Origin of the sequence: Janthinobacterium sp. SUN128 (assembly GCF_030587275.1) — a bacterium.
Lineage (GTDB): Bacteria > Pseudomonadota > Gammaproteobacteria > Burkholderiales > Burkholderiaceae_D > Janthinobacterium > Janthinobacterium lividum.
The window spans coordinates 1260876-1318546 of record NZ_JAPWHY010000001.1 but is presented as its reverse complement, the minus strand read 5'-3'; the positions used below and the strand labels follow the sequence as shown (position 1 = coordinate 1318546).

The 57671-nt window shown below is 64.4% G+C and carries 40 protein-coding genes (2 of these 40 cut by a window edge); 12 read left to right on the top strand and 28 right to left on the bottom strand.

Annotated elements, in window-relative coordinates; all coding sequences use genetic code 11:
- Positions 1-2823, top strand: the 3' portion of a protein-coding gene (locus O3297_RS05960) for a hypothetical protein (RefSeq protein WP_305048041.1). 552 nt of this gene lie to the left of the window's left edge; only the last 2823 of its 3375 coding nucleotides appear in the window; its start codon lies off the left edge, out of view; its stop codon occupies positions 2821-2823.
- A 19-nt stretch (positions 2824-2842) separates the two neighbouring features.
- Here the strand turns inward: O3297_RS05960 and O3297_RS05955 are convergent, their stop codons facing one another.
- From O3297_RS05955 to O3297_RS05925, 7 genes are all read right to left on the bottom strand, one after another.
- Positions 2843-3655, bottom strand: coding sequence for a ferritin-like domain-containing protein (locus tag O3297_RS05955; protein WP_305048040.1), 813 nt, complete (start codon positions 3653-3655; stop codon positions 2843-2845).
- Positions 3656-3698: 43 nt separating this feature from the next.
- Positions 3699-4610: a DNA-binding transcriptional regulator DsdC gene (gene dsdC, locus O3297_RS05950; RefSeq protein WP_305048039.1), complete on the bottom strand. Its 912-nt coding sequence runs from the start codon at positions 4608-4610 to the stop codon at positions 3699-3701.
- Positions 4610-5929 (bottom strand): D-serine ammonia-lyase, encoded by a 1320-nt coding sequence (locus O3297_RS05945; protein WP_305048038.1) that lies wholly within the window; start codon positions 5927-5929, stop codon positions 4610-4612. The genes dsdC and O3297_RS05945 overlap by 1 nt, the downstream gene beginning before the upstream one ends.
- A gap of 121 nt (positions 5930-6050) precedes the next feature.
- Positions 6051-6482 carry a hypothetical protein gene (locus O3297_RS05940; RefSeq protein ID WP_305048037.1) on the bottom strand — a complete coding sequence of 144 codons (432 nt, stop codon included), beginning with the start codon at positions 6480-6482 and terminating at the stop codon, positions 6051-6053.
- 291 nt (positions 6483-6773) lie between these two features.
- The gene (locus O3297_RS05935; RefSeq protein ID WP_305048036.1) at positions 6774-8858 is read right to left on the bottom strand and encodes a TonB-dependent receptor; all 2085 of its coding nucleotides are present in this window, start codon (positions 8856-8858) and stop codon (positions 6774-6776) included.
- A gap of 89 nt (positions 8859-8947) precedes the next feature.
- Complete coding sequence (locus tag O3297_RS05930) at positions 8948-9343, bottom strand: DUF2946 domain-containing protein (RefSeq protein WP_151094957.1); 396 nt, start codon at positions 9341-9343, stop codon at positions 8948-8950.
- A gap of 55 nt (positions 9344-9398) precedes the next feature.
- Complete coding sequence (locus O3297_RS05925) at positions 9399-11543, bottom strand: TonB-dependent siderophore receptor (RefSeq protein ID WP_305048035.1); 2145 nt, start codon at positions 11541-11543, stop codon at positions 9399-9401.
- Positions 11544-11790: 247 nt separating this feature from the next.
- On the opposite strand from O3297_RS05925, the gene O3297_RS05920 reads away from it, so the two are divergent.
- Entirely contained in the window at positions 11791-15267 is a 3477-nt protein-coding gene (locus O3297_RS05920) for a DUF748 domain-containing protein (protein ID WP_305048034.1), read from the top strand.
- Between the two features lie 57 nt (positions 15268-15324).
- Here O3297_RS05920 and O3297_RS05915 read toward each other — a convergent pair whose 3' ends face one another.
- Both O3297_RS05915 and O3297_RS05910 read right to left on the bottom strand, forming a co-directional pair.
- A complete protein-coding gene (locus tag O3297_RS05915) occupies positions 15325-15993 on the bottom strand; it encodes a hypothetical protein (protein ID WP_305048033.1) in 669 nt (222 codons plus the stop codon).
- A gap of 149 nt (positions 15994-16142) precedes the next feature.
- On the bottom strand, positions 16143-18566 hold the full coding sequence (locus tag O3297_RS05910) for a membrane-bound PQQ-dependent dehydrogenase, glucose/quinate/shikimate family (RefSeq protein ID WP_370385385.1): 2424 nt from the start codon (positions 18564-18566) through the stop codon (positions 16143-16145).
- A gap of 352 nt (positions 18567-18918) precedes the next feature.
- On the opposite strand from O3297_RS05910, the gene O3297_RS05905 reads away from it, so the two are divergent.
- The 6 genes from O3297_RS05905 (at position 18919) to O3297_RS05880 (ending at position 25921) form a co-directional block, all read left to right on the top strand.
- On the top strand, positions 18919-19563 hold the full coding sequence (locus O3297_RS05905; protein WP_305048031.1) for a hypothetical protein: 645 nt from the start codon (positions 18919-18921) through the stop codon (positions 19561-19563).
- Positions 19564-19691: 128 nt separating this feature from the next.
- Positions 19692-20318, top strand: coding sequence for a response regulator (locus O3297_RS05900; protein WP_305048030.1), 627 nt, complete (start codon positions 19692-19694; stop codon positions 20316-20318).
- Between the two features lie 35 nt (positions 20319-20353).
- Positions 20354-20716: an Hpt domain-containing protein gene (locus O3297_RS05895; RefSeq protein ID WP_092613645.1), complete on the top strand. Its 363-nt coding sequence runs from the start codon at positions 20354-20356 to the stop codon at positions 20714-20716.
- Positions 20713-22212 carry a response regulator gene (locus tag O3297_RS05890; protein WP_305048029.1) on the top strand — a complete coding sequence of 500 codons (1500 nt, stop codon included), beginning with the start codon at positions 20713-20715 and terminating at the stop codon, positions 22210-22212. The genes O3297_RS05895 and O3297_RS05890 overlap by 4 nt, the downstream gene beginning before the upstream one ends.
- A gap of 97 nt (positions 22213-22309) precedes the next feature.
- Complete coding sequence (locus O3297_RS05885; protein ID WP_305048028.1) at positions 22310-25762, top strand: response regulator; 3453 nt, start codon at positions 22310-22312, stop codon at positions 25760-25762.
- A gap of 33 nt (positions 25763-25795) precedes the next feature.
- Entirely contained in the window at positions 25796-25921 is a 126-nt protein-coding gene (locus tag O3297_RS05880) for a hypothetical protein (protein WP_257219132.1), read from the top strand.
- A gap of 7 nt (positions 25922-25928) precedes the next feature.
- Here O3297_RS05880 and O3297_RS05875 read toward each other — a convergent pair whose 3' ends face one another.
- The 9 genes from O3297_RS05875 to O3297_RS05835 all read right to left on the bottom strand — a co-directional run bounded on the left by O3297_RS05875 (position 25929) and on the right by O3297_RS05835 (position 38373).
- A complete protein-coding gene (locus O3297_RS05875; protein ID WP_305048027.1) occupies positions 25929-27140 on the bottom strand; it encodes an NnrS family protein in 1212 nt (403 codons plus the stop codon).
- A 133-nt stretch (positions 27141-27273) separates the two neighbouring features.
- The gene (locus O3297_RS05870) at positions 27274-27936 is read right to left on the bottom strand and encodes a response regulator (protein WP_034781594.1); all 663 of its coding nucleotides are present in this window, start codon (positions 27934-27936) and stop codon (positions 27274-27276) included.
- 24 nt (positions 27937-27960) lie between these two features.
- Complete coding sequence (locus O3297_RS05865) at positions 27961-29847, bottom strand: type IV pili methyl-accepting chemotaxis transducer N-terminal domain-containing protein (RefSeq protein ID WP_306532415.1); 1887 nt, start codon at positions 29845-29847, stop codon at positions 27961-27963.
- Between the two features lie 44 nt (positions 29848-29891).
- Positions 29892-30878, bottom strand: a complete 987-nt coding sequence (moaA, locus tag O3297_RS05860; protein WP_305048026.1) for a GTP 3',8-cyclase MoaA — start codon at positions 30876-30878, stop codon at positions 29892-29894.
- Between the two features lie 102 nt (positions 30879-30980).
- On the bottom strand, positions 30981-31727 hold the full coding sequence (locus O3297_RS05855) for a peptidylprolyl isomerase (RefSeq protein ID WP_034781603.1): 747 nt from the start codon (positions 31725-31727) through the stop codon (positions 30981-30983).
- A 15-nt stretch (positions 31728-31742) separates the two neighbouring features.
- Positions 31743-32429, bottom strand: a complete 687-nt coding sequence (gene narI / locus O3297_RS05850) for a respiratory nitrate reductase subunit gamma (RefSeq protein WP_070256335.1) — start codon at positions 32427-32429, stop codon at positions 31743-31745.
- Between the two features lie 27 nt (positions 32430-32456).
- Entirely contained in the window at positions 32457-33113 is a 657-nt protein-coding gene (gene narJ / locus O3297_RS05845) for a nitrate reductase molybdenum cofactor assembly chaperone (protein ID WP_305048025.1), read from the bottom strand.
- A gap of 9 nt (positions 33114-33122) precedes the next feature.
- Positions 33123-34673, bottom strand: a complete 1551-nt coding sequence (narH, locus tag O3297_RS05840; protein WP_305048024.1) for a nitrate reductase subunit beta — start codon at positions 34671-34673, stop codon at positions 33123-33125.
- A gap of 1 nt (position 34674) precedes the next feature.
- Positions 34675-38373, bottom strand: coding sequence for a nitrate reductase subunit alpha (locus O3297_RS05835; protein ID WP_070256339.1), 3699 nt, complete (start codon positions 38371-38373; stop codon positions 34675-34677).
- 245 nt (positions 38374-38618) lie between these two features.
- Here O3297_RS05835 and O3297_RS05830 point away from each other — a divergent pair, with 245 nt between their 5' ends.
- Positions 38619-38990, top strand: a complete 372-nt coding sequence (locus O3297_RS05830) for a hypothetical protein (RefSeq protein ID WP_034781616.1) — start codon at positions 38619-38621, stop codon at positions 38988-38990.
- Here the strand turns inward: O3297_RS05830 and O3297_RS05825 are convergent.
- The 3 genes from O3297_RS05825 to O3297_RS05815 form a co-directional block, all read right to left on the bottom strand.
- On the bottom strand, positions 38976-39671 hold the full coding sequence (locus O3297_RS05825) for a carbonic anhydrase (RefSeq protein ID WP_305048023.1): 696 nt from the start codon (positions 39669-39671) through the stop codon (positions 38976-38978). The genes O3297_RS05830 and O3297_RS05825 overlap by 15 nt on opposite strands.
- Before the next feature lie 63 nt (positions 39672-39734).
- A complete protein-coding gene (locus O3297_RS05820) occupies positions 39735-41120 on the bottom strand; it encodes a NarK family nitrate/nitrite MFS transporter (RefSeq protein WP_034781619.1) in 1386 nt (461 codons plus the stop codon).
- A complete protein-coding gene (locus O3297_RS05815; RefSeq protein WP_034781620.1) occupies positions 41117-42361 on the bottom strand; it encodes a nitrate/nitrite transporter in 1245 nt (414 codons plus the stop codon). Before O3297_RS05815 ends, O3297_RS05820 begins: the two co-directional genes overlap by 4 nt.
- A 283-nt stretch (positions 42362-42644) precedes the next feature.
- Here O3297_RS05815 and O3297_RS05810 point away from each other — a divergent pair, with 283 nt between their 5' ends.
- Positions 42645-43100: a GNAT family N-acetyltransferase gene (locus O3297_RS05810; RefSeq protein WP_305048022.1), complete on the top strand. Its 456-nt coding sequence runs from the start codon at positions 42645-42647 to the stop codon at positions 43098-43100.
- An 87-nt stretch (positions 43101-43187) separates the two neighbouring features.
- Positions 43188-43565: a SirB2 family protein gene (locus tag O3297_RS05805; protein WP_034781622.1), complete on the top strand. Its 378-nt coding sequence runs from the start codon at positions 43188-43190 to the stop codon at positions 43563-43565.
- Between the two features lie 4 nt (positions 43566-43569).
- Here the strand turns inward: O3297_RS05805 and O3297_RS05800 are convergent, their stop codons facing one another.
- The 3 genes from O3297_RS05800 to O3297_RS05790 all read right to left on the bottom strand — a co-directional run bounded on the left by O3297_RS05800 (position 43570) and on the right by O3297_RS05790 (position 47604).
- Positions 43570-46032, bottom strand: a complete 2463-nt coding sequence (locus tag O3297_RS05800) for a TonB-dependent receptor (RefSeq protein WP_305048021.1) — start codon at positions 46030-46032, stop codon at positions 43570-43572.
- An 85-nt stretch (positions 46033-46117) separates the two neighbouring features.
- Entirely contained in the window at positions 46118-47092 is a 975-nt protein-coding gene (locus tag O3297_RS05795) for a FecR domain-containing protein (RefSeq protein WP_305048020.1), read from the bottom strand.
- Complete coding sequence (locus tag O3297_RS05790; protein ID WP_305048019.1) at positions 47092-47604, bottom strand: sigma-70 family RNA polymerase sigma factor; 513 nt, start codon at positions 47602-47604, stop codon at positions 47092-47094. The genes O3297_RS05795 and O3297_RS05790 overlap by 1 nt, the downstream gene beginning before the upstream one ends.
- A 150-nt stretch (positions 47605-47754) precedes the next feature.
- Between O3297_RS05790 and O3297_RS05785 the strand changes: the two genes are divergently transcribed.
- Positions 47755-48267 carry a hypothetical protein gene (locus O3297_RS05785; protein ID WP_099393476.1) on the top strand — a complete coding sequence of 171 codons (513 nt, stop codon included), beginning with the start codon at positions 47755-47757 and terminating at the stop codon, positions 48265-48267.
- A gap of 10 nt (positions 48268-48277) precedes the next feature.
- Here the strand turns inward: O3297_RS05785 and O3297_RS05780 are convergent, their stop codons facing one another.
- The 4 genes from O3297_RS05780 to O3297_RS05765 form a co-directional block, all read right to left on the bottom strand.
- Entirely contained in the window at positions 48278-49594 is a 1317-nt protein-coding gene (locus O3297_RS05780) for a DUF3472 domain-containing protein (protein WP_034781631.1), read from the bottom strand.
- Between the two features lie 128 nt (positions 49595-49722).
- Positions 49723-51114 carry a Gfo/Idh/MocA family protein gene (locus O3297_RS05775; RefSeq protein ID WP_205412530.1) on the bottom strand — a complete coding sequence of 464 codons (1392 nt, stop codon included), beginning with the start codon at positions 51112-51114 and terminating at the stop codon, positions 49723-49725.
- A gap of 66 nt (positions 51115-51180) precedes the next feature.
- Positions 51181-54222, bottom strand: coding sequence for a TonB-dependent receptor (locus O3297_RS05770; RefSeq protein WP_099393474.1), 3042 nt, complete (start codon positions 54220-54222; stop codon positions 51181-51183).
- A 502-nt stretch (positions 54223-54724) separates the two neighbouring features.
- Positions 54725-57671, bottom strand: the 3' portion of a protein-coding gene (locus tag O3297_RS05765) for a TonB-dependent siderophore receptor (protein ID WP_305048018.1). 14 nt of this gene lie beyond the right edge of the window; only the last 2947 of its 2961 coding nucleotides appear in the window; the start codon falls outside the window, past its right edge; its stop codon occupies positions 54725-54727.

The window sequence follows — 57671 nt, the reverse complement described above, 5'->3', positions numbered from 1 at the left end:
CTGTGCGCGTGCGGCGGGCAGAACGATCCCACGCAAGCACCGACGCCGAAAGTCATGCTGGCCGGCACCGCAACCGCCGTCCAGGCCGCCGGGGACTTCGAAGTGACACAGCTGGAAAAGGTGGCCGAACAGCGCGTCAGCCGCACGGCCTGGGACTATACCTACCGCGTGCATATCCGCAACAACAGCAGCGCCGCGGCCAGCAATGTGCAAGCCGTGCTGGCCAGCGTGCCCGAAGGCAGCACCATCATCGATGGCGACGTGCTGGCCGGTAGCATCGACGCGGGCGCCACCGCCACGCCCGACGACACCATCATCGTGCGCATCGAGCGCAACATCGCCTTCCAGAGCAGCGGCCTGGCGTGGACTTTCAGCGCCAATGCCGGCATCGCACTCGATCCCGTGCGGCCGGCGCAGGTGGTCGTGCTGTCGCTGGCCGAGCTGGGTTTTACGGACGGCGCCGACAGCGTTAAGGCCAGCGGCGCCGTCACGGACGTGCTGCTGCAGGACGGCAGCCTGCGCTTTTCCACGCCTGGCGACACGGGCGTGGACCAGCACGCGCAGTTTTTCCTCAGCAAGGGTAACAGCGTCACCACCCTCGACCTGCTGATCCAGACGGAATTGCCCACGGCCGTGGAAACCTATGTGGAGCCGGACGACGATGGCAACGTGCCCGCCACGGCGCCCGTGCTGGCCATCACCGGACTTGGGCCGAACAACCGGCTGCAGGCGACCGCGCTGGAATTTCGCCTGATGGGCGCCGCCCCCACGAGCCTGCAGGAGGACAGCGATGGCCTGCTGTCGACGCCGGGCGGCGCTTCCGTCAGTCTCAAGCAGTATTGGGTCTTCGATGCGGCCAGCAACAGTTTCCGCATCAGCGCCGCGGCCATGCAGCAGATGCTGATACTCCTGCCCAACGGCACCTACGAGATAAACCTCAATTTTGTTTCGCAGGATGGTGAATTCACGGCCAGCTATGCCCTGATCGCCATCAAGTCCGGTACCGTGCTGCAAGGCCAGCTGCGCACTCCCACGGGCGGCAATGCCACGGGGCTGGCCGGCAAGAAGATGTTATTGGCCGGCTACAACAACCACCAGCGCCAGGTGGCCGTGGTCGACGCCACGGGCGCCTTCCATTTCGATGGCGTGCTGCCCGATACCTACCAGCTGACCTTGAACGATCTCGTCCACCCGGGCGTGGTCAGCGTCAGCACCGCCGTCTTCGACAACAGCACCACCATCAACGTGGACATCGTCTATCCGTACGGCCCCGGCCTCGCCCAGCGCGCCGCGCCGCAAAGCTACGCGGCCGCCACTGTCACGCAGGATGGCGCCGGTCCGCCCGCGCGCGCCGAGACAGCCGCGCCCCGCGCCGTGCCGGACGTGACGCCGCAGGATGACGAGGGCAGCAAAACGTTCACGGCCACGGCCGCCGCGCAAAACCAGACCATCAGCGTGCCCGTCAGCTACACGGTCCCCAAAGGCACGAAAAACGTGGGCGTGAAAATCACCGTCAGCACGGCCGAGTACCCCGTCTATACGACGGCGCAAAGCCAGTACAACGATACCTGGTCGTACGCCGTGACGGGACTGCCCGGCGTCAACCTGGCCGCCACGGGCGCCGTCAACCAGACGCATTACACGCAGGGCAGCATCGTCAGGACCGAATGCGTCGATGTCACCAAGCAAACCCAGGCCGGAGCGTTGAGCCTGGGCGGCAATGTCAGTGCCACGAATATCGGCGACAGCTCCCTGGCCACCGTGACGACGGTGGAACTGAGCCTCGTGTGCAAGGGTTTGAAGGTGACGCAGGCGAAATTCAGCTCGCCCAACAAGGCCGCCCACCCCGTGCTGCAGCCGATCAAGCTGACGGGCAATCTGCCGGGACCGTATGTATCCGTCTCGCAAGGAGCGACGACGGCCACCCACACCTTGCCGCTGGAACTGCACTACACGCCGGCGGCGGCGACGATTACGGAGGTCAATATCGGCATTTCGGCCGGTGGCGGCAATCCCGCCTTCAGCACGGTGAATTTATTGTCTCAGGTCAATACCAAGAGCGCCGGCAAGGTGAAATTTCCCAGCCTTGTGCTGCCCGTCTTTGCCGGCGCCAAGCTCGACAAGAAAGCCGTCGTCACGGTGCGCCTGAAGGGCCGCATCGACAATACCGACGCCAGCTCCGACCCGGCCGAAGGGGGGCAAGTGCAATTCAAGGGCGACACGGCCTACATTCCCCTGTATCTGGCCAATAATGAAGCGGCGCTGGCGGCGCGCCGCTATGGCGCGCGCGATGCGGGCGGCGATTCGTGGGCCACGCGCCTGGCCATCGCCTGGCTGGCGGGCAATGCCTACCGCTTCGACGACATCAGCGGCCAGTACGTGACGCAGACGGCCACGGGCCGCTCCATCCTCGGCCACAGCGGCCACAGCGACGGCCAGCAGATCGACTTGCGCTATGCGGACGGCGCGGGCGGCTACACGGATACACTGGGCGGCCAGAACAATGGCGCCGACATCGAGAAACTGATCATCGCGGCAAAGGCGGAAGTGGTCAACAACCCGGAGCAAAAGCCGAAGCTGGCGGCCTTGCTGGCCTGGATCGCGGCCAACCGCGCCATGCTGGCCCAGGAGGCGTTACCGGCCAGGACGCGCGTCGTCTACATCGGCCCCAGCTTCGTCAAGCTGGCGCTCGTCAACGGGCGCTTTTCCGCCGATCCGGCCGACAAGATCCCCGGCGCGGGCGCGTGGCTCAAGCCGATGAAAGTCCATATCGAGAAGGGACACCTGAGCCACTGGCACATCAGCCTGACGGCCCACCCGTGACCGCCACGCCGCGATGGCCTCAGGCGGGCAAATCGGACAGTTCCAGCTCCGAAAAGCCCGCCCGGCGCCGCGCTTCCAGGTTGAACGGGCCGCGCAGGGTCGGGGCCTCATAGCGCAGCGCCAGCTCGGCATAGGTGGCGCGCAATTCCAGGCCCCTTTGATCGCACAGGTAGCCATACCAGCGGTTGCCGATCTCGACGTGCCCCACTTCATCGCGCAGGATGATGTCGAGGATGGCGGCGGCGGCCATGTCTCCCGCCTGCGCCAGCTTGGCGCGCAGCGGCGGAATCGCGTCCAGGCCCCGCGCTTCCAGGGTGCGCGGCACCAGCGCCATGCGCGCCAGCACGTCGCCGCGCGTCTTGTCGACCATTTCCCACAGGCTGTCATGGCCGGGGAAATCGCCATACGTGTGGCCCAGCACCTGCAGGTGCGCCTGCAGCATGGCAAAGTGCGTGGCTTCCTCTTTCGCCACGCGCAGCCAGTCCGTGTAGTACTCGGCCGGCAAGTCCGGGAAGCGCCACAGGGCGTCGAGGGCCAGGTTCATGGCGTTGAACTCGATGTGCGCCAGCGCGTGCACGAGCATGGCGCGCCCTTCCGGCGTGATCATCGAACGCCGCCCCACCAGGCGCGGCGGTACCAGCTCCGGACGCTCGGGGCGGCCCGGCACGGGGCCGGTCGGCGCCAGCGGCGCCTGCGCATCGAGCGCCAGCTGCGCTTCGGCCATGGCCGCCACCATCGCCACCTTGATCGCCGGGTCCGGTTCGAGCAGGCAGGCCAGCGCAGATGCACGCAATTCCGCTGGCGCGGTGGAGGTCAAGGGAGATGGTTGCATGGGGCTGCTTTCTGGCGCGTTGTTTGGTAAGGCGCGCAGTGTATCAAATTGCCTGCCCCAGCAGCCAGTCGAGCAAGGCCTGCACCCGTGCCGGCAGCGCGGCGCGCCCGCTGTGCACGAGGTAATACGCCTGCGGGCTGGCCAAGGCAAAACCGCCAAACGGCAAGACCAGTTGGCCGCTGGCCAGCCACGGCTGCACCAGCTGGCGCCGGCCCATGGCCACGCCCGCGTGGTGGATGGCCGCCTGCGCGCACAGGTCGGCGCGGTCGAAGCGCAGGCTGCGCGCGGGCAGACTCACGTCTGGCGCCTGCCTGTCCAGCCACAGGCGCCACTCCGCATCGGGCGCGCAGGCGGGCCAGGCCAGCGTGTCGTGCAGCACCGTCGCGCTGGACAAGTGATGTGGCGTCTCCAGCAGACCGTGTTCGCGCGCATAAGCGGGACTGCAGACGGGCGCCAGCCATTCATCCATCAGCTTGCGCGAGGCCAGGCCGGGAAAGCTGCCGTCGCCATAATGCAAGGCCAGGTCGACCTGGCCGGCGCGAAAGTCCACGCTATCATTACCCACGCGCAAATCGATCGACACGTCCGGATACTGCGCAGCGAACCCTGCCAGGCGCGGCACCAGCCAGCATTGCGCCACCGAGGGACGCGCATGCACGGTGACGCTGCCCGCCAGCGTGTCGCTGCCGGCAATGGCCGCCTGCAGGCCGTCCCAGCCCGTTTGCAGGGCGGCAAAGATGCGCTCGCCGTCCTGCGTCAGCCTGACTTGCCGCGTCAGGCGCTGGAACAAGCGCAGACCCAGGCCCGCCTCCAGCCGCGCGATGCGGTGGCTGACGGCGCTGGGCGTGAGCGCCAGTTCCTGCGCCGCCAGCGCGAAGCTGGCATGGCGCGCCGCCACGAGAAAGGTGTGCAGGTTGGCGAACTGGCTGGCCGTGAGCGCCGCGCCGGCCGGCATCAAGCGGCTCCGGCCGCCAGCAAGGCGCGGCCCCGCGCCACGTAGGCGGCCATTTCCGCCTCGGGAACCATGCTGCCGCCCGTGCCCCACACCAGATGCGTGGCCTGCGCCAGATTCTGCTGATATTGCGGCGCAGCCAGCACGAAAGGGATACCCGCGAAACCGGCCACGGCCGACGGTTCCAGGCGCAGCTGCTCCGTCTGCTCCAGCGTCGCCAGCAAGCGGTACAGTTCTTCATCCGTGACGGTGGCGTAGCCATCGATCAGCCGCTGCATGGCCCGTCCGACGAAGCCCGACGGGCGTCCCACGGCCAGGCCATCGGCGGCCGTGAGGTTGTCGATACCGATCTCCTGCACGCTGATCCGATCGTGCAAGCCCGTGTGCACGCCCAGCAGCATGCACGGCGAATGGGTCGGCTCGACAAACACGCAGTGGACATGGTCGCCAAAGGCCAGCTTCAAGCCGAATGCCACGCCGCCGGGGCCGCCGCCCACGCCGCACGGCAAATACACGAACAGCGGGTGCGCGGCATCGACCGTGACGCCGCTTGCGGCGAACTGGTCTTTCAAGCGCTGGCCCGCCACCGCGTAGCCGAGAAACAGATCGTGCGAGTTTTCATCGTCGACAAAGTGGCAAGCCGGATCATTCTCCGCCTGCCTGCGGCCCGCTTCCACGGCCACGCTGTAGTCAGTCGCGTACTCGACGACGGTGACGCCGTGGCTGCGCAATTTGTCCTTCTTCCACTGGCGCGCATCGGCCGACATGTGCACGGTGGCGCGAAAGCCCAGGCGCGCGCTCATGATGCCAATCGACAAGCCCAGATTGCCCGTGGAACCGACGGCGATCGCATACTGGCCAAAGAAAGCCCGCACGGCGTCGCTGGCCAGCAAGCTGTAATCGTCGCCCTCCTTCAGCAAGCCGGCGTCCAGCGCCAGCATTTCCGCATGTTTCAGCACTTCATAGATACCGCCACGGGCCTTGATGGAGCCGGAAATGGGCAGATGGCTATCCTGCTTGAGCCACAGCCGACCGCCAGGCATGCCAAGCGCCGCCTGCATGGCCGGCAGCGGCACGACGGGCGACTCGATGATGCCGCCGCTGGCCTGCGTTTCCGGGAAAGCCCTGGCCAGATAGGGCGCAAAACGGGCCAGACGCGCGCTGGCGGCCGCCACATCGTCCGCCGTCAAGCCCACGTCGTTCAAGGCCTCGGCCACCGGCGCGATGGCGGGATTGAACCAACTCAAGGGCTGCAAGGCCATCAGTTCTGTAATCAGGGGAAATTTTTCGCGCAGCGCGGCGATGGCGGAAGTGGGCAGCATGGCAACCTCGTGTAAGAACAAGCCATGATTAGACCGCATCCGGGCGCGCCTGGCAAAGGATGGTTGATCAGGCAATGGGTGACGAAGAATCACCTGTCATGCCGCAACAGAAAAAACAAGGCTATTCGCCAGGAGCAAGCGCCCTGGATTTTTTGCTGTTTAAGAACGAGGCGATGAACACGGCTGGAAAACAGGCCAGCCAAAGATAGCATCCGGCGCCGAATCCCAGCACCGTGTAGGAACCATTATCACTGGGAATTATTTTAATGCCAAAGGTAGTCAGTGCCAGCGCAAAGCCCAAAAAGGCGGCCAGCATCGCGGCACTGGGCTTCTCATTCGAGAAGTACATGGCAAAAATAAGCAGCGGATTGGCAAACCAGGCAAAACTGCCGGCCAACGGCCCTAGCCAGCCGAGCAATAACACGCCCCCACCCAGCAAGACTTCGTGGGAGTCCACGATTGCCGTTAAAAACAGGGATGCCACATACGCGACAACAGTGAGGGACAGCACGATGGCGGCGGCATCTTCGCCGAGTATTTTTTGATATTTCACAGGTTTCCGATGGCACGAACGGGTGTAGCAGGACGATGATGGCTAGGAGAAAAACCACTCTCCTTACGGTTTTAGCGGCACGGCGCCCACTTCATACCACACCCGCAATCCTCGCCATCGCACGCCTGTGCGGCAAACGCCGAAAACAGGACGCCATGCAGCATAACAAATTACCAAGAAGAAACATCCACACATTCTCACAAGCACCCGGCCAGCGCCGATGCGGTGCATTCGGCAGGCGCCTTCCACCTGCCGCAGCGGCAACTGGAAGGCGCCCGCGGATTGCCAGCCTTAGAACTTCAGCTGCAGCCCCAGATCAATCGACCTGCCCTCGGCCGGCAAGGCTTGCAGTGCCCCGCCGTTCGTTTTCAAGCCCGACAGGTACACGCCGCCCAGCGGGTCCGCATACGCGCGGTTGAACAGGTTGCTCACGCCCGCGCTCAGGCTGGCCATCTTGCCCAGCGCCACGCTGCTGCGCAGGTTGACGAGCGCATAACCGCCCGTTTCGGGTTCGAAGCGGCGCGCGTCGACCTTCTCCTTGCGCGCCACGATCTTCGTCTCGATGCGGTTGCTCCAGGCGCCCAGCTTGTGCTCGACGGCCAGCAAGGCGTTGAACGGCATCATGCGGTACAGGTCGCCGCCATCGCTGCGCTTGCCCCGCGTGTATGCGGCGTTGCCGCTGGCCATGAAACTGCCCCAGCGCGTGCTGCTGGCCAGCGGCAGTTGCCATGCCACATTGGCGCCGTACAGTTTGGCGTCGTGGTTGGCAAAGCGCAGCAAATTACCGTTCGCGCCCATTTTCATATACGGGTGGAAAGATGCCAGCACGTCGACGTCGATGTAATTGTCGACCTTACTGTAGTACGGGTTGACGCGCACGAACCAGCCCTCCTCGCCGCCGCCATGCCAATCGGCCGTGAAAGCCGCCGTGTAAGCCGTCTCGGGCTTGAGGTCGATACTGCCCACATAGCCATTGCCATCGCCAAACCAGTTGGTCATGGTCATCGCCATCGAGCCGCGGCCCCACGAGTAGCGCTCGTACAGGTTGGGCGAGCGCACCTTGCGCGCCAGCGCGAATTCATAGCTGCTGGCCGCATCGGGCGTGAAGGTGGCTTGCGCGGAGGCATCGATATTCGTGTCGCGCTGGCTGCGGCTGCGCGCATTGAAAGCCCTGGCTGCCATCACGTCCGGCATGTTCATCATGTTGGTGCCGTACGATTGCACGTCGCCCGTGTCCATGCGCACGGATTCGCCGCGCAAGCCCAGCACGCTCGTCCAGCGCGCATCCTGGCCATGGCGCGTCTCCAGCTCGCCAAACAGCACGGTGCGGTCGCGCTTGCCGTCGTTGATGTTCAGATAGGTGCGCGGCCCCATCATCATGGAACCGGGCACGGCTGGCCAATAGTCGTCGAGGCGAAAACCGTGCCACTCCTGGCCCAGGCGCAACTCGCCCGCAGCGGTCGGCAAGCTGGCCATCAGCGCATAGCCCGTGTTGCGTCCATGCGTAATCATCGGCATCGTGCCCGTGCGCTCCGGCGTGAAAAAGCCCATTTCGTGGTCCGTCTGCTGCCAGTAGGCGCGCGCGTCCAGCACGCCCCAGGCAAATGTGCCCTGGTAAGCCAGGTTGGCGAACTGGCCGTGGTTATCCGTCATGTCCATGTACTGGTTGGGAAAACCCTGGTACGGGATGTGCTGCACGCCGGCGCGCAGGGTCAGCTGCTGGCCATCGCGTTTCGCCGCCAGCACGATGGACTGGTTGATGCTTTCAACCATGCTGGCCAGCACCGTGTTGCCATGGCCATCTTCATAGCTGTGGCCGCGCGTGTAGGCGCCGCTGTAGCCGATGCTGAGCATATCATTGGCTGCCGAGGCATTCACACTGGTCGCCACGCTGTTGTTGACACTGCGGCCGGACACGGCAAAGCTGCCTTGCGCGAGCAGCCCTGCGCCGGGCTGGGCGAACACGGGGGCGTTCGACTGCACCTCGATGGTGCCGCCGATGCTGTCGCCACCCGCGCTGACGGGCGTCACTCCGGCAATCAGCTTGATGCGCTGCACCTGCTGCGGGTCGATATAGGACAGCGGCGCATTCATATGGTTGGCGCAGGCCGACGTCAGTTCCATGCCGTCGATGCGAATCTTGATGCGATCATCGGCGAAACCATTGACGACTGGCAAGCCGGAGACGCCCCCGCCGGCCGCGACGCTGTAACCGGGGGTACTGCTGAGCATCAGCGCCGTGTCGGCCGCGGGACGGTAGCCTTCCTTGACGCCCGCGACGATGACTTTCATCTCGGGCAAGACCTCTTCAGTGCGGGTTTGCGCCACAGCGGGCATGGCGATGGCGAGGGAAATCAATAACGGTAAATGTTTCATGGTGCTGCTTTCAGATTCTGTATGGGTAAAACGAACAGACGCAAGCGCACGACACGCGCGGCGCAAGGCAGTTCAGGGAAAGGGACAGATCAGAAAACGGCGGGCGGCCCGCGGGGCTGGACGGGTGTCCAGGCGAACAGGGGCGTGGCGGATTGGTAGAACAGCAGCGGCAGCAAGCCCGTGAGGATTTCTCCGGAAGCGAGCACCAGGGTCGTGGGGGGAATATCGAGGGTGGCCGCATGCATGCTGCAGCACGGGCAATCGCCCATGCGCATGCCGCCCTTGGAGGTATCGGGCGCGTCCGTGGAGAATGCCGCGGGCAGCATGTTCATGCCGCCCGCCACCGAGCAGATTTCCAGGCTGGGCACGGCCAGGCCGCTGGCGACCGTCAGCGCGCGCGACACCGTAGGGGCGAGCGTGGCCAGGAAGATGGCGATACACGCGATCCACAGGACGATGCTTGCCTTGCCTTTGCTGATGAACATGGCAACATTGTATCAGGGCAAGCACCCTGCGCACAGGGTCCAGGTCAAGCCTTCCCTACCAATCCACTTTCATCGACAGCTTGACGGCGCGCGGAGCGCCGGACGCCAGGCGCGTGCCGGCGCCGGCCCAGTAGCGCTTGTCGGCCGCATTTTCCACGTTGAGCTGCCACACGACGGCCTTGTCCATCACGCGGCTCGCATAGCGGGCGCCCGCGCTGAACAGGCTCACGCCGCCGAGGAAAGCCTGGTTCAGGTCGTTGACGGGACGGGCGCTGTAGTAATACGCGCCGCCGTTGACGGACAGGCCCGGCACGGCGTCAAACGCGTAAGCCAAAAAGGCGCTGGCCGTGCGTTTCGATGCGTTTTCCGGCGCCTTGCCGTTGTAGTCGGCGTTGATGCGCGCAAAGCTTGGGTCGAGGAACTGGGCTGACGTCTGCCACGACAGCTGGCGCGTCAGCTTGCCCTGGGTCGACAGCTCCAGGCCACGGTAGCGCTGTTCGCCATCGGACGTGAACACATTGCTGGCGTTGGTGTAGTAGCCGGGGCGCGTGATGTCGAACAACGCGGCGGAAAGCAAGGTGCCGCTTGGGGTCAGCCAGCGCGCGCCCAGCTCTTTCTGTTTGCTGACTCCGGGCGCCATCTTGACGCCCTGGTTGGCGGTGCCCGTCGGCCCCGTCTCCCCCTCCTCCAGCCCGCGCGCCGTGGACACGTAAAACGACAGCTCGGGCGTGGCCTTGTAGATCAATGACGCCATCGGCGTCGTCTTGCTGACGTCGTAGTGGCTGGCGCCCTGGTCGCTTTGATAGCTGCTGCGGCGCACGCCGATGACGCTTTGCCATTGCGGGCTGAAGACCATGCGGTCAAGCGCGTACAAGCCCGTGTCGCGCGTGTCGAGCGCGGCCGTCGTGGGCGCCGTCGGCTTGGGACCGAATACGACATTCGTCACGGGCACGGGGTTGTACAGGTTTTGCGAGGCAATCGTATAGTTGCTCTGGTAGATAGGATCTTGCGACTTGTCAGTGCGCGAGGCGCCCAGGGTCAGTTCATGGGCGATAAAACCCGTATTGAAATTGCCAGCCAGTTCCGCGCGCAGCAGGTCCGACGCCGTCACGCTGTGCTGGATATTGCCCGTGATGCGGCCCGCGCCCGTGGCCAGCGCGGCCGCGTTGTTCAGGCGGAAGATGGCCAGGCGGCGGTCGCGCGCCGTTTCCGAGTGGCCCGCTTCCACCGTCAAGGCCCAGCCATCCGTGATGGCATAGTCGGCGCGCAATTGCGCGTTTTTCGTCTGCGCCTCGAAATTCGACCAGTCGGGGCCGATCAGCTGGCGCGGATCGACGGCGCGCGGCAAGCTGATCACGCCTTTCACGGCCGTGGGCAAGGCCACGCCCGCCTGCTCCGTCACCCTGCGGCGCTCGTATTCCAGATCCGCCTTCAGCAGCAGTTTGTTCGTTACTCTCCAGTCGAGCGCCGTGGAAAGGAAACGGCGGTTGCCGTTGCCGACATGGTCCAGCCAGGAACCCAGGGTGCCGCCGGCCGCGTTGATGCGCACGCCGAATTCCTGCTGCGCGCCGAAGCGGCGGCCCACGTCGACATGCGCCACGGCACTGCCGCGGTCGTCGAGACTCAGGCCCATGCTCGTGACGGGCTGGCTGCCGGCCCGCTTGGTGACGAAGTTGACGACGCCGGCTGGCGAGGTAAACCCGTAATACAGGGCCGAGGCGCCCTTCAGCACTTCCACCCGCTCCTTGTTCTCCATGGGCACTTGCGAAAAGTTCATGATGGGCATGGAACCGTTCAGGCGGTAATTCGTGCGGTTTTCCACGGCGATGCCGCGTATCACCAATTGATCCCAGGTCTCGCCGCCATTTTGCTGGCGCGTCACGCCCGCCGTATTGCGCACGGCGTCGTACAGGCCGGACACGGCTTGCTGCTCCAGCAATTCGCGCGTGATCACGTTGACGGTCGACGGCACGTCCATGATGCTGGCGCCACGAAAGCTGCCCGCCTCCGTGGTGAGCGGCACCAGGCCCTGCGCGCGGGCGCCCGTCACCTGCACCGCTTGCATGACTTTCTCATCGCCAGCCGTCAGGTCGTCCTGGCCGCTGGCCCCATTGGCCGCCAACACGGCGTGGGAAGCGAAGGCCAGCGACAGGGCTGCGGCGACTGGAAGTAAACGGGTGCGGGGAAAAGCGACAGGCATGACATCGGGCTTTCAATGAGAAAATATGTACAAATGGAAACTTACGGTTAGTGGCCATGATACCGGTAATGGGAATCATTATCAATAAAAGGTGAGTTTGTGTGAGTTTTACAGAAGAAACAAGATCGCCGGGGCACCTGTTATCACTTGAACACGTTTGGATTTTGCAGACGAGGCCGCAAAGAGGCATACTGACAGTCACGGCGCGCAGATTGCGCCGCCTAACAAGAATATTAAAGGTAAGTTCGTGAACACAATCGACAACAAAAGCGTGCAGACGAAAACATTTCGCTGGAAACGCTGGCAGCGCTGGGCCGTCGGCACAGGCTGCGCCCTGGCCGCCTACAGCGCGGCCGGCTTCTGGCTGGTGCCCTACGTCATCAAAAACCAGTTACCCAAATTTGCCGAGAAAGAACTCGCGCGCCAGGCCAGCATCGCTGACGTGCGCTTCAATCCGTTTACCTTGCGCCTGGAAGCGGACCAGATCGCTTTCAAGGAAGCGCCCGGCGCGGATGGCAAGAGCGGCGCGCCGCTGCTGTCCATCGGTGCCCTGGCCGTGCAGCTGGAATGGAAATCCATCGTGCGCCGCGCCTGGAGCCTGGCGGAAATCCGCATCACGGCGCCGCAAGCGCAGCTGACGATCACGCCGGACGGCAAGTTCAACCTGGCCGAAGTGCTGGCCACCTGGCAACGCAACCATCCGGAAAAGAGCGACGGCGGCATGCCGCGCCTCGTCATCGCCCACTTTGCGCTGGAACAAGGCAAAGTGGATTGGCAAGACCAGAAGGCGGGGTATGCGGACAACTTCACGCCGATCAACTTTACGCTCGATAATATCTCGACCCTGCCCGACGCCAACGGCAGCTACAGCCTCAGCGCCGATGCGGCGCGCGGCGGCAAGCTGCACTGGCGCGGCACGGCGTCGCTGAGCCCCATCCGTGGCGAAGGCGAGCTGATACTGAACGACGCTTCCCTGCCCGGCCTGGCCGCGTATCTGAAAGCCTATACGCGCGCCACAGTCACGAGCGGCCAATTGTCGGCGCGCCTGCCCTACGCCTTTTCCTATGCGGACGGCAAGCTGGAAGCCACCGTCAAAGGCGCGGGCCTGGCCTTGCGCGACCTGGCGCTGGTGCAAGATGGCAAGGGCGCGCCATTCACATCGCTGGATACCCTGGGCATCGCCGGCGTGAACGTGGACCTGGCGCGCCAGAGCGTGACCGTGGATAAAATCAATTTGTACGACGGCAAGGTGGCCGTGCGGCGCGACAGCAAGGGCGAGATCGACGTGGCGAACCTGATGCTGCCGGGCAATCCCGCGCCCGCCGCCACCGCACCAGCCGCACCAGCCAAGCCTGGCAAATGGAAGGTGGATTTAAAACAGCTGGCGCTGGCCAATGTGGACGTGTCCGCCATCGATGAAACCGTCTCGCCAGCCTTGCAGCTGAGCGCGAAACAATTGCAACTGCAGCTGCAACTGGGCTTGCAACAAGGTCCAGCGGGCATGGCCACCGTGATCGACGGCGCGAGCTTCAGCCTGGCCGACCTCGCCATGCAGCGGGGCGCGCAAACACCGTTCAAGCTGACCCAATTGGGCTTTACAGAGGGCAAGATCGACCTGGCGGCACATACCGTGCACCTGGGCGCCGTGACGGCCAGCGGCGCGCAGATCGACCTGGCGCGCAACCGCCAAGGCGAATTTGCGATTGCGCAAAAGCTGCCCGTGTTTGCCTCCGGCAAAGCCGATGCAGACAAGGAAACCCCGTCCGCGCCCTGGTCCACCAAGGTGGACAAGGTAGAACTGAGCAAGTTCGGCGCCCGTTTCGACGATGCGGGCACTGGCATCAAGAGCAACCTGCAGGATGCCAGATTGTCCCTGCAGAACGTCAGCAACGATATGAAGCAGGCGCTGCCGTTCGAGCTGGGCGTGGGCCTGCGCGAAGGCGGCGTGCTCACGGCCAACGGCAAGTTCGTGCCGGGCACGGGCGCCGTCGATGCGCAATTGAATTTGAAACAGCTGACCCTGGCCCCTGTGCAACCCTTGCTGGCGCAGCATGTGAAACTGAAGCTGGCGGGCGGGTCGCTCTCCGGCAGCGGCCGCCTGACGACGGGCGGCGGCGCGCCGAAAGCGCCGAAAGTACGCTATGTGGGCGGCGTGGATATCGCCGGCCTCGTGCTCAATGAAACGGATGGCAAGCGCTTCGCCTCGTGGAAGAGCGTGCGCGCCGACAAGCTGACGGCCAGCGTGGGGCCCGATTTTGTCGATATCCCGGAACTGCGCGTGGTGGAACCGAACGCCCAGCTGATCATCGAAAACGACCGCAGCCTGAACGCGCAGCGCTTGCTGGTGAAAGCGCCGGAACCGGCCGCGCCAGCGCCCGCGCCGTCGGCCACCACCACGCCGGCAGCGGACGCCGCCTTCCCCGTGCGCGTGCGCCGCGTGCGCCTGCAAAACGCTAAGCTGGACTTTGCCGACCTCAGCTTGCGGCCCCAGTTCGCCGCGAAGATCTATGAACTCAATGGCGTCGTCACGGGCCTGTCGACGAAGCGCGATGCGCGCAGCCAGATTGAACTCGACGGCCGCATCGACGAATTCGGCCTGGCCCGCGTGCGTGGCCAACTCAATCCGTTTGCGCCCACCGACAATACGGACTTGAACGTGGTCTTCAAGAATGTCGATATGGTGTCCGCCTCGCCGTACACGATGAAATTCGCCGGCTACAAGGTGGCTGAAGGCAAGATTTCGCTGGACTTGCAATACAAGGTGCGCAACCGCCAGCTCGATGGCACCAACCAGATCGTGCTCGACAAGCTGACCCTGGGCGAGCGCATCGACAGTCCGGACGCCTTGAAACTGCCGTTGGAACTGGCGCTGGCCATCCTCAAGGATTCGGACGGACGCATCGACCTCGGTTTGCCCGTGTCGGGCGACATGAACGACCCGCAATTCAGCTATGGCGCCCTGATCTGGAAAGCCGTGGGCAATGTGCTGACGAAAATCGTCACGGCGCCGTTCCGCGCGCTGGGCAATTTGCTGGGCATCAGCGCCGACAAGCTCGAATCCATCGACTTCGATGCGGGCAGCGCCGTGCTGCTGCCGCCGGAACGGGAAAAACTCAAGCAGGTGGCGCAAATCCTGGCCAAGCGCGAACAGCTGAAGCTGGCCGTACCCGGTCAGTACAGCGACACGGACGCGGCCGCCCTGCGCGCCCAGGCCGTGCGCCGCGCCGTCGCCGCCAAGGCCGGCATCAAGCTGGAAGCGGGCGAGGAGCCGGGACCGTTGAACCTGGGCGAACGCAAGATACGGGGCGCCCTGCGCGACCTGTACGGCGAACGCTTCGGCAAGGCCGAGCTGGACAAGCAGAAAAAGGCGGCGGAATCGGCCGTACCAGCCACAGTGGCCGCAGCGGCGGCATCCGCCAGCGCCTCCGCCCCGGCGGCGGCCAAGATCCCCGTCTTGCAACGCCTGGGCAAGCTGATCGAAGGAGAGCCGCAAGTGGCGGACACGGGCGCTTTCTACAACGGCTTGCGCGAGCAGCTGGAAGCCAAGCAGCCCCTGCCTGCCGACGCCTTGAGCAAGCTGGGCACCCAGCGCAGCGCGGCCATCTTGGCTGCCCTGCAGCAGGACGGCACGCCGGCGGCCAGGGTCAGCGCGGGCGCGCCGGAAAAAACGGAGGCCGCGCCGGGCAAGCTGGTGGGCTTGAAGCTGGGTTTGGCAGCGAAATAAAAAAGGGCGTTGTCTGCAATAAGCTTGCGGACAACGCCCTTTTATCAGGAAGCGAATTTATTTCTTGGGCTGATATTGTTGGCGGTCAAATCCGCTGACATCAAATTCAAATACGGGTGCGCCTTCCTGAAAAATATCCACGGCAATCCGCACTCTTTTCGCTTTTTGCAGTTTTCCCAGGAATTTCTCATAATTGCGCAAGAAAATCGTATCTGAACTATTGTCCGCAGGAGCCACTGCGGAATAATTCACGGGCTTTTCGTCATCAAATCTCACCAGCACCGTGCAATCTTGATAGGAGGGGCACAATATCTGCCCCTTGCTAATGGAAAAAATCACATCTTTACCTTGACGGTATCCTGCCCGCAAAGTCAATTTGGCGTTTTGTAATCCGCTGTAGGGGAAGTCAAAATTAACGCTATTGGTGCTATACACGTTAGCGAAATAGGTCGTGCCGCCATCCATCTTGTCTTCACTCACATCATAATTCCACTGTTTTCCCGTCACAACTGTTTCGGCCACGGCAGCGGCGCTTGCCACTGGCGCAGAGGCTGCGGCACCGGCTACGGGAACTGGAGCGTTTTTCGCCTTTTCAAGCGCCAGCTCGGCTTCCAGCGCGGCGATCTTTTTATTCGCCGCATCCAGTTCGGCATTGGGTGTTTTAGGAGAACAAGCACCAAGGGAAAGTAATGCGGCAGTTATTACTGAGAGGGTCGTCGTTTTCATTAAGTCAGTCACAGATATGCGATATGGGTCCGCTCCTGAGTCTAACAAACGGCATTCCCACAAGCAACATGCAAATTTGAAAACTCGCCAGCCCGACAATGAATGACGCTGCGGCGCCGCCAGCACTGGCGGCGCCGAAGCGAGCGTAATTATTTCGTTTTCCCCGCCTCCTTCACCGCTTCGTCCGGCAAGGCAAACGCCACCAGGCTATCGCCCATCTTCGTGCCGAGCGAACCGTGGCCGCCGGCCATCACCACGACATATTGCTTGCCCGTCTTGTCTGACACATAGCTCATCGGCGTGGCCTGGCCGCCGGCCGGCAGGCGGGCTTTCCACACGGTCTTGCCGTTGCGCACGTCGTAGCCACGGATGTAGTAGTCGAGCGTGCTGCTGAGGAAAGCCACGCCGCCGCCCGTGGTGCTGATGCCGCCCAGGCTGGGCACGCCCAGCGGCAAGGCGATGGGGACTGGGGCGCTGTCGCGCGTGGTGCCGTTCTTGTGCATCCACACTTTTTTCATGGTGCGCAAGTCAACGGCGGCGATATAGCCCCACGGCGGCGCCTGGCACGGGAAGCCCAGCGGCGACAAAAAGGGCTTGATTTCCACGGCGAATGGCACGCCCGTCTGCGGCTGCAAGCCCATTTCCGAACCCGTGCCGCCCTTCGCATTGGCTTGCGCGCGCGGCACCAGGCGTTCCAGGAAGCCCATGTAGTCGGGGTTCACCAGCAGCAATTGACGCACGGGATCGACGGCAGCCCCGCCCCACTCGAAGATGCCCAGCGGGCCCGGCGAGATGATGGCGCCCTTGATCTTGCCTTCGGCCACCGTCTGCGGCGTGAACGGGCCTTCGTAGCGGTGCTGGCGGAAGATGATGCGGCAAGCCAGCTGGTCGAACGGCGTCGTGCCCCACATATCCGTTTCGCTGATGTTTTTCTCGGGCAAGAAAGTGAGGGCCGAGAATGGCTGCGTGGGCGACAAGCGGTCGCCGGGGGCGGCGTTGGCGGTCGGCACGGGTTTTTCCGGCGCCGGCACGACCAGGCTGCCATCGCGGCGGTCGATCACATAGATGTCACCCCGCTTGGTTGTGGCCACCACGGACGGCACCTTGCCTTTCGGCGTGTCGATGTCGACCAGGGTGGGCTGGCCGCCGATGTCCATGTCCCAGATATCGTGGTGCACGGTCTGGTAGACCCAGCGTACCTTGCCCGTCGCCAGGTCCAGCGCGACGATGGCGCTATTGTATTTCTCGCCATGGGGGTTGCGGTTGCCGCCCCACGTATCGGGCGTTTCATTGCCCATCGGAATATAGACCATGCCCAGCTTTTCATCGACGCTGGACACGCCCCAGGAATTGGGCGAGTTGTTCGTGTATGTCTTGCCATCGGCAATCGGCGCCGTGTCGTCCGGGTTCGAGGCATCCCAGTTCCACATCAGCTTGCCGGTGACGGGATCGTAGCCACGGATCACGCCCGACGGCTCTTCCGTGGAAAAGTTATCGGTGACGCTGGCGGCCATCACCACCACGTTTTGCGCCACGGCCGGCGGCGACGTGGGCATCAAAAAGCCCCGTTTCTTCATGCCCATGCCGTGGTACAGGCCGATCACGCCATTTTCGCCGAAGCTTTTGCACGCTTCGCCCGTATCGGCATTCACGGCGATCAGGGTCGCATCCATGGTGGGCGCCAGGATGCGGCGCGGGCATTCCATGGTGGCAGCTTCGGGTGCCGGGTCGCCCTTGGCGCGGCCCGCGTTGACGTCCCAATAGGCCACGCCGCGGCAGATCATGTGCTGGTAGCTGGATGCGTCGCGGTTGATCTTCGGATCGTGGCGCCAGATCTCCTTGCCCGTGTCCGGGTCCAGCGCGATGACGATGTTATGCGGCGTGCACAGGTACAGCATGCCGTTCACTTTCAGGGGCGTGACTTCGTTGGCGATCTCGCCCGGATCGTTCGGCCCCTTGAAGTCGCCCGTGTTGTACACCCACGCCTGTTTCAGCTGCGCCGCGTTGGCCGGCGTGATCTGCGCGGCCGGCGCATAGCGGTCGCCATAGCCGGAGCGGCCATACGCGGCCCAGTCGTTGGCCGCCACGCCGGGCGCGAAATCGCCTTGCGGCGTGGCGGCCATGTTCTCGGCCGGCACTTCGCCGTGCAAGGTGTAGTAATCCTGGAACAGCGAGAACACGCCCACGGCGGCCGTCAGCACCACGGCGGCAGCCAGGGCGCTCTTGCCCGCGTCGCGCGGTTTCGCCCCGGCCGTCAACGGCGGATCGAGGCGGCGGTCGATGAACGGCAGCAGCAGCCAGACGGCGGCGGCAAACCAGATATCGAGGCGCGGCAGCAATTGCCACCAATCGAATTTCACTTCGATGACGGACCAGATCAGGGTGGCAAACAGCAGCAGCGCGAGAAACAGCTGGGCGCTGCGGCGCCTTTTCCACACGAGCGCACCGGCAACTATCATGCCGATACCCGCCACGACGTAATACCAGGAACCGCCAAGGCTGACGAGCCAGGCGCCGCCGCCGGCAAGCGCCAGGCCCAGCACGATGAAGATGACTGCGGTGATGATAAGCAAGGGTCCAGGCCGGGCAGAGGCAGTCATGATGCTCCTTTACAAGAGTCAGTCGGCGGCACGCGCCTGCGCACCGTATTTGATGGCGATCAAGGAAATTGCATTTTTTCACTAATTGGCAAAGCGTGCCACACGCCACAGCGTCCGATGCATGCCGTGTGGCTTTTTATACACGAGCTGAGCGTACAGCCCGCCACAACCATATGATTTTTGACGAAAAAAATGAATAAACTAAATAAACAACAAATTTCTCGAATAAAACGATTTTTTATCGTAAAATGAAAACATCCAAGCCAAGCATTTCAGGTCAGTCATCACGCAGGATCACTTGCATAGACCGCACTGGAGCACTGCCATGAACGCATTCCTTGCCATTCACCCCTTCCTTCGCTGCGAAGACCTGTCGCTGATGCGTCCGGCGCTGGCGCTGGCAGGCCTGCTGTTGCTGCTGGCCGCCCTGCTCTGGCGCCGCACCCGCTGGCGCCAGGCTGGCCGCGCGCCGGGCGCTGGCGGCACGCCGGCCGATCTGCATGCGCTGCTGCAAACGCGCAAGGCGGCGGCGCCGGCCAAAGTGGCTGACAGCGCACCGCCGCCGCAAGCACCCAAGGCGCCGGATACGCCGCCATTCGAGGCAGCCCGCCTGGACGCCATGTTCGGCCACGACCGGCGCCTGCAGGGCGAGATTCTGGCACTGTTCGTGGCCGAGTCGCGCGACCGCCTGGCCGGCATCGCCCATGCACTGCGCTGCGAGCGGACGGCCCCGGCAAGAGTGCTGGCGCAGGAAATTCTCGACGGCAGCCACGCCATGGGCTTGCTCCCATTGCAGGCGCTGGCGCGCCAGGCCGTGCATGCGGGCTTTTCCAACGATATCGGCGCGCTGCGCCGCCTGCACGCGGAACTGCTGGTGGCGCTCGATGCGCTGTCGCAAGCCGTCACGGCCCTGCAAACGGCGGACGTGGCGCGGGCCGATGACTGCAGCGGCGTAGCAAGCCGGCCATGAGCGTGCATCAGGACCCGGTGCGCGACATGCAAGGTTTTTAGTGAATTCATCTAATTCGTTAAAATTGATTTCTTCAGCGCGATTGCGTATCATTCCTTTTAACTTCATCCGCGACCATAGAACCCATCATGCACACTGCAGACGTTTGCACTACCCAAAAGGCCGCCGAAATCCTCGGCATCTCGGTCACATCGGTGCAGCAACTGGTCGAGGCCGGCGTTATCGAAGCCTGGAAGACCAAGGGTGGCCACCGCCGCATTCCCCTCGCGGCTGTCGAGGCTTACAAGGGCAATCCCGGCCAGCCGGGCCAGGACCAGCGCGCGGCGCGGGCCAGCCGCCCCACCCCATCGGGCCGCCCGCCCTCGATTTTGGTGATCGAAGACAATCCCATCGAACGCGCGCTGTATGAAAAGCAGATCGGCGCATGGGGCTTGCAGGCAAGCTTGCGCTTTTGCGAGAACGGCTACCAGGCGCTGATGGAAATCGCCCGCGACCAGCCCGATATCCTGCTGGCCGACATCATCATGGAAGGCATCGACGGATACGAGGTGATCCGCACCATCCTGGCCGACCCGCTGCTGGCGGACATGCACATCGCCATGCTGTCGAGCCTGACGCCGGAGGAACTGGAAGAACGGGGCGGCGTACCGCCCGGCGTGGTGTTCTTTGCCAAGCCCGTCAATTACGACGAACTGCGCGGCTATCTGCGCGCCTGCTGCGCCGGCCATGCGCGGCGCAACAGCCTGGCCGCCTAGCCCGCGACCGCTTCCACTCTCGTCCCGGAGCCGCCATGCCAGCCTATCGCCACATCGATCCTGCCGTGCTGTTCCAGGCCACCGGCCGCGACCTGGAGATGTTCCGCGCCCTGTCGCAGACCTACCTCGATACGTCGCCAGCCATGTTTGCGCGCGTGGAGCAGGCCGTGCGCGGCGGCGTAGCGCAAGCCATCGTGCATAGCTGCCATACCTTGCGCGGCACCGTGGTCCTGCTGGGCGCCAGTACCCTGGTGGCGCGGCTGGCGGAACTGGAGCACCTGGTGCGCCACCGGGGCGTGGCGGCGCCGGGCTGGCTCGCTGAAACGGCAGCGCTGGTCGGCGCAGTGGAGCAGGAGGTACGCCGCAGCATGCTTGAATACACGGGCGCGCAGGCATGAATGCGCGCCAGGCCCTTCTGCGTCTGGCGCACCGCTACCGGCCACGCACCACGGCGGCCGTCGCGGGCCTGGTGCTGGTGGGCCTGCTGGCGCTGAGCATCGTCGTCTCCGGCGTGCTGCTGCACCACGAAGCCGTCGATGACTGGAAACAGGACCTGTCCAAGCTGTCGCTGCTGCTGGCGGAAAACACGGCGCAGAGCATGACGGCGGCCAGCCTGGTGCTCGACAGCGTCAGCAACGAAATCGAAGCCGCCGCCCCCGTGGATGCGCAAGCGCTGGCCGCAGCCGCCGGCACGCCGGCCATGCACCAGATGCTGTTGCACAAGATCGGCGGCGTGCCGCAAGTGGACGTGGTGTCCATCGTCGGCAGCGATGCCAGCGTGCTGGCCTTCAGCCGCGCCTTTCCCGCGCCCCCCATCCGCCTCGACGAGCGCGACTACTTCGAGTATCACCGGCGCCATCCGGACGGCGGCATGCATGTCAGCGCGCCCGTGCAAAACAAGGGCAATGGCGCCTGGACCTTCTATATCAGCCGGCGCATCAGCGGGCCGGACGGCCGCTTCCTGGGCGTGGTGCTGGTCGGCCTGTCGTGCGACTTCTTCAGCAAATTCTTCCACAGCACCAGCATCGGCGAACACACGGCCTTTTCCCTGTACCGCAGCGACTACACGCTGCTGGCCCGCTGGCCGGCCGTGCCCGCCATGATGGGCAAGCGCAACCTGACGGGCAGCACCTACCGCCTGCTGGAACAGGGCAAGACCGATGGCGTGCTGCAAGTGGACTCGCCGCGCGCGGCCGACCAGGGACGCGCGGTCAACCGCCTGGCCGGCATACGGCTGGTACGCGACTATCCGCTGGCCATCAACGTGACGGTGACGGACGAGGTCTACCTGGCGGGCTGGCGGCGCATGCTGCGCACCATGGGCGGCGCGGCCGTGGTCAGCCTGCTCGTGCTGGCCGCGGCCATCGCCCTGATCATGTCCCTGCTGCGACGCCAGGAGCGCGACGCGGCCATGGCGCTGGCGCCGCAGGCGGACGCGGAAGCGGCGAATGCCGCCAAGCCGCCGGCGCCCGAGACAGTGCAGCCATCCGCATCCGAATCTGCAACGGCGCCGGCGCCGGGCGCGCGCATCCTGCTGGTCGAGGATACGGCGCTGAACCGCCAGCTGGTATGCCTGCAGCTGGGCACCTGCGGCTACAGCATCGACACGGCGGAGAACGGCGCGCTGGGCCTGCAGGCACTGGCCGAACAGCAGTACGACCTGGTCCTGATGGATGGCATGATGCCCGTCATGGACGGCTACCAGGCGTGCCGGGCCTTGCGCGCCCGCGAAGCGGCCAGCGGCGCGCCACGCCTGCCCGTCATCGCCCTCACGGCCGGCGTCACCGCAGACGACCGGCAGCGCTGCGTGGCGGCCGGCATGGACGATTATCTGGCCAAGCCCTTCACGGCCGCCCAGCTGCGCGCAATGGTCGAGCGCTGGCTGGCGCGCTAGCCGGCGGCTGCCGCCTGGCGGCAAATTGGCCACACTATCACCTGCGTAGTCATGCGTAAAAGTTGTTCTCCGTGCATATCAGGTATAGCATCGCCACATGAGCTATCACACAGATGCGGCGGCGTTGCGCAGGCGACTGATCGAATGGCTGTTCTTGCTCCTCGGGCTGCTGATCGTCGCTGCCGCCCTCGCCTACGCGCACCTGGCCGAGGCGGCGCGGCACGATGCGGCCGAGCGTGAACGGCTGAGCGTGCTGACAGCGCTGCTGGCAAAAAATATCGAAGTCGACCTGGCGGCGACGAATCAGGTGCTCGACGGCGTGATCCGTGATTATCTTGCCGCCGGCGCCGCACCCGACGCCGGACAAGCCCTGCCACGGCGCCTGGCCGCGCTGGTCGACGCCATGCCGGGCGTGCGCACCATGCTGGTCATCGATGCCGGCGGCAAGCCGGTCGCCACCAACATCCCGGAGCTGGCCGGCCAGGATTTTTCGCGCCGCGGCTACTTCCAGACGGCGCGCGACGCGCCCGATGCGCGCATGCTGTACATCTCGGCCCCTTTCCTGTCCTTCAGGCGGGACCTGGTCATCACGGCGTCGCGCATGGTGCAGGACCGGCAAGGCCGCTTTGCCGGCGTCGTGGTGGCCACCTTCGACCGCGAATACTTCACGGCCAAGTTCCGCACCGCCATGTATGCGGCCGATGTCTGGGCCGTGGTGGTGCATGGCGACGGCCGGCAATTCCTGAACTATCCGGCCAAAAGCGCCAATGGCGGCAATGTGGACCTGCCCGGCAGCTTCCTGCGGCGCTTCCGCGACAGCGGCTACCAGGCGGGCGTGCTGAGCGGCGTCGAGATTGCCGGGGCCGGTGCCTCCGCCGCCCCCCGCGTCATGGCCATGGCGACCATCGCCCCGCCTGAGCTGCACATGGACCGCGCCCTGATCATCGGCCTGAGCCGCGAAGAAGCGGCCATCGCCGCCCCGCTGCGGCGGCAGGCGCTGGGCTACACCCTCTGCTTTGCCATGCTGGCCCTGGCCGCGGCCAGCCTGCTGTTCTGGAGCCAGCGGCGGCGGCGGCAGCAAGCCGCCTGGCAGGTGGAGCAGGAAAGGGAGCGCCAGGCCATGCAAGCCGTGTCCGACAGCGAAACGCGCTTTCGCACCTTGATCGAAGATGCGCCCGTGGCGATCGCCATCCTGCGCCATGGGCGCTTCGTGTATTCCAATCCCCGCTACCGCCACCTGCACGGCTACGCGCTCGAGGATGACCTGAGCGGCCTGCCCTGGCGCGCCATGCTCACGCCCGCCTCGCAAGTGGCGCTGGCAAGCAACGAGGCGCTGATCGAGGCCGATTCGGCCAGCGAACAGATGTTTGAAGCCGTCGGCGTGGACAAGCAGGGCCGGCCCGTGCCCATCCTCAAGACCAGCACGCGCGTGATGCTCAAGGATGGGCCGGCCACGCTGATCTTTGCCCAGGATATTTCCGCGCAAAAGCAGGCCGAGGCGGCCATGCTGCTGGCGCGCGATGGCGCCGAGGCGGCCAACCGCAGCAAGGCGGAATTCCTCGCCAACATGAGCCATGAAATCCGCTCGCCGCTCAACGCCATCCTCGGCATGGCATGGCTGCTGGAAAGGGGCAGCCAGGATGAGGAAGGACTGCTGATGACGCGCAAGATCCGCGCCGCCGGCCAGTCGCTGCTGGGCATCATCAACGACGTGCTGGACGTCTCGAAAATCGAGGCGGGCCACATGACCATCGAGCAGGCGCCGTTCCGCCTGGCCGAAGTGATCGAGAAGATTGCCGCCAGCATGGGCGTGGCCGCGCATGACAAACCGGTTGAGGTGCGGATCGGGGCGCTGCCCGATGGCATCGACCACGTGCTGGGCGACGCGCTGCGGCTGGAACAGGTGCTGGTCAACCTGACCAGCAATGCCATCAAGTTCACCGCGCAAGGCACGGTCGAGCTGACGAGTGCGCTGGAGAGCCGTGACGGCGACGCCGCCGTGCTGCGCTTTTGCGTGCGCGACACGGGCATCGGCATCGCCCCCGAAGTGCAGGAAGCGATCTTTTCCGCGTTCGCCCAGGCCGACACGTCCACCACGCGCCGCTTCGGCGGCACGGGCCTGGGCCTGACCATCTGCCGCCAGCTGGTGCGCCTGATGGGCGGCGCCCTGCACCTGAAAAGCGCATTGGGCCAGGGCAGCGCATTCAGTTTCACGGTGCCGCTGCAACTGCTGCCCGCCGGCGCCCTGTCAGCGCCCGACATGCAGGGCATGCAGGACCTGCGCGTCTTGCTGGCCGATGGCAACGCCGGCACGCGCGAAGCGGTGGGCGCCGTGGCGCGCGGCCTGGGCTGGCACGTGCATGCCGTGTCCGGCGGCCAGGCGGCACTCGACTATGCGCTGGCCTGCGCCGGGGATGCGCGGCCCGGCGTGGTGCTGCTGGCCGCGCGCATGCAGGGGCTCGATGGCGAAGCCACGGCGCGCGCGCTGCGCGAATACTTGCCGCCGCAGGACTGTCCCGTCGTCATCCTGGCAGCCAGCGGCGCGCCGGCGACAGCACCCGCGCGACGGTGCACCGACCCGGCGAATGCCGCCGATGCCATCCTCAACGAACCGGTGACCGCTTCCAGCCTGTACAACGCGACGATGGAGGCGCGCCAGCAGCGCGCCAGGGCCGCCGGCCTGGACGCCAGTCTCGTTCCGCTGGAAGAGCGCCAGCTGGCCGGCGTGCGCGTGCTGGTGGTCGACGACAGCGAGATCAACCGCGACGTGGTCAAGCATATCCTGTGCGACCAGGGGGCCGTGCCATCGTTTGCCTGCGATGGCCGGCAGGCGCTGGACTGGCTGCTGGCGCACCCCGCCGACGTCGACATCGTGCTGATGGATGTGCAGATGCCCGTCATGGATGGCTTGCAGGCGACGCGCGCGCTGCGCCAGCTGCCGCAATTCCAGGACCTGCCCGTAGTAGCACTGACGGCTGGGGCGTTCCAGACACAGCGCGCGGCGGCGCTGGAAGCGGGCGTGAACCATTTCATCAGCAAACCGTTCGACGTGCCGCAGACCATAGCCCTGATCGCGCGCGTGCACCGGCGCCATGCGCAAGGGCTGCCGTCCCTGCCGCCGGCCCTGGCGGAAATGGCGATGCCCGTGCCGCCAAACGGCGCGGCGCCCGCGATCGACCTGGCGCAGGGGATGGCGCAGTGGCCCGATGCAGCGCCCTACCGCCAGCATCTGTTGCGTTTTGGCAACACCTACGGCGACACGGTTGGCGCCATGCGGGCGCTGCTGGCGGACAATGCGCGCGGCGATGCGGCCGCGCTGGCGCACAAGCTGGCCGGCGAGGCGGGCAGCCTGGCCCTGCCTGCCACCCTGCATGCGGCCCGGCATGCGGAACAGCTGCTGCACGCCGGCGACAATGCGGCCGCCGCCCTCGATGCACTGGAACAGGCGCTGGCGCAGGCCATCGAGGCCGTCGCCGCCTTTACGGCACGGATGCCGCCGTCCGGCCAGGCGGCAGTGCCAGAAACGCAACATGGCCGGGCATGCCAATGATAAACTTGCCAATATGAAAATTTGGGAGACGCCATGATCTGGTGCAGGGATTTACTGCTGAAAGCCTTGATGCTGGGCCTGCTGCTATTCGTCGTGGGCGAATCGCTGTCCTACTGGACGCCGGAAATCAGGAAACTGCTGGCCTGGCGCCCTTCCTGATACCAGCCTAGCCTTCGCGGCCATCCACCCTGGCGCGCCACAGGTACGGCGCATACACGCACGCATACAGGCCAAAGGCCAGCGACCAGCACGCGCCGGCCGCCAGCAGCAGCGGCATGGAGAGCGAAACGGGGCCGACGGCGGCCAGCAGGCGCGCCAGCGCGCCCAGCTGGATCAGCCAGTACATCGCCGCTTCCGCCCTGCCGCCTTTCAACGGGCGGCCCGTGTGGCCCAGGGTGGTGCGCGTCATCATGCCGATGATCAGGCCCGCCATCGACCCTACCGTCAGCGCGTGAAACGCGGCGCTGGCCGGCAGCAGGTGCAGGCTGGCCAGCGCCAGCAGCGCGAAGCCGATGCCTATCCACGCATATGACAGGTGCAGGATCCACAGCAGCGGCACGCGCAAGGTGCGCTGTGGCTGCCATGCCAGCAGATTGGCCAGCGACACGCCGGCAGCACAGAGGGCCAGCGGCGCCGTCAGCCAGGCCGGTGCACCAGCCAGCCACGCGATCGCAGCCGCCGCCATGCAGGCCACGGCGATCAAGGCCCGCTGCGGACTGGCCACGGGCGTACTGCCTGGCGCGCCATTGCGGGTGAACATGGGAATGACGCGCGCGCCGATCACCGATTCGATCAGCACGATAATGAAGATGGCCGCCTGCACGGGCACAAACAGCGACAGCGGCAGCCAACCCAGCACGGACGCGTGGAACAGGCCATTGGCCAGCGCCAGCAAGGCCAGCAAGCCGACGAGGAACAGGTTGCGCGTATTGCCCGAGCGGCGCAGCACCCGATACAGGGGCCAGGCGGCCAGCGGCAGGAACAGCCAGTCGACCAGCGCTGGCAGCAGGCCGGCGCCGCACAGCATGGCCACGCGCCCCGCCAGCCACAACGCCGCCAGCGCCATCAGCGGCGCGCCATGCGGCGTGGGCAAGCCCGTCCAGTTGCGCCCCGCCGTGTACAAAAATCCCACGACGACGGCCAGCGCGAAGCCGAACACCATTTCATGCATATGCCAGCCCAGCCCCACGTGCAGGCCGCCCGCAAGCACACCGAAATAGCTGGCCAGCCACAGGGGAATGCTGATGGCCGCAAACACGGCCGCCAGCAGGTAGAACGGGCGGAAACCCAGTTGCCAGACGGCGTGGCCGGCATGCCAGGGCGCCGCGCCGGGGGCGGCGGCAGAAGGAGATGGTTCGCTGATCGGGGTGATGGCCATGATGGGCTCGCTTTTAAAGATATATTCAATATACTACTTTAAAAGCACAAGGACGGCTATCGGCAAAAAGAACTAGCGAAATAGATGGCAGTGGGCCTGGGTCCGGCCCGGCGGGCCAGACCCTTCTACCGGGCTACTTGCCCTGGCGGTGCTCGACCGCATACACGGCCGCCTGCACGCGGCTGGTGAGGTTGAGTTTTTTCAGCACGTTCTGCACGTGGATCTTGACCGTGCTTTCGGCCAGGTCGAGGGTGCGGGCGATGCCCTTGTTGCTCTCGCCGCGCGACAGGCAATCGATGATTTCCTTTTCGCGCGGCGTGAGCTTGTCGAGTTCCGACACGGGTTCCTCGCGCCGCGTACCCGCCTGCAGCTGCGCCACCAGCTTGCCCGTCATGGCTTCGGCGATGACGACTTCGCCGGCGGCCGCGCGGCGGATGGCGCGCACCAGGTAGTCTGCATCGATATTCTTGATCAGGTAACCGCAGGCGCCCGCGCGCAGGGCCGTCGCCAGGTCTTCCGCGTCTTCCGACACGGTCAGCATGACGATGGCCGTGTCGGGGCAGTCGTGCTGCATCAGTTGCAGCGCTTCCACGCCGGACATGCCGGCCATGTTCAGGTCCAGCAGCACCACGTCGGGCTGCAGCTGGATGGCGCGCTTGATGCCTTCCACGCCATCGGCAGCCTCGCCCACGACGGAAAAATCCGTATGCCGCTGCAGCAGCGAGCGTATGCCGCTGCGGAACAGCGCGTGGTCGTCCACCAGCATGACGGTGATCGGTTTATCGGGAGTCTCCATTTTTTTGTACTTTCAGATAGTGGCTTAGGCGGCGCGGCGCTGTTCGCGCGACAGGTGCAGTTCGACGGTCGTGCCGCCGCCGGGACAGGCATGCACGTCGAACGTGGCGTCGATGCGCTGTGCGCGCTCGCGCATGATATGGATGCCGACATGGCTGTCGCCCTTTTCCAGCACGGCGGCAGCATCGAAGCCGACGCCATTATCGCTGATCGTCAAGGTAAAGTCCTGGTGATCGGCGAGGCGCACCTCGACGTGGCTGGCCTGGGCGTGCTTGCGGATGTTCGACAGCGCTTCCTGCACGATGAATAATAACTGCAATTGCTGCTCGCGGGGGAATGGCGCGCCGTCGACGTCGGCCAGCAGATCGGCCTCGATGCCCGTCTGGCGGCGGAATTTGTCCACCGCCGCGCGCAGGGAGCCGATCAGGTCATCCTCCATCAGGCGGCTGCGGAAGTTCGCCAGCAGCTCGCGCACATCCTCGTAGCTTTCCTTCACGCCCGCATGCAGGGCCGGCACGATGCCCGCCACCTCGTCGAAACGGGCGTTGCGCACGGAGTCGTCAAGCATCTGCACTTGCAGGTTGAGGAAATTGAGGCTTTGCGCGATGCTGTCGTGCAGGCCTTGCGCCACCAGGTTGCGCTCTTCGGAAATGGCCATTTCGCGCTCGCGCGCGGCCAGGCGCAGGTTTTCCAGCGCGATGCCCAGCAGCTGGCCCAGGGTTTCCAGCAAGGCCAGCTCGCGCGCGGAAAACACGCGCGCATGGCGGAAATGCAGGTTGAAAAAGCCCAGGTGCTGTTCATGCGCGTGGATATGGAAGACGGAGACGGTGGCAAAGCCTTCGCGGTGGCAGCGCAGCTCGTGCGCCTTGTCGATGCGGCGCATGTCGTGCACCTTCGCCACCTTCATCTCGACGGCCGTGCCGCATAGGCAGTCGCCCACCTTCAGGCAATGCTCGGACGCCACCAGTTCCTCGGACAGGCCCGTGTGCACCACCATGTGCAGGTTGCCCCGCTCGGCGTCGAGCACGCGCACGGTGGAGCCATCGGCTTCGAAATAGTCGACGATGCGCTGCATGAAGCCGCCGCAAATGTCTTCCAGGGGCTGCGGGCGCTGCAAAAAGGCGGCGCTTTCGTACAGCAGCGCCAGTTCGCGGTTGCGGTATTCGAGGGTGGCCGTCTTGCTGCGCACGCCCTCTTCCAGGTTGCCGTACAGCGCCTGCAGGCGGTCGGCCATCTGGTTGAAGCCACTGGCCAGCTGGCCGAATTCGTCATTGCTTTCCACTGCCAGGCGCACGCTGAAATCGCGCTCCTTCATGCGCTGCATGCCAAGGCGCAGCCGCGTCACCGGTTCGATGATCAGCATGAACATCAGGTAGATCATGCTGACCGTACCGATGACGGCCATGCCGACGAGGATCAGCTGCGAGGCGCGCAGCCAGAAGGTGCGCTGTTCGCTATCGTGCTCGATCAGGCGCACCAATTGATCGACCTGCCCCACGAAGGTATCGGCGTCATGCTCGAACTGGCGCGCGCGCGCGGTGGAATCGGCGGCCAGCGCGGACGGACGCAGGGCGCCGCGCCAGGCAACGCCGATGCGCTCGAATTCCGACTTGATGGCCGTGCTGGGAGGCAGGAACAAGGGGCGCTGCGGGTCGCCGTGGCCGATCTTGGCCAGGGTCTCGTCGATCAGCATCGCCTGCTGGCGCGCCTGTTCGCGGGCGTCGCTGGCAAGCAGCAGAGTCAGGCGGTAGGTCTGCATGCGCAGCCGGCCCGTCTCGTTGATGGCGGCCGAACTGCCTTCCAGCTGCCACGACAGGAACAGGGTGCAACCGATGGCGCTCAAGGCCAGCACCAGCATGAGCAGCAGCGCGCCGACGATCTTGGTCGACAGCTTCTGCCAGGAGGAAAACATCGCCTTGAATTTCATACCGCCCTTGAATGTAAATGCAAACTGCCTCAGCCGCCCGTCTGTGCCATGAACCGGATGATTTTATCGGGCTGCGTATTAAAATCATGCTGCTGCGGCTTGAGTTCGATGGCGGCGCGGATCGCCGCTTCGATCTCCGCATCCGTGGCCCCGCCGCGCAGCATGGGGCCGAAGGCGAATTTCTCTTCCTGGCCCAGGCACAGGTACAGGGTACCATCGACGGACAGGCGCACGCGGTTGCAGGTGGCGCAAAAATGCTGCGACATGGGCGTGATGAAGCCGATGCTCGAGCGCCCGTCGGCTGTCGCCAGGTAGCGCGCCGGCCCGCCACCGAGCTCCATCGCCTGCGGCACCAGGCCAAAGCGGGCCGCCAGGCGCTCGCGCACGGGGCCCAGCGGCATGTAGCAGGCATTGCGGCCCGTGCTGCCCATGGGCATGGCTTCGATCAGGCGCAGGATGAACTGCTGCTCGATGCAGAACGCCGCCATGGCCTCGATCTGGCCGTCATTGATGCCGCGCATGGCCACCATATTGATCTTGATCGGGTCGAAACCGGCCGCCTTGCCCGCCATCAGGCCATCCAGAATCGGTTGCAGGCTGTCGCGCCCCGTGATCTGCTGCATGCAGGCGCGGTCCAGCGAATCCAGGCTGACGTTGATGCGGTCCACGCCCGCCGCGCGCAAGGCCACGGCATGCTTGCCCAATTGGGTGGCATTCGTCGACAGCGACAGGTCCTGCAGGCCAGGCAGCGCCGTCAGCCGCTGCGCCAGTTCCGGCAGGTTGCGCCGCAACAGGGGCTCGCCGCCCGTCAGGCGCACGCGGCGCGTGCCGAGGCGAACGAAGATGCCCAGCAGGCGCTCGATCTCGTCGAACGTCAGCCAGTCCTTCGGTTCCTCGAAGCCGCGAAAGCCCTTGGGCATGCAGTAACTGCAGCGCAAATCGCAACGGTCGGTAACGGACAGCCGCACATAATCGATCGAACGGCCAAAACGGTCCTGCAACTTGACGCTACCCATGACGCTACTCCTGTTTCTTTCTTGATTGTAAAGGCTGGGGCACGATCTGGCTGTGCCCCAGAAGGCCTAGCGGCCTACGCCTTTCGGACTACGCCTTTCAGCCTACTGAACCAGCGGACTGGCTGTGCCTTCCAGTTCGACACCGGCGATCTCGGCGCGCCCCACCAGCAAGTGCAGGTACTGGTGCACGGCGCGCTGCCACGCGGCGCGCGACAGGCGGTCGGCGATCTGCGCCTGCACCGCCTCGTAGGCGATGGCCTGGCCTTCGACCCGGCGCAGTACTTGCACGATGTGGTAGCCGAAGCGCGTTTCCAGCAAATGGCCGGCCAGCGCGCCCTCTTCCAGACGGAACAGCAGCGCGTCGAATTCCGGCACGCTCTGGCCCGGCGACAGCTGGCCCAGGTTGCCCCCCAGGGCGCCGGACGGGCAGTTCGAATACTGCGCCGCCAGTTCGCCGAAGCGCTCGGGCGCCAGTTTCAAGGCATCGAGCACGGCTTGCGCCGTCGTGCGCAGCAGCTCCAGCGGCGCCTCGGGCGTCACCTGGAACAGGATGTGGCGCGCCTCGACCAGCGCCCCGCTACTGAACAGCTGCGGGCGCTGCGCATAAAAGGTGCGGCAAGCCGCATCGTCGGCGGGCGGCACGCGCACTTCCTGCGCAAACAGCGCTTCGATGCGGTCGTCAGTACTGCCACCCTGCACGCCCAGGCGTTCGGCCTCGTCGAGCAGGAGCCGGCGCAGCACCAGTTCATGCACGGCCTGTTTCAGCGGATTGCCGGCGCCGTCGTGATGCGGCAATTCCTGCGCGATGTCGGCATCGTCGATATCGATGCCATTAACGGAGATTCCCATGATGTAGCTCCTTTCTTAGCGGCGGCGCACCAGTTGATAGGCGCGACCCAGATATCCAATGGCGCCAAAGCCGCTCCACACGTGCACCAGGCGGGTGAACGGGAAGATGACGAACAGCGACATGCCCATGAACAGGTGCAGCTTGAACACCAGCGGCGCATCGACGATGAAGCTGGCCGCGTCGCCGCGGAAGGTCACGATGTGCTGCGCCCAGTTCATCAGCAAGACCATCATGTGGCCATCCATGTGCGAAGCCGAGACGAAGATCGACGACAGGCCCAGCAGCAAGGTCAGCAAGATCCACACCATCACCAGCTTGTCGCCGGCCGTGGTGACGGCGCGCAGCCGTTCATTGCCGAAGCGGCGCGCCAGCAGGATCAGGATGCCGACCAGGCACAGGCCGCCCATCACGCCGCCGGCCGCCATGGCCACGCCCTGCTTCAGGCTATGCGACACGCCCAGGGTATCCCATACCCAGACAGGGGTCAGCAAGCCGGCCGCATGGCCGAACAGCAGGCCGATGATGCCGATGTGGAACAGGATATTGCCCAGGCGCAGGCTGCCGCGGTGCAGCAGCTGGCTGGAATCGGACTTCCACGTATATTGCTCGCGGTCGAAACGGATCAGGCTACCCAGGAAAAAGATGGCCAGCGCGATGTATGGATAAATGCCATACACAAATTGATGCAAGTAATTACTCATGATGTACTCTCCTCATGCGGACGCGATTCAAGCGGCGCTCCGCGGCTGCGGGTGAAAATGCACGGGATGGACGCCGCCCGGCGCTTGGCGCAGCAACGGCTCGACGCCGTCCGCACCGGGACCGAAGGTTTCCAGCGCTTCGTCCATGTCGCGCACCGGCGGTTCGGCCAGCATTTCTGCCGCCACGGGGCTCAGGCGTTCGAGCAGCGTGAAGACGGGCGCGTACGGGCTGCCGTTGGCCGTCAGCTTGCGGCCGATGTGCGCCAGCACGTGGACGGCGTCGCCCAGCAGCGGTGCCGAGACTTCCTCGTCGAGCTGTGCCAGAAACTCCAGGAACAGGGGCACGAAGTCGGGCAAGTCGTCGCCCACCATTTGCAGGCCGTGGCGCTTGTATTCCTCCATCAGGTCGACCATGGCCTGGCCCCGGTCGCGCGATTCGCCGTGGATATGCTCGAACAGGTGCAGCGAGTGCGACGGATTGCGGTCGAAGGTGGCCACGTACTGCTGCTGCAGGTCGATCAGGCTGCTGCTTTCCAGGTGCGCCAGCAAGGGCCGCAGCAGCGCGTGCTGCTCCGGCACGGCCGCCAGCGCGGCGCCGAGCTGCGGCAGGTGCGCGATCAGCTCTGGCTCGGGATACAGCAGCAGGCGAGAAAGGACTTGGTAGTGATGCATAGCGTGTTCCATATGAGCTCCTTAAGCGCCTGGCGCCGTTTTGCGCGACTTCGGCATCTGCATGAAGATGGCCGAACCGTGCTTTTTCTTGCCGAACAAGGTCGGCTCGCTGGTGCCGTCCGAGCAGCCATTGCCGAAGCTGAAGCCGCACGAACCCTTCTCGTTGAAACTGTCCTCGGCCATTTCCTTGTGGCTGCTGGGGATGACGAAGCGGTCTTCGTAATTGGCGATGGCCATGATGTGGTACATGTCCTCCACCTGCGCCTTGGTCAAGCCCACCTGTTTCAGAACCGTGAGGTTCTCCACCTTCTCGACGGTCTTGCTGCGCATGTAGGCACGCATGGCCAGCATGCGGTCCAGTGCCGTGACGATGGGCGGCTGGTCGCCGGCCGTCAGCAGATTGGCCAGGTACTGCACGGGTATGCGCAGGCTTTGCGTATCCGGCAGCATGCCGTTCACGCCCAGCTTGCCCGATTCGACGGCCGCCTGGATCGGCGACAGGGGCGGCACGTACCACACCATCGGCAAGGTGCGGTACTCGGGATGCAGCGGGAACGCCACTTTCCACTCGACGGCCATCTTGTAGACGGGCGACTTGACGGCCGCTTCCAGCCAAAGGTCCGGGATGCCCTGGCGGCGCGCCTCGGCGATGATGGCCGGGTCGTGCGGGTCGAGGAACAGGTCGAGCTGCGCCTGGTACAGGTCCTGCTCTTGCGGCACGGAGGCGGCAGCTTCGATCTTGTCGGCGTCGTACAGCAGCACGCCCAGGTAGCGGATGCGGCCCACGCACGTTTCCGAGCACACGGTCGGCTGGCCCGCTTCGATGCGCGGGAAGCAGAAGGTGCACTTCTCCGCCTTGCCGGACGACCAATTGTAGTAAATCTTCTTGTACGGGCAACCGGAGATGCACATGCGCCAGCCGCGGCACTTGTCCTGGTCGATCAGCACGATGCCGTCGTCTTCGCGCTTGTACACGGAGCCGGAGGGGCAAGACGCCACGCACGTCGGGTTCAGGCAATGCTCGCACAGGCGCGGCAAGTACATCATGAAGGTGTTTTCGAACGTGCCGTACATCTCCTTCTGCATGTTGTCGAACAGTTTATCTTTGCTGCGCTGGGCGAATTCGCCGCCCAGGTCATCTTCCCAATTCGGACCCCACTCTATTTTTTCCATCTTTTTCCCCGTCAGCACGGAGATCGGACGGGCCGTCGGCGGCGTCTGCGACAGCGGCGCGCTTTGCAGGTGCTCGTAGTCGTAGGTGAACGGCTCGTAATACTCGTCGATGGCCGGCAGGTTCGGGTTGGCGAAGATGTTGGCCAGGATTTTCAGACGGCTGCCCTGGCGCGGCTCGATCTTGCCCGCGTCCGTGCGGCGCCAGCCGCCATTCCACTTGTCCTGGTTTTCCCACTGCTTCGGATAGCCGATGCCCGGCTTGGTTTCCACGTTGTTGAACCATGCGTACTCGACGCCGTCGCGGCTGGTCCATACGTTCTTGCAGGTGACGGAACAGGTGTGGCAGCCGATGCACTTGTCCAGGTTCAGCACCATGCCGATTTGCGCTCTGATTTTCATACTATGCTCCTTCTTCCTGCAACGGGCCTTCGAGCCAGTCGACCTTGTTCATCTTGCGCACCAATACGAATTCATCGCGGTTGGAGCCCACCGTGCCGTAGTAATTGAAGCCGTACGCCAGCTGGGCGTAGCCGCCGATCATGTGCGTCGGCTTGGGCACGGCCCGCGTCACCGAGTTATGGATGCCGCCCCGCTTGCCCGTCATCTCCGCGCCAGGCACGTTGATGATCTTTTCCTGGGCGTGGTACATCATCGTCATGCCGGCCGGGATGCGCTGGCTGACGATGGCGCGCGCCGTCAGGCTGCCGTTCACGTTGAACACTTCGATCCAGTCGTTGTCGACGATGCCGGCCGTCTTCGCGTCGGTCTCCGACAGCCACACGTGCGGTCCGCCGCGCGACAGGGTCAGCATGCGCAGGTTGTCCGAATACGTGGAGTGGATGCCCCACTTCTGGTGCGGCGTCAAAAAGTTCAGCGCCAGTTCCTTGTTGCCGTTCGGCTTGGTGCCCAGCAGCGCTTCCGTCGTCTTCGTGTTGATGGCCGGCTTGTACACGCACAGCCCTTCGCCGAAATCGCGCATCCACAGGTGATCCTGGTAGAACTGCTGGCGGCCCGTCAGGGTGCGCCAGGGGATCAGTTCATGCACGTTGGTATAGCCGGCCGTGTAGCTGACTTCCTCGCTTTCCAGGCCCGACCAGGTGGGCGAGGAAATGATCTTGCGCGGCTGCGCCTGCACGTCGCGGAAGCGGATGCTGTCATGCTCGCGCGGCAGCGCCAGGTGCGTATGCTCGCGTCCCGTGATGGCGGACAGCGCAGCCCAGGCCTTGACGGCCACGTGGCCATTCGTTTCCGGCGCCAGCGACAAAATCATCTCGGCCGCGTCGATGGCCGTATCGAGGCGCGGCTGGCCCTTGGAGACGCCTTCTTCGAGCACCGTGCGGTTGACGCCGCGCAGTACCTCGACTTCATGCCCCGTTTTCCAGGAAATGCCCTTGCCGCCGTTACCGATGGTTTCCAGCAGCGGGCCGATCGAGGTGAACTTCTTGTACACGTCGCGGTAATTGCGCTCGACCACCGTCATGTTCGGCATGGTCTTGCCGGGAATGGCATCGCATTCGCCGGCGCGCCAATCCTTGGGATCGAAAGGCTGGCCCAGTTCGCCCGGGGTGTCGTGCATCAGCGGCGTGAGGATGATGTCTTGCTGGGTGCCCAGCAGCTCGCCGCCGATTTCCGAGAATTTCTCGGCGATGCCCTTGTAGATTTCCCAGTCCGACTTCGATTGCCACAAGGGCTGCACGGCTTCCGACAGCGGGTGGATGAACGGATGCATGTCCGACGTATTCAGATCATCCTTTTCGTACCAGGTGGCCGTCGGCAGCACCACGTCGCCATACAGGCAGGTGGTCGACATGCGGAAGTCCAGCACCACCAGCAGATCGAGCTTGCCTTCGGCGGCCGGGCGCACTTTCACCTGCTTCGGCGTGATGCAGTCGTCTTCGTCGCTGAGCAAGCCGTTCTGCGTGCCGAGCAGGTATTTCAGGAAGTACTCGTGGCCCTTGCCGGAGCTGCCCAGGATATTCGAGCGCCAGACGAACATATTGCGCGGGAAGTTGGCCGGGTTGTCCGGGTCGTCGCACGAGAACTGCAGCTGGCCCGCCTTGATCTGGTCGAGCGCATATGCGGCCGGCGCCTGCCCTGCCGCCTTGGCGGCCTTGGCCACTTCCAGCGGATTGGTCTGCAGCTGCGGCGCCGATGGCAGCCAGCCCATGCGTTCCGCCTTGGCGTTGTAGTCGAGCAGGGTCAGGTCGCCCGTGCCGCCGGCCGCCGATGGCGAGGCGATGTCGCCCGTTTCCAGCTTTTCATGGCGCCACTGGCTCGTGTGGGCATAGAAGAACGAGGTGCCGTTCATCTGGCGCATCGGACGCACCCAGTCCTGGGCGAAGGCCAAAGGCGTCCAGCCCGTTTGCGGACGCAGTTTTTCCTGGCCCACGTAATGGGCCCAGCCGCCGCCCGACTGGCCGATACAGCCGCACATCATCAGCATGTTGATGATGCCGCGGTACGTCATGTCCATGTGGTACCAGTGATTCAGGCCGGCGCCCACGATGACCATGCTCTTGCCGCGCGTCTGGTCCGCGTTTTCCGCGAACTGGCGCGCCACGGTGATGACGTCGGCGCGCTTCACGCCCGTGTGCTTCTCCTGCCATGCGGGGGTGTACGGCACGTCGTCGTCATAGCTTTCCGCCACGTTTTCGCCGCCGAGGCCACGGTCGATGCCGTAGTTGGCCAGCGTCAGGTCGAACACGGTGGTGACGAGGCCCGTGGTGCCGTCGGCCAGGCGGATGGTTTTCACCGGCACCTTGCGCAGCAACATGTCCGACGCATCCTTGCCGCCGAAGTAGGCGAAACCCACTTCCGTGACGGCGTCGCTGTCGTTGATCATGGAGAGCATCGGCACGATAGGCTCGCCGCTGCCGCCCGCTTTTTGCTCCAGGTTCCACTTGCCCGATTCGCCCCAGCGGAAGCCGATGGAGCCTGCCGGTGCCGTGATGGCGCCCGTGGTTTCATCGATGACGAGGGTTTTCCATTCCGGATTGTTGGTTTCGTCGAGGTTGTTGTCCAGGTGCGAAGCGCGCAGGAAGTAGTCGGGCACCAGGGTGCCGTTATGCTCCTTGAGCAGCACCAGCATGGGGAAGTCCGTGTACTGGCGCGCATAGTCGCGGAAGTAGGCGCTCTGCCCTTCCGAGTGGAATTCCTTGAGGATGACGTGGCCCATGGCCAGTGCCAGCGCGGCATCCGTGCCCTGCTTCGGCGCCAGCCAGATGTCGCCGAACTTCACCATTTCGCCGTAGTCGGGCGAGATGGCCACGGTTTTCGTGCCCTTGTAGCGCACTTCCGTGTAGAAGTGGGCGTCGGGCGTGCGCGTCATCGGCACGTTCGAGCCCCACACCATCAGATAGGTCGAGTTGTACCAGTCGGCCGATTCCGGCACGTCCGTCTGTTCGCCCCACACTTGCGGGCTGGCTGGCGGCAAGTCGCAGTACCAGTCATAGAAGCTCAGGGCCACGCCGCCGATCAGCGACAGGTAGCGCGTGCCGGAAGCATAGCTGACCATGGACATGGCGGGAATCGGCGAAAAGCCGACAACGCGGTCCGGGCCGTATTTCTTGATCGTCAGCGCATTCGCGGCGGCGATGATTTCATTCGATTCGTCCCAGGTGGCGCGCACGAAGCCGCCCAGGCCGCGGATGGACTTGTACTGCTGCGAGCGCACGGGGTCCTGGCTGATCCAGTCCCAGGCCGTGACGGGGTCCATGGTCTTGCGCGCTTCGCGCCACATTTCCATCAGACGGCCGCGCACCATCGGGTATTTCACGCGCTGCGCCGAATACACGTACCAGGAATAGCTGGCGCCGCGCGGGCAGCCGCGCGGTTCGTGGTTCGGCAGGTCGGGCCGCGTGCGCGGATAATCGGTTTGCTGGGTTTCCCAGGTGATCAGGCCATTCTTGACGTATACCTTCCAGCTGCATGAACCGGTGCAGTTCACGCCATGCGTGGAGCGCACGATCTTGTCGTGCTGCCAGCGCTGGCGGTAGGCGTTTTCCCAGGTACGGTCTTCATCGACCACGGTGCCATGGCCGTTTGAAAACGGCTCGGCGGGCTTGCTAAAAAATTTCAGGCGGTCCAGAAAGTGACTCATGCTACCTCCACATTGCGCCGCGGACAGCGGCGCCAGGTCTTAAAAAACGCTGCAAGCAGGATGGCTCAAGCGTCGATACAAACAGTCTATCGATGTGCCGTGCCCGGCGGTATTGGCAAGAAGTCGGTTTCCGGCACCAGGAATGCATAGGCGCGTAGTCACCCGGATAGTCACTATTGCCTATGGGCGGCAAGGCGGCGCTGCGGTATACCTGTCGTCATCGTTCAACCCAGAGAAAGAGCACCATGCCGATTACCGATTACGCCAGCCTGCTGCGCAGCGCCCGCAACCAGGAGCAGCCGCAACGCCTGCTGTTCACCTTTACCCAGGCGCAGGCCCAGCCTGGCGGCCAGGGCAAGTCCCTCACGCCCGTGATGTGCGCCGACAAGCTGCCCGAGGAACTGGACAGCTTCGAGACATTGAAAGAGGAGTCGAAACAGATGCAGACGCACTGGGACGTGGTCTTCGTGGCGGGACTGGCGGGCCAGGACGGCCAGCCGCCCGCGGCGCAGGAATGCGAGGCGCCCCTGCGCGCCATGGTGACGGCCATCGAGCAAGGCCGCATCGACAGCCTGCTGGCGTTTGACCGCAGCGGGGATTTGTTACGTTTTAGCTGAATCCGGCCAAGGGCGCTCGTGCAGATGACGCGCCCGTTCGATCGGGCAGACCAGGGGCAAAAACTGCTGCTGGCGCGCCGAATATGCCATCAGGGCCCCGCTGCCGATGTCGAAATACCATCCATGCAGCTTCAACACCCCCTGCTCCACTCGCCGCTTCAGCCACGGGTAGGTGAGCAGGTTGTCCAGCGACTGCAGGATGCTGGCCAGCTCGCACGCGTGGTGCTGTTCCGCCGACGAGCGGTGCGCCAGCTCGCGCCGCACCCTTTGCGCCACCGGTTCGGCGATGCGCATCCACTGTCCCACAAAGTCCGTTTCCTGGCCTTCCGCTCGCGGCTGCGGTTCCAGCAGCGCGCGGATGCCGCCGCAGCGCGCATGTCCGAGCACGATGACCCTGGCCACTTCCAGCTTGCAGACGGCGAACTCGATGGCCGAGCTGACGCCGGGCGGCGCGTCGGGCGTGCACGGTGGCACCAGGTTGGCGATATTACGCACGACGAACATGTCGCCCGGGTCGCTGCCCGTCAGCAGCATGGGATCGACGCGCGAATCGCAGCAGCCGATCAGCAAGGTCGAAGGCCGCTGCCCGTCGCGCAGGCTGTCGTACAAGGTTTGCGGCTCGCTGAAATACTGCTGCTGAAACAGGCTGAAGCCGTTGACAAATTTTTCCAGTTCTTCCATGACTACCTCGAATACTTTATACAGCGCCCGGCAAGCAGGACTTGCCAGGCGTTCTGACGCCAACTAGCAAGGCATCGGCGCATTCTTGCGCGCATAGCACCACCAGGTGATGGCGATGCAGCTCACATAAAAGCCGATGAAGCACCACAAGGCCGCGTCGGGGCTGCCCGTCAGCGCAATCGAGGTGCCATAGCTTTTCGGGATGAAGAAGGCGCCATACGCGGCCACGGCCGACGTAAAGCCCAGGACGGCCGCGCCTTCCTTGTTGGCGTCGACGATGGCTTGCTCCTGCTCCGCCTTGCCCTTGCCGGCGGCCGCGCGCTGGTGCTCCGTCAAAAAGATCACGGGGATCATGCGGAAGGTCGACGCATTGCCAACGCCCGTGCCGGCGAACAGCAGCATGAACATCCAGAAGAAACCATTGAAGCTGCCACCCACGCCCGCTTGCGGCATGAAGTACAGCACGCCCAGCACGGCGCCGATCATCAGCAGGAACGACCACAGGGTGACGCGGGCGCCGCCCAATTTATCGGAAATCACGCCGCCGGCCACGCGCGCCAGCGCACCGACCAGGGGGCCGAGGAAGGCATAATCGAGCGGATTCACGTCGGGGAACTGGATCTTGATCAGCAGCGGAAAGGCGGCCGAATAACCGATGAAGGAGCCGAAGGTGCCCGTGTACAGCCAGCACATGAGCCAGTTGTGCTTGCGCTTGAAGATCACGGCCTGCTCGGAAAACGAAGCCTTCGCCGACGCCAGGTCATTCATGCCGAACCAGGCCAGCAAGGTGCTCAAGGCGATGAACGGCACCCAGATGAAGCCCGCGTTTTGCAGCCACATGTCCTTGCTCACGCCATTTTTCACCCAGGTGAGCGAATCGCCGCCCCAGGCGCCGAAGACGGCAAAGGTGATCACCAGCGGCACGACGAACTGCACCACCGACACACCCAGGTTGCCCAGGCCCGCATTCATGCCCAGCGCGAAGCCCTTGCTCGCCTTCGGGTAGAAAAAGCTGATATTGGCCATCGACGAGGCGAAATTGCCGCCGCCGAAGCCGCACAGCAGCGCCAGGATCAGCATGGTCGGATAGCCCGTGTTCACATCCTGCACGGCCAGGCCGATACCGATGGCGGGAATCAGGAGCGAGCCAGTGGAAATGGCCGTCCAGCGGCGGCCGCCGAAGATCGGCACCATGAACGAATAAAAGATGCGCAAGGTGGCGCCGGACAGGCCCGGCAAGGCCGTCAGCCAGAACAGCTGGTTGTTACTGTAGGTGAAGCCGATGTTGGGCAGGTTGACCACCACCACGCTCCACACCATCCACACGGCGAATGCCAGCAGCAGCGCGGGAATCGAGATCCACAGATTGCGCGCGGCCGTGGCCTTGCCCGTGTTTTGCCAGAAGCTCGGGGTTTCCGGCTCCCACGTATTGATCATGTAGCGGCTCATGCTTTAGCTCCTGCAGGTTGATTGATAGTCGCCGCGCGCAGCGGCTTGAATGAGAAATGCATCCAGACGAGGGAAACGCAGACGGTGCCGTACAGGAGCATGAAGGAGCTCGAACGCACGCCGGTGAAGTCCACCAGGGCGCCGAACATCACGGGCAGGATGAAGCCACCGAGGCCGCCGGCCAGGCCGACCACGCCCGAGACGGCGCCGATATTGTCGGAAAAATCATCGCCGATGAACTTGAAGACGGACGCCTTGCCCACGGCCATGGCGATGCCGACGATGAACAGCAGCACGGTGAACCACAGCGGCGACAGGCCGATATGGAAAGCCAGCGGACCCGTGACGGTTTCCACGACCATCTGCGTTTGCGGATACGACAGCAGGAAGAAGCACACCCAGCACACCCACATCACGGCCCAGGTGACTTTCGCCGCACCGTATTTGTCGGAGATCCAGCCGCCCACGGCGCGCAGCACGCCGCCCGGCAGCGAGAAGCACGCGGCCAGCAGCGCCGCGTGTTTCAGGTCGAAGCCGTATTCGGCCACGTAGTACTTCGTCATCCACAGCGCCAGCGCCACATAGCCGCCAAACACCACCGAGTAGTACTGGCAGTAGCGCCACACGCGGGGATCCTTCAGCACCTTCATCTGCGCCGAAAAGCTCTCGCCCGATGGCGCCAGATGCGATTTGTCCGTGTACGAAAACAGCCAGAAGATGATGGCCGTAGCCAGCATGGCCACCGCATACACCTTGGGCAGCATTTGCCAGCCGAAGGCGGCGACGATGCCGGGCGCGACGAACTTGGTCAGCGCGGAACCGGAGTTGCCGGCGCCGAAGATGCCCATCGCCAGGCCGCGGCGCTCCTTTTCATACCAGCGCGCCACGTAGGGCGTGCCGACGGAAAACGAACCGCCCGCCAGGCCGACGAACATGCCCAGCACGAGGAAATGCCAGTAGGCGGTGGCGTAGGAAATCAGGTAGATCGGCACCACGCTGGCCAGCATCAGCCAGAAGAAGACGCGGCGTCCGCCGTATTTGTCCGTCCAGATGCCCAGCGGCACGCGCACGAGGGAGCCCGTCAGCACGGGCATGGCGGCCAGCAGGCCGAATTGTGTTTCAGTCAAGCCCAGGCTGGTCTTGATGGGGATGCCCAGTACGGCAAACATCATCCAGACTGCAAAGCAGATGGTAAACGCGAAGGTGCTGCTGATCAGCACGGACGCCTGCTTGCGCCGCATGCCAGGTTCGACTGCCTTGTTATTACTGTTGTTCTTAGTGCCATCTAGGGTAGCCACGATGTTTCTCCATGAATGCACTGGCCGTCTGGCCAGCCGTCCCGACCAGCTTACGTGGCAGAGGGGAAAGGCACTATCGGCCACAGGGTGATTCTGGAAAGGCAATCTGGATAGCCGTATCGGCAAAAGTGACTAGATGGCGGAGCATGGACCTAGCCTGGATGGCGGGTGTTTTACAAACGCAGGTATTTTTGGCACACTCGGCGCCTGGAGAAAAAGGAGCGGCATGCAGAACAAACACGACATGCACGAAACAGATCCGGTCATCACCCGCGTGGCCCAGGCTGACGATGTGGCAGCCATGCTGGCCTGCGACGCGTATGCGCAGGTGCACGCCAGCCGGGGCGATGCCGTGCGCGCCGCCGTCGGCAAGGGGCACTGCCAGGTGGCCATCCGGGCTGGCCAGGTTGCCGGCTATGTCCTCACGCACGACGACTTCTTCGGCTACGGCTTCGTCTCGCTGGTGATGGTCGCTCCCGGACAGCAGCGGCGCGGCGTGGGCTTGCGCCTGCTGGCCGCCGCCGAAGCCGCGTGCCAGACAGCCAAGCTGTTCACCTCGACGAACCAGTCCAACCTGGACGCGCAACGGCTGTTCGCCAGCGCGGGCTTCGTGCGCAGCGGCCAGATCGACCATCTCGACGAGGGAGACCCGGAGCTGGTGTACGTGAAATGGTGCCGCTGATCGCGCCTCATCCCGACGGCGTATGGCGCGGCGCGCCAAAGGCGGCTATGCTGGCGCCACCATCAATCAACGCCCACCACATCACGCATGGATTATCTGAGCCTCAAGCATTTCCACATGGGATGCGCCGCCGCCAGCGGCTTTCTTTTCCTCTTGCGCGGTGCCTGGATGCTGCGCGCCTCGCCCGCCTTGCAGCAGCGCTGGGTAAAAATCCTGCCGCACCTGGTCGACACGGCCTTGCTGGCCAGTGCCGTCACGCTGGCCGTGTGGAGCGGCCAGTCGCCGGGCAGCCAGCCGTGGCTGGCCGCCAAGCTGTGCGCGCTTGTGGCTTACATCGTGCTGGGCACCATCGCGCTGAAACGCGGCAAGACGCCGGCCGTGCGCGGCGCCGCCTTCGCGCTCGCCGTGCTGGTATTCGCCTACATCGTCGCGGTGGCCGTCACCAAGCAGGCCTGGCCGCTCTGATGCATCAGAAGATGTAGCGCAGGGTGACGCTGGCGTTGCGCGGCGCGCCCCAGTAAGCCTGGTTATACATGCCAAGCTGGCTGTAGTAACGCTTGTCGAACAGGTTGTTGACGTTCGCCTGCAGCGACAACTGGCGCGACAGCGCGTACTTCGCCATCAGGCTGGCCACGGCATAGCCGCCCTGCTCCACGCGCTCTGTGCCCTTCGGTCCGGTGGCGTCGCGGTAGGCGCCGCTCTGCCAGTTCACGCCACCGCCCACGGACAATGCGCGCCAGCCACCATGCAGCTGATACGTGGAAAACACGCGCGCCAGGGTCTGCGGCACATAGCTGTTCAGGCGCGCGCCGGTATTGTCCTCGGCCGCCGCATGCGACACGCTGGCCGAGACGTTCCAGCCCTGCGCCAGCTCGCCCGACACATCCAGCTCCACGCCCTTGCTGGTGGTGCCCGATGCCGCGAAATACGCCTGCGTCAGCGAATTGCCGACAAAATGGCCCGTATCTTCCTGCGCCAGGCCATCTTGCGCGATGCGGAACACGGCCAGCGCCGCGTTCAATCGGCCGCCGAAATACTCGCCCTTCACGCCCGCTTCCAGATTCTTTCCCTGTACGGGATCGAGGTAGCGGCCGAACCGGTCCTGGTAGCCCTGCGGCTTGAAGATCTTGCTGTAGCTGGTGTACAGCGCATGCTGCGCGTCGATATCCCACACCAGGCCCGCGTAGGGCGTGACGGCATGCTTGGCATAGGCGTAGCTGCCGCCCCAGTCATCGACGTGGTCCGCCTTGTAGCGGCTGTAGCGCGCACCGACGATCAGTTTCAAGGGATCGGCCAGCGAAAAGCGCGCCGTGCCATAGATGCCGCGCTGCTGCACCGTGTCGAGCAGCTGCCAGCGCGAGAAATTCGGGTCGTTCCAGTCCGGCTCCGGCGTCACGCCCTGCCATTGATGGAAATTGCCGTAATCGACGCTGCCACCCGAGATGCCCGGGTTGCTGGAGAACTGGTTGCTGCCCGAGACGCCAAACGCCAGGTCGTGCGTGCGCCCCAGCAGCTGCACCGGCCCCTGCACATAGGCGTCGACGCTATCCTGGCGCCGCGTGCCCGAGTAAAACCCGGTGTAGCCCGTCACGCCCTGGCCCGTGGCCTTGTCCGGCCAGGTATTGGCGAAAAGCTCGGCCGCCGAATAATTGCCCCAGCCATGATTCAGCATGGCCGTCAGGTTCCAGCCCTTGCCCAAGTCCTGCTCCAGGCGCAAGAACGCCGTCTGGCTGGTGCTGAACCAGCGGCTCCAGGTGGTCGCCGTGGTGGCGGAACGGGGCAAGGTGGCCCGTTCGCCATCCGCATACCACAGCGGCAAGCCGCCATACATGCCGCCGCGCGGGCGGTTGTCCTGGTATTCATAGCCGGCGATCAGCACGCTGCCGGGCGCCAGGTCCGCTTCCACGGTGGCATAGGCCATGGCTTTCTTGCCGTGATACAGGTGCACATACGATTCGCTGTCCTGATAGCTGGCGACGACACGGCCACGCACCTTGCCATCGCTGCTCAAGGGCGTGGAGAGGTCGGCGCTGGCGCGCGCATTGCGCCAGGAACCCAGGCTCAGGGCGGCATTCCCGGCCATCTGCTTCGATGACGCGCGCTTGCGCACCAGGTTGATGGTGGCCGACGGTTCGCCCGCGCCAGTGAGCAGGCCCGTGGCGCCGCGCACGATTTCGACCCGGTCATAGGCCGTCATGTCCAGGGTGCTGTCGCCCACGCTGAACGCATTGTCGACCGTGGTGGGAATGCCGTCGTACTGATAGCTAGCGATGGAAAAGCCGCGCGCGAAGAACGAGGTACGGTCGCTGTCGTAGCGGTTGATGGCCACGCCGGCCGCGTTTTGCAGCACCTCTTCCACCGTTTGCAGGTTCTGGTCATCCATCTGCCGGCGCGTGACCACGCTGACGGCTTGCGGCGTCTCGCGCACGGACAGGCCCAGGCGCGTGGCCGAGCGCATGGTCTGCGTCGTATACGAGCCGCTGCCTTCCGTCGCGCCATTCGCATCAAAGCTGGCGCTGACCTTCATCTCGGGCATGGTCTGGCCTCCCTCGGCCGCTGCCACGTCGAGCACATAGCCGCCATTTGCCTGAGGCACGGCGCGCAGGCCCGAGCCGGCGACGATGGCGCCCAGCGCCTCGGGCACGCTATAGCTGCCCGTCAGTCCGGCGCTGCGCTTGCCGGCCACGGTGGCGGCCTGGTAGGAAATCATGGTGCCCGTCTGCTGACCGAAGCGCACCAGCACCTGTTCCAGGGTGCCTCCGGGTATCGCCAGTTCGATGCGCGCCCCATTGGCTGCCTGGGCAATAGGTGCGGCGGCCAATGCGCCGCCGGCGGCGAGCAGCCACAGGGCGTGGCTGACGGCCAGCGCCGCCACGCTGCGGCGGCATGTGCGGGAAGCGGAAGATGGGTAAGTAGGTGTTGTGCTGGGCATGCGTACTGTTTTCCTGAAAGTGAATGAGGGGCTCACCCGCTATGTCACGCGAAAATCGAAAAACCCTCACATTTTCAGAAAATAATCATGGATGCTTCCGATGCGGCACCACGCTCACCCAGAAGCGCGTGCTCTGGCGCACGTCGACGGGCAAGGTACGCGTCAGCATGTCCAGCACTTGCGTCGTGTCGGCCAGCGGATAGATGCCCGAGACGCGCAGGTGGGCGACGGCCGGATCGCAGGCCAGGCGCCCATGGCGGTAGCGTGCCAGCTCGCCGACAAAATCGGCCAGCGGCATGTCGTGCGCCACCAGCATGCCGGCCATCCACGCATCGGCGCCGGCAGGCAGAAGCTCGATGGAGCCAACGCTGCCCGCCGTGAAAGTCGCTTGTTCGCCCGCCTGCAGCCTGCGCGCCGCATCGGGCGCTTGTTCCGGCACGATGTCGACAGCGCCCGCGAACACGCCCAGGCGCGTGGCTTCGCTGCCGGCTCGCACGGCAAAGCGCGTGCCCACGGGTTGCAAGCGGCCCTGGCCCGTGCGCACGAAAAAGGGCCGGCCAGCCGCATCGTGCGCGGTCGTGACCATGATCTCGCCTTTGAGTACCGTCACCAGGCGCTGGCCCGCATCGAAACGCACGTCGATGGAGGTGGCCGTGTTGAGGGCGATGCGCGTGCCGTCTGTCAGCACGATGTGGCGCAATTCGCCCGTGCCCGTGCGGTAATCGGCCAGCCAGAAGCGCGCCTGCTCATCGCCGCCAGCCAGCCAGGCGCCGCCGCCCACGGCCAGCAGCGCCAGCAGCTTGAGCGACTGACGCCGCGCCGCATTCGCTTGCGCGTGCCGCGGCTTGCGGGCCAGCGTGCCGTGCGCCAACGGCGCGGGCAAGGCACGCATGCGCGCCATGCAGCCTTCCACGTGCTGCCAGGCTTGCTCGTTTTCCGGGTCGCTGTCGCGCCAGACGCGCCAGGCCTGCTCGACTTCGGGCGTGGCGTTACCGGCCTGCAGGCGCACCAGCCATTCGACAGCCTGCAAGCTGGCCGCTTCCGGCGTGAGGGCACCCATCACGGCGCCAGCGGGGAAAAGAAGCACTGGTGCATGGCTTTGACCAGGTAGCGCTGCACGGTGGCCAGCGAGACATGCAGCTCCAGCGCGATGGCCGCCTGCGGCATGCCATCGAGCTGCGACAGCAGAAAGGCGCGGCGCACGGCAGGCGCCAGGCCATCGAGGCGGCGGTCGATGTCGAACAGGGCTTCGAGCAGGATCGCCTGCGCCTCCGGGTCGGGCGCGCATTGCGCCGGCAGGCTGGCCAGGGTTTCCAGGTAGGCCGCTTCCAGGTCGCGCCGGCGGTACAGATTGCCCAGCACGCCCTTGGCCACCGTCGTCAAAAAGGCACGCGGCTCGCGCGCGGCGATGGTCTCGTCGCGATTGAGCAGGCGCATGAAGGTGTCGTGCGCCACGTCGGCCGCGTCAAACGCATTGCCCAGCTTGTGCCTGAGCCAGCCTTGCAGCCAGCGGTGATGTTCGTGATACAGGCTGCCCACCTCCTGGTGGACGCCGGATTGGGCAGGCGGCACGGAAAATCCTCACACGCAAACAATAATGATTCGCATTCTAACTGGCATGACACGGCTGGCGCAACCGCCGCGTAGCACGTAGAAATGATAGTATTTACAACATCTTGGACATGCCTCTCCTCTGGCCGTGCCCTACCCTGAAAGCCAAACATGCTCTTGTCTGAACTGCTGACCAAACTGACCTGCGGTGACCTGGAAGGAGAGGAACTCGACGAAGCCGTCGCCGCCATCACCGATGCGCCCTCCGCGCCACGCGACGAGTGGATCGACAGCGATGCGCAAGCCTACGCGGTGGCGATCCTCTGGCACCTGGGCGGCTATATGGCGTCGAGCGACAAGCTCGACGAACTGCACGAACAGATACAGGACATGTTCGACGCATTCCCCGACTTCCCGTACGAGCTGCTCAAGGACAGCGACGGTAGCGCGCTGCCCTATTTCGAGTGGCTGGACAAGGAACTGGCACAGCGCGCCGTGGACGAAGGCGGCTATGACCTGATCCAGATCGACGGCAACGGCAGCGACGAAATGGATGCGCTGGTCGTGTACCGGCGCGATACAAACGACATCATCCAGGCGGCGGCATTGATGGGAGTGACGATAGGCCGGCCGCTCACCTACTATCGCGGCATCGAAGCGATGGTGGGCAAGCGACCGGGCTGAAAACCAGCGCTTATTGCATCGGCAAGGCGCTCACATCGACGGTGGGCGCCTGGCCCGTGGCCGGACGCGTGAAGTTCTGGCTGGTTTGCACGTAATCGGCAAAAAAGCCGCCGTTATGCAGGTAGAACTTGCCGTTTTCCAGCCCGCCCGCGTAATCCATGCGCTGCGCATTCGTGGCCGTGGCGTCGCCGGTGAACCTCCCGGCCGTCACTTCCGACCAGGTGCCCGATGCATTCCTTGCCCACTGGTTGCCGAACTGGACGCGGCGTTCCGTGTAGCCCAGGGTATCGATGAAGTTCTCGAGGAAGGAATGCACGCCCGTCAGATACGTGGAAATCGCCGGCCGCTTCCAGGTGGCGATGTAGCGCCATTTGCCCGTCTCGGGCGCGAAGAACCAGGCCGAGTAATCGCTGCCGCCATTGCCGTCGGGCCGCGCGCGCGTGATGAAGCGGTACGTCGTGCCGGCTGCCCAGTTATACGACAGATAGGTCTGGCCTCCCGTGCCCTCGCCGCCAAAGGCGTTATCGACCACGCCGGCACCCTTGCTGACCAGGGTGGTCTTGGCGCCATTGTCAGCGTCCCACACGGAAAACAGTATCCAGCGCTCGCTCGGTGATTTCACCTGGATGCCCATGTAGCCCTGGCCAAAGCCGTTGGCCATGAAATAGGAGCCGATGGCGTCCTGCCCCTTGGGTATCGTCATCTCGTTATAAAAATACTCGGTATTGGCCGGCACCGTGTAACCCATGTGCACGGACGGGCCGCGCCGCGACCAGTAGTAATTGGCGGGGTCATTGGCGTACGTGAGCGCGGCGTTCGACGTCACCTTCAGCGCGGTGACGTCGCCGAACGTGGCCTTCACGCGCGACAGCCCCTGCAAGTCCACCTTCACATAGCCGGCCGCCGCCACGTTCACCGTGCCCACGGCATAGGTCTTGCGCGCCTTGCCGGCCAGCTTCACGTCGAAGGGCTTGCCGTTGATCTTCACGCGGATGTTGCTGTTGCCGCCATCGGCCAGACTGGCGTCAAGCGCCACCTGGACAGGGCCCGCCCCGGAGACGCGGAAATACGTACTGGCGACGGCAGCCGGATTGCTCCAGCCGGCCAGGCCATGTTCGCCGATGACGGCGCCCTCGTTCCCGCCCGTGATGAAGGCGTTGCCGGCCAGTTCCACGGTGGCGGTGGTGGCCGGCGCGGCCACGCTGGCGGCCAGCAAGGCGGTGCCGCCCATGTCGGGGGTAGCGGTGGCAGTGGCGCCGCCGCATGCGGCCAGCAGCAATGGCATGGCGGGAAGGACTGCGTAGAGTAATGAACTTCTGTGTTTCATCAACGTCTCCTGGTGGTACGGCGTGCAACAGGCGCAAGAAGTCCTGCGGCGTGCGCTGCGGTTTGAAAAGCTGGGATGGCTGGAAAAAACCCGCTACGGCGGCAGGCGCGGTAGCGGGTCGTGAAGGCTTAGTACTTGCCGTCGAGAGCGAAGATAGGTTTGCGCGCTTTCCACTGGCCGCCCGTGAAGTCCGGGAAGTCCAGGGTCTGGAAGTTGGCGGCGATCGACTGCTCGGACAGCGGCGTGATGGCGCTCCACGTCACGGCATCGTAGATATCGATCGGCATCGGCGCGTTGGCCTTCAGCGCTTCGACAAAGGCGTGGATGACGAAGAAGTCCATGCCGCCGTGGCCCGCGCCTTCCGCTTGCGCCGCATATTTGCGCCAGACCGGGTGCTCATACTTGTCCTGGTAGGTCTTGAAATCGTCCCACTGGTGCGGCTTGCTGACGCCCTCGATATGGATGGAATTGTTCAGGTCCATCCACAGGCCGTCCGTGCCTTGCACGCGGAAGCCCAGCGAGTACGGGCGCGGCAGGCTCGTATCGTGCTGCAGGATGATGGTTTCGCCGTTCTCACACGCCAGGGTGGTGGTGACCACGTCGCCCAGCTTGAACTTGACCTTGGCGTTCGCATGCTGTGCGCCGCCCGGCTGCTTGACGATGTAGTCGTGCAAGCCGCGCGCCTTGGTGGCGAAGGCGTTGATGCGCGTAAAACGGTTGCCGCGGTTGATGTTGGTGTACATAGCGCACGGGCCGATGCCGTGGCTCGGATACAGTTCGCCATTGCGTTCGACCGAGTGCTGCGTGCGCCAATGGGCTTCCGACCAGCCCTTTTCGCCGAATTCCACGCCGCCGCCATACGGCTTGGCCGGATTGCCGCTGTTGAATTTCACGGCGCGCAAATCGTGCTGGTAGCCGCCCTGCAGGTGCAGCAGTTCGCCGAACAGGCCCGCGCGCACCATCTGCAGCGCAGCCATCACGTCGCGGCGGTAGCATACGTTTTCCAGCAACATGTACGGCGTGCCCGTTTTCAGCTGGGTGTTCAGGACGTCCCAGTGGTCTTGCAGGGTAATGCCGGCCACCACTTCGCAACCGACCGGTATCTTCGCCTGCATGGCGGCGATCGCCATCGGCGCGTGGAATTCCCACGGCGTGGCGATGATCACGCCATCGAGGCCGCCCGCGTCCAGCATGCGCTTGTAGGCTTTCTGGTCGCGGTCTTCGCCATACGTGCGCGGACGGGGCTTGCCGGCTTTGGCCACCTGGCCCAGCGCGTGTTTCAGCATGATCGGCTCGATATCGCACAGCGCAACCACTTCCACGTCATCGCGGCGCACCAGTTCAGCCAGCAGCACCTGGCCGCGCATGCCCGTGCCGATCAGGCCCAGGCGGACCTTGTCGCGGCCGGCCGCAGGGGCGGCGCTGGCGTCGCCAGGCAGCAAGGCACTGCCGGCCATGGCGCCACCGGCCAGCGCAGCGCTGGCGGACAGGAAATTGCGTCGATTGATTTGTGTTGTCATTGGTCTCTTCTCGCTTCCATTGGTAATGTTCGTCACCGGCCCGCCTTGCAGCGGGCCGGCTGCAGTTTAATAGGTGTATTCCGCCGTGAATCGCACCGAACGCGGTGCCGTGCGGCCAGCCACCTGCAGGTAGTTGCGGGCGATGGCGCCATGGTCTTCGCGCGTTTCGTTATAGCGGGTCACGGTCTGGCTGTTGAACACATTGAAGACGTCCACTTTCAGGCTCAGGCCCTTGACGGCGCTGGGAGTATAGGCCAGATTCATGTCCAGCTGGGCTTGCCAAGGCAGGCGACCCTGGCTGCCGCGCGGCGCCGGCTTGCCATTGCAATAGAAGTAGGAATCGCCGTAATCGTTCTCGAACCGCAGGTTATCGGGCAGCGCGCCGATGCAGTTGCGCGGCGCGCCGGAGGTCAGCGACAGGTTGGCGCCGACCATCACGTCCGGGATGACCTGCATGAAACCGTAGGCCTTGAACGCGTGGCGATGGTCGCCTGGCAGGTAGCCATAGGCGTTGTACATCAGTTCCTTGTGGTCGTCGCTGACGGTCAGACCCACGTCACCGCCGCCGATGCTGTCCGTCTGGCCTTCCATATTGCCCTTCAGCGCAGACAGGGTGTAGGTCAGCTTGCCGTACCAGCCGTTCGTGTACGGGTGCTCGACGAACAGGTTCAAGGCGCGGTAGGTGCGCGATGGCAGCGGATTGCCCCACTCCGCCGCCGAAATATCCACGCGGCGCAAGCCTTTGCCATCGTCAAAGTCCACCATCAGGCTGTTGTCGCGGCCAGGGTTGATGATGGCGCATTGGAAGCCGCCCCAGTTGCTCGTGTCGACGCTGTTGCGCGTGGCCCAGGCTTGCAGCGGACGCGCATCGCAGACGTCGTCGTTGGTGTCGTTCAGCTTGCGGTACAGGACGCTGGCACCCACTACCAGCTTCTTGCTCAGGGCGCGTTCAAAACCGAGCGAGAATTCATCCTGCGACAGCGGTTTCAAGCCGATGGCCGTCACTTCGCGCGCGTCGCGGCTCTGGCCGTACGCATTGTTGGCCGAATACGGCTTGCTGATCGCGTGCAGGCCCGTCGGCGCGCCCGTGACGGGATCGACACCCGTGTAGGTGTACATCTCGCTGGTGGCCAGGAAGGGGCTGGCCATGTTGCTCGACAAATTCGACGGCACCGGCAAGTGATAACGGCCGCCGTTGGCGAAGAATTTCAGGGTGCCGTCGCCCAGGTAATCCCAGGTGGCGCCCACGCGCGGGGCGATCATGTTGCGCTGCGAAATGAAGGCCACGCCATCGGTGCTGTAGTTGGTGAACTGCTCGCGGCGCAGGCCCAGGTCCAGCAGCACCCGTTCCGTGACCTGGTAGTGATCCTGGATGTATTGCGCCGACTGCACGCTGGTCGGACGCGCCAGGTTGGCATTCAAGTCCTTGCTGACGTAATAGCCCTGCGCGCCGTAGCCGCCACCCTGTGCCGGCGTCTCGAACGCGCCGTTGATGGCACGGTTCGGATCGTCCGCTTTCAGATAGCTCCAGCGGTAGCCGCCCGCCAGGCTCAGGCCCACCTTCGATTCCACGTCGATGCGGTCGATGCCGCCACGCAGCGAGTGCTTGCCCAGCTTGTATTCGAGGTCCAGACGCTTGGCCTTCTGGCGGTCTTCCGACGATGGGTCGACCAGAGTGCCCGTCACCGTTTGCGGATTGGCGTACGTCAGGCCAGGCACCTGGGTCGAGGTATTCGACGACGTTTGCGCCAGCAGCGGATTGTAGCCATTCGGCGTGCGGGTGTGCGACGTGCGCGATTCGCCCATCATGGCCGTCACGGTCAGGTTGTCCGTCAGGTAGCCCGTGTACTTGAAGATGTCGATGTTGGCGCCCGGCGCGGCCGATGATCCGCAGCAGTTGACCGTCGTCTCGCCCTTGCCCGCCTGTACGCCATTGCTCGCATGCGTGGCGTAGCTGTAGCCATACGCCTGGCTATCCGTCTTCGTGCGGTCATACAGCTTGGTGTATTCGAAGTGATGGTCGTCCGTCAGGTTGTAATCCAGCTTGGCCATCATGCGGTTCACCTTGCTCTGGCTGGTGCTCCAGCCGCGCGCCAGGGCCGTGCCCGAGTCGGCGGTGGCGGCAACGGCCTGGCTGTCCGTGCTCGTCTGTTCCAGCGCCACGAAGGCGAACAGTTTGTTCTTGATCAGCGGACCGCTGCCATACAGGCCCACCACCTTGCTGGTGCTGCCATTGTCGCGGTTCCAGTACAGCAGATTGCCATCCGTCTTCGGATTGGCGCCCGTGTTCGGGTAATAGGTGTTTTCCGGCTCGCCTTTCAGCGAACGGGGGATGATGGACACCTTGCCGCCGAATTCGACCTTGTTGCCGCCACTCTTGGTGGTGATGTTGATCACCCCGCCCGTGGAGCGGCCAAACTCCGAGCCATAGCCGCCCGACAGCACCTGCAGGTTGGAGATCGCGCCGAACGGCAGCTCCGATGCGCCCACCTGGGTCAGGATATTCGTGATCGGGAAGCCGTTGACGTAAAAGGCGTTTTCGGACTGGCCCGAGCCGCCGATCGATGGCGCATTGCCATACACGCTGTTGGTGCCGCGCGACACGCCCGGCGTCAGCTGCACGATGGAGGCGACGTCGTTCCCGACCGGCAGCGCTTTCAATTCCTTGGCCGTGAAGATCACGCCATTGTTGGTGTTCGACACGTCGATCGGATTGCGCGACGCCTTCACCACGACGGTCTGCTCCTGGCCCACCGTGCCAGCGGCACTGGCCGGGCCGAAGTTCGCTTCCGCGCCCGCGCCGATCAGGGCTTCGACTTCCTGCGACGCTTCCACCGAACCGGCGCGCAGCACGCGCACCGCATAGCGGCCTGGCGGCATGGAGTTGGCCACGTAGCGGCCAGACGTATCGGGCGTCAGGCTGCGCTGCACGCCCGTCGCCAGGTTTTCCAGCACCACGGTGGCGCCGGCCGGCGCGCTCACTTCACCGAAAATGGTGCTGGTGGCGTTCGACTGTGCCCAGGCCTGGCCTGGCACGCCGGCCGCCAGTGCGATCACGATCGCTGCGGCGCGGCTGATGTCGCGCAATTTGAGTCGGGTGGTATGCATGCTGTCTCTCCGTCTATATCGAGGGTTATGCGCGCCCTCCCCGCTCCAGGGCGAAGTCGGGGGGATGCAATTTTTATGGTGGTCGTCGGCCGGTGCAGCCAGGCAGTTGCACCTTCCGGGAAATCAGTCCGCATCGGCTGATTTTCTTTTCTTGGGATTACTTTAAAAAGAAAAATAAGTATCGTCAACAAAAAGAAAGTTATAACGTAAATTTATCGCTAAATTGAGCAAATAAAGAGTATTTATCTTTCGATTGAATCAGGTTCGCGGCAGATAGCTTTCGTTATCGTGGTATGACAGATACACGCGCAGGCAAGGAGTCGTCCGGCAGCGGATAATCCGCGTGGCAATCCGGGAAGAGCAGCGCGAAAGAAGACATGCCTATCCTCTTTCACTTACGTTTATCTTTCGTATTGTGCATTTTGGAGTATTGTATTTTCTTTTTCATGGCAATACCCCGGCCCGCACCTTGCCGGCTGACGGACCGGGGCATCGTCACGCTTTAAAAGAACTTGTAGCTGGCCGACAGGGCGAACTGGCGGCCGAACAGGTCCTGGCTATGGTTGTAGCCTTCCCAGCCGTTCGGGTCATAGTACGGCTGCTTGTTGAACGCGTTCTTCACGTTCAGGCCCACGTCTAGGTTCTTCAGCGGCTTCCAGCTGAAGGCCAGGTTCACCGTGGTGTATGACGGCGCGCCCTTGCACTGGCCGGCCGGCAAGGCCACCGAGGCGGCAGTGCAGTTTTCCGGCGTGTTGTCCTTGTCCCAGGGACCATACGCCCAGCGCGTCTTGCCCGAATAGTTGATAAAGACGCTGCTGACGAAGTTGCGGTAGCTCCAGTCGGCGTTGACGGTAGCGCGGTAGCGCGGCGAATCGTAGTAGCCGACGGTATTGCCCTTGATATCGCTGCCGTCTTCGCTGTCATGCGTGTCGCGCTTGCGGATGGTGGCGGCGATGCCGGTACTCAGCTTGCCCCAGTCGCCCAGCGCAAAGCGCGTGCGCGCGTCGATGTCCACGCCATCCATCAGGGTGCGGCCACGGTTCGAATACGAGTTGATCAAGCCGCCCAGGTTGCCCACCGAGTAGCCGGGCACGCCGCCCGCGCACACGCCCGCATTGGCGGGATTGGCGCACATGGCCGCCACGGCCGCGACGTTGCCCCGGTCCGTATCCGTCAGGTCGTTGCGGATGGCGCTGGGCGTGCCGGCCAGGGTCGGGCCATACTTGGCCACCAGTTCCGTAAACAGCTCGTTGAAGTCCTGGCGCACGATTTCGTCGCGGCGGTTGATGAACCAGTAATCGATGGAGATGCTCACGTCCTTGGCCGGCTGCAGCACCAGGCCCACAGTCGATATCTTCGCCTTTTCCGGACGCAGATTCTGGTTCGGCGGCGTCAGGCCGCCCACCGTCGTGGAGCAGTTCGAATTGAGCAAACTCTTGCCCAGGTCCGCATCCGTCGCCACCGCGGACTTCATCAGGGCGCGCGCCATGGCATTCGTTTCGTCGCAGCGCACGGTGTCGCGGATGCCGCCCACCTGCGCAAAGACGCCGCCCGTTCCCGATTCGGCCAGGTTGGGTGCGCGGAAGCCTTCCGAATACGTCCCGCGCAGCATCAGGTCGGGCCGCGCGCGCCAGATCACGCCCAGCTTGGGCGCCAGGTTGGCGGCGAAGTGCGGGTATTTGTCCAGGCGCGCGGCCGCGTTGACTTCCAGGGTGTCGCTGAGCGGCACCACCACTTCGCCAAACACTGCCGCGATGGTGCGCCGGCCGTCGAACCAGGAACCACCCTGCTGCGTGATCAAGCCATTCGCCGCATCCGCGTTGCCGGGCGTGAGGAAGCTCTCGCGCATGATGTTGGTGCCCACGGCGGCGCGCACTTCGCGCTCGCCCAGCTTGAACAGGGTGCCTTCCAGCTTGGCATCCCACGTCATCAGCTTGGTCCACGATTCGATGGCGAAGGTCGGGTAGGCCGCGCGCACCAGCGCCGCATTGGCTGCACTGATTTCACCGAACTTGTAGGCGGGATTGTCGGAGATATAGGTGCGGCCGCTGACGGGATCCTTCGTGAACGGGCCGAACGCCTGCTCGAATCCCTTGATGTTGATGTTCGCCGTCTGGAACAGGGTCGAATGGCTGCCCGCCACGCTGAGCGCCGTTTCAAAATCCCAGCCGCCGCCGATGCTGCCGCGCAGGCCGACGAGCGCGCGGTAGTTTTCATCGACATTCTTCTGGCCGAAGTGGCCCGTCGCATCCTGCAGCAGGTAATTCAAGCCGGCCGCGCCGCCCATCTTCGCCACCATATCGGCATCGAGCTTGCCTTTCAGGTAGACGTTGTTCGGGCTCAGGAAAGGCGTGGCGAAGGTATTCAGGGTATTGCCCGTATTGCGCGCGAACCAGTTATTCGTGCTGCCGCTATTGAAGCTGGACGGACCATTCTCGCCGCGCATCTTGATGTGGGTGAAGGCGCCTTCCGCGAACGCTTCCATGTCGCCGCCGAGTTTCAGCCGGCCGCTCAGGTAAGCCGTGGCGCGCTCCGAGGTAGGCCCCGTGTCAAGCTGGTTGGGCAGCGCATTCCACACGCAGCGCGTGCCCGACGCTTCGGTGATGCTGTTGTTGCAGCCATTGACGGCGCGCTGGGTGCGCGCATTGTTCTTCGCCTTGTCGAAGACAAAAAAGGTCCCGGGATTCATCGTGCCCGGTTCGCTGCCCACGCCCACGCGCATGTTCGGGATGAAATTGGGATTGTTCGCATAAAAATACGAGGGACGCTTGCGCCAGGTATCGGCCAGCGCGATGCGGTCGCGCTGGTAGACGTTCACGGAACCGTAGATGTTGTAGCCGTCGCTGGCCAGGTCGCCCAGGCCATACAGCACGCTGGCCTGGCGCTCGCCATAGGCTTTCACGCTGGGCGAAAATTCGCCATTGGCGCGCGCTTCCAGGCCTTGATACGACTTCTTGGTGATCACGTTGATGACGCCGGCCACGGCATCGGAGCCATATACGGCCGACGCACCGTCCGTCAAAATCTCCATGCGCTCGATGGCGGCGGCGGGAATGGCGTCGATATTGACGAACATGGTCTGGAAACCGGCCGGCGCGCCATAGAACGACAGGCGGCGGCCATTCAGCAGCACCAGGGTGCCCTGCGCACCGAGGCCGCGCAAGTTCGCTTGCGAGCCGCCATCGGAACCCGTGAACATCGAGCGGAAGTCCTGCTGCGCCGGACGGGCCGCGGGCAGGTTGTCCAGCACTTGCAGCAAGGTGAGCGCGCCCATGTTTTCGATCTGCTTGGCGTTGATCACCTGTACCGGCGACGCCGTTTCCGCGTTGATGCGCTTCAGGCTGGAACCCGTCACTTCGACGCGCGCCAGTTTCTCCTCCTCCGCTGCCAGCGCCGTTGATGCCAGCGCAGTTGAGCCCAATCCTACCGCCGCCATGGCGGCCATCAGT

Bases quoted from the DNA above. Each gene is read 5' to 3' on its own strand.
- O3297_RS05865 (WP_306532415.1), bottom strand. From the start codon at position 29,847: ATGTTTTCCTCCTGGCAGAAGCTGTCGACCAAGATCGTCGGCGCGCTG.
- O3297_RS05785 (WP_099393476.1), top strand. From the start codon at position 47,755: ATGCTCTTGTCTGAACTGCTGACCAAACTGACCTGCGGTGACCTGGAA.
- O3297_RS05855 (WP_034781603.1), bottom strand. From the start codon at position 31,727: ATGGGAATCTCCGTTAATGGCATCGATATCGACGATGCCGACATCGCG.
- O3297_RS05885 (WP_305048028.1), top strand. From the start codon at position 22,310: ATGAGCTATCACACAGATGCGGCGGCGTTGCGCAGGCGACTGATCGAA.
- O3297_RS05830 (WP_034781616.1), top strand. From the start codon at position 38,619: ATGCCGATTACCGATTACGCCAGCCTGCTGCGCAGCGCCCGCAACCAG.
- O3297_RS05955 (WP_305048040.1), bottom strand. From the start codon at position 3,655: ATGCAACCATCTCCCTTGACCTCCACCGCGCCAGCGGAATTGCGTGCA.
- O3297_RS05890 (WP_305048029.1), top strand. From the start codon at position 20,713: ATGAATGCGCGCCAGGCCCTTCTGCGTCTGGCGCACCGCTACCGGCCA.
- O3297_RS05905 (WP_305048031.1), top strand. From the start codon at position 18,919: ATGAACGCATTCCTTGCCATTCACCCCTTCCTTCGCTGCGAAGACCTG.
- O3297_RS05925 (WP_305048035.1), bottom strand. From the start codon at position 11,543: ATGCCTGTCGCTTTTCCCCGCACCCGTTTACTTCCAGTCGCCGCAGCC.
- O3297_RS05795 (WP_305048020.1), bottom strand. From the start codon at position 47,092: ATGGGTGCCCTCACGCCGGAAGCGGCCAGCTTGCAGGCTGTCGAATGG.
- O3297_RS05930 (WP_151094957.1), bottom strand. From the start codon at position 9,343: ATGTTCATCAGCAAAGGCAAGGCAAGCATCGTCCTGTGGATCGCGTGT.
- O3297_RS05945 (WP_305048038.1), bottom strand. From the start codon at position 5,929: ATGCTGCCCACTTCCGCCATCGCCGCGCTGCGCGAAAAATTTCCCCTG.
- narI (WP_070256335.1), bottom strand. From the start codon at position 32,429: ATGAGTAATTACTTGCATCAATTTGTGTATGGCATTTATCCATACATC.
- O3297_RS05935 (WP_305048036.1), bottom strand. From the start codon at position 8,858: ATGAAACATTTACCGTTATTGATTTCCCTCGCCATCGCCATGCCCGCT.
- O3297_RS05835 (WP_070256339.1), bottom strand. From the start codon at position 38,373: ATGAGTCACTTTCTGGACCGCCTGAAATTTTTTAGCAAGCCCGCCGAG.
- O3297_RS05805 (WP_034781622.1), top strand. From the start codon at position 43,188: ATGGATTATCTGAGCCTCAAGCATTTCCACATGGGATGCGCCGCCGCC.
- narJ (WP_305048025.1), bottom strand. From the start codon at position 33,113: ATGGAACACGCTATGCATCACTACCAAGTCCTTTCTCGCCTGCTGCTG.
- O3297_RS05770 (WP_099393474.1), bottom strand. From the start codon at position 54,222: ATGCATACCACCCGACTCAAATTGCGCGACATCAGCCGCGCCGCAGCG.
- O3297_RS05880 (WP_257219132.1), top strand. From the start codon at position 25,796: ATGATCTGGTGCAGGGATTTACTGCTGAAAGCCTTGATGCTGGGCCTG.
- O3297_RS05900 (WP_305048030.1), top strand. From the start codon at position 19,692: ATGCACACTGCAGACGTTTGCACTACCCAAAAGGCCGCCGAAATCCTC.
- narH (WP_305048024.1), bottom strand. From the start codon at position 34,673: ATGAAAATCAGAGCGCAAATCGGCATGGTGCTGAACCTGGACAAGTGC.
- O3297_RS05775 (WP_205412530.1), bottom strand. From the start codon at position 51,114: ATGACAACACAAATCAATCGACGCAATTTCCTGTCCGCCAGCGCTGCG.
- O3297_RS05895 (WP_092613645.1), top strand. From the start codon at position 20,354: ATGCCAGCCTATCGCCACATCGATCCTGCCGTGCTGTTCCAGGCCACC.
- moaA (WP_305048026.1), bottom strand. From the start codon at position 30,878: ATGGGTAGCGTCAAGTTGCAGGACCGTTTTGGCCGTTCGATCGATTAT.
- O3297_RS05815 (WP_034781620.1), bottom strand. From the start codon at position 42,361: ATGCGGCGCAAGCAGGCGTCCGTGCTGATCAGCAGCACCTTCGCGTTT.
- O3297_RS05875 (WP_305048027.1), bottom strand. From the start codon at position 27,140: ATGGCCATCACCCCGATCAGCGAACCATCTCCTTCTGCCGCCGCCCCC.
- O3297_RS05820 (WP_034781619.1), bottom strand. From the start codon at position 41,120: ATGAGCCGCTACATGATCAATACGTGGGAGCCGGAAACCCCGAGCTTC.
- O3297_RS05800 (WP_305048021.1), bottom strand. From the start codon at position 46,032: ATGCCCAGCACAACACCTACTTACCCATCTTCCGCTTCCCGCACATGC.
- O3297_RS05870 (WP_034781594.1), bottom strand. From the start codon at position 27,936: ATGGAGACTCCCGATAAACCGATCACCGTCATGCTGGTGGACGACCAC.
- O3297_RS05810 (WP_305048022.1), top strand. From the start codon at position 42,645: ATGCAGAACAAACACGACATGCACGAAACAGATCCGGTCATCACCCGC.
- dsdC (WP_305048039.1), bottom strand. From the start codon at position 4,610: ATGCCGGCCGGCGCGGCGCTCACGGCCAGCCAGTTCGCCAACCTGCAC.
- O3297_RS05915 (WP_305048033.1), bottom strand. From the start codon at position 15,993: ATGAAAACGACGACCCTCTCAGTAATAACTGCCGCATTACTTTCCCTT.
- O3297_RS05825 (WP_305048023.1), bottom strand. From the start codon at position 39,671: ATGGAAGAACTGGAAAAATTTGTCAACGGCTTCAGCCTGTTTCAGCAG.
- O3297_RS05780 (WP_034781631.1), bottom strand. From the start codon at position 49,594: ATGAAACACAGAAGTTCATTACTCTACGCAGTCCTTCCCGCCATGCCA.